The following is a 56,408-nucleotide window of genomic DNA, read 5'->3' as shown; positions in this document are numbered from 1 at the left end:
TGAACCCGGAGACCCGTCAAGGTCACGCTCGATCCTGGTTGTAGTCGTTTCGTGGTGTGTGGAGACCACTACATCCAGGATGTTGCACGATCTTGGGGCCGGCGCGGCAGCCCGCGTACTCGGTCAGTCTCGCGTCTGCATGCCGGCGCGGAGGTTGCGCAGCAAGCCGCCGGCGTCGCTGACCGACCGGCCCGGGAACATCGCCATGACCACGCTGCCGTGGTCGGCCCAGCCGCACACCGCGAAGTCCCCGCCCTCGCCGCTGGTGCTGCCACACTTCAGTACCCCGCCGAAGTCACCCGCGGGCAGCTCCCGCAGACCGTTCACCGCACCGGTCTCGTCCGACATCAGGCGGAAGAGGCTGTCCAGGTCCCGTTCCGGCTGCCAGAGCAGGGTGGTGCCACCGAAGATGAGCACTGAGCGCTTGTCGTCGGCCGGGTCGCGGTAGACGGTGCCGAAACTGCGGTCCAGTTCGATGTTCGCCGCCAGGCCGCTGCGTAGATAGTCGGCCGTGCTCTTCGCCCGCTCGCTGTCGTCGCGAGTCAGACCCGCCACCCGATCGGGTGAGGCCAGTTGGGTGTCCTTCTGCTGCGCCACCCGCCACCCACCGACACCAAGAACGCCGGCACTGGCGAGACCGACCACCAGCGCGACCGTCCAACCGATCTTGCGTCGGCGTGACCAGCTGCTGGGTCGCTCGTCGGGGTCGCCTCCGGAGTCCCGGGTGCTCAGCTGGATCGGCTCTTCGGTGAGCTCGACCGGCTCGCGGCCGCCGTCGCGCGACCGCTCGGTGAGATGTGCGTCGGACATAGCCGACACCGTACGCGAACGGCAGGTGGCGCACGTCAGGTCTGCGGAAGCCCTCCGTAGACTTGTCCGGTGACCGAGAGACTGGATGCCCAACGCCCCGACGCCCCGACCCTTGCCGGCCAGTACCAGCCCGGCGAGGTAGAGCAGCGACGGTACGAGCAGTGGGTAGCCGGCGGGCACTTCCGGGCCTCCGCCGACAGCGACAAGCCCCCATTCACCATCGTCATCCCGCCGCCGAACGTCACCGGCTCGCTGCACATGGGCCACGCGTTCGAGCACACGCTGATGGACGCGTTGACCCGGCGTAAGCGGATGCAGGGCTTCGAGGCGCTGTGGCTGCCGGGCATGGACCACGCCGGCATCGCCACCCAGAACCTGGTCGAGCGTCAGCTCGCCGCCGAGGGGTTGTCCCGGCACGATCTCGGCCGGGAGAAGTTCGTCGAGCGGGTCTGGCAGTGGAAGGCCGAGTCCGGTGGCGCCATTCTCGGCCAGATGCGTCGCCTCGGCGACTCCGTCGACTGGGACCGCGAGCGCTTCACCATGGACGAGGGGCTGACGCGCGCCGTCCAGACGATCTTTAAGAAGCTCTTCGACGACGGTCTGATCTACCGGGCCAACCGGATCATCAACTGGTGTCCGCGCTGCCTCACGGCGCTCTCCGACATCGAGGTCGAGCACACCGACGACGACGGCGAGCTGATCTCGATCCGCTACAGCGACGAGGTCGTGGTGGCCACCACCCGGGCCGAGACGATGCTCGGCGACACCGCCGTGGCGGTGCACCCCGACGACGAGCGCTACCAGCACCTGATCGGCACCGAGGTCGAGCTGCCGTTGACCGGTCGCCGGATCCCGATCGTCGCCGACGCGCACGTCGACCCGTCCTTCGGCACCGGCATGGTGAAGGTGACGCCGGCCCACGACCCGAACGACTTCGAGATCGGCCAGCGGCACGACCTGCCCGCGCTGACAGTGATGGACGAGCGCGGCGTGATCACCGTGCCCGGCCCGTTCGAGGGGTTGGACCGGTTCGAGGCGCGGCCGGCGATTGTGGCAGCGCTGCGGGAGCAGGGCCGGATCGTCGCCGAGAAGCGTCCGTACGTGCACGCGGTCGGGCACTGCTCACGGTGCAAGACCACCGTCGAGCCGCGGCTGTCGCTGCAGTGGTTCGTCAACACCGCCCCGCTGGCCCAGGCCGCGGGTGACGCGGTGCGTGACGGCCGGGTCCGCATCGAGCCGGCCGAGCTGGCCAAGCGCTACTTCGCCTGGGTCGACAACATGCACGACTGGTGCATCTCCCGGCAGCTGTGGTGGGGGCACCGCATCCCGGTCTGGTACGGCCCGGCGGGTGAGATCGTCTGCGTCGGCCCCGACGAGGCGCCGCCAGCCGGCGAGGGCTGGCACCAGGACGAGGACGTCCTGGACACCTGGTTCTCCAGCGGCCTGTGGCCGTTCTCCACCCTGGGCTGGCCCGAGCAGACCCCGGACCTGGCGAAGTTCTACCCGACCAGCGTGCTGGTGACCGGGTACGACATCCTGTTCTTCTGGGTCGCCCGGATGATGATGTTCGGCCTTTACGCGATGGACGGCCGCCCGCCCTTCGACGTGGTCGCGCTGCACGGCATGGTGCGCGACCAATTCGGCAAGAAGATGTCGAAGTCGTTCGGCAACGTGGTCGACCCATTGGACTGGATCGACCGGTACGGCGCCGACGCCACCCGGTTCACCCTGGCGCGGGGCGCGAACCCCGGCCAGGACGTCCCGGTCAGCGAGGAGTGGTGCCAGGGCTCCCGCAACTTCTGCAACAAGCTCTGGAACGCCACCCGGTTCGCCCTGATGAACGGCGCGCACACCACTGGTGACCTGCCCCCCACCGAGCAGCTCTCCACCGTCGACCGGTGGATCCTGTCCCGGTTGGCGCACGTCACCGCCGAGGTCGACGAGCAGTTCGAGGCGTACGAGTTCGCCAAGGTGTGCGACCTGCTCTACCACTTCGCCTGGGACGACGTCTGCGACTGGTATGTCGAGCTGAGCAAGCCGGTGCTCGCCGAGGGCGGTGAGCGCGCGGAGGCCAGCCGTCGGGTGCTCGGGCACGTGCTCGACCAGCTGCTGCGGCTGCTGCACCCGGTCATCCCGTTCGTCACCGAGGAGCTGTGGCTCGCGTTGACCGGCGGCGAGACGGTGCAGGCGGCCGCCTGGCCGGTGGCCGACCGGTCGCTGGTCGACGACGCCGCCGAGGCCGAGCTGGTCGGCGTTCAGCGGGTGGTCACCGAGATCCGCCGGTTCCGTTCCGACCAGGGGCTGCGGCCCACGCAGCGGGTGGCTGCCCGACTGGACGGGCTGTCCGGCGCGGGTATCGCTGCCCACGAGCCGCTGATCCGCTCGCTGGTCCGGTTGGATCCGGCCGGTGACGACTTCCAGGCCAGCGCCACGTTGGCCATGCCCGGCGCGGTCGGTGTCGCGTTGGACACCCGGGGGTCGATCGACGTGGCGGCCGAGCGGGCCCGGCTGACGAAGGACCGCGCGGCAGCCGAGAAGGAGGTCGCGCAGGCCCGGGCGAAGCTCGACAACCCTGCCTTCATCGGCAAGGCCCCCGAGCCGGTGGTCGCGAAGATTCGCGGCCGGCTCGCCACCGCCGAGGCCGACCTGGTCCGGATCGACGCTGCTCTGGAGACACTGCCCTCGTGACCGACCGTACCGAATTCGCCGCCGTCGAGGCCGAGCTGAACGCCCGTGGCTTCACCCGCATGGTCTTCGAGCTGGACCGGATCGAGTCGCTGCTCGACCTGCTCGGCAGCCCGCAGCGGGCGTACCCGGCGATCCACCTGACCGGCACCAACGGCAAGACCTCAACCGCGCGGATGATCGACTCGCTGTTGCGGGCGCACGGCCTGCACACCGGGCGGTACACCAGCCCGCACCTGGAGACCGTCCGGGAGCGGATCAGCCTGGACGGGGAGCCGGTCAGCGAGGAGCGGTTCGCCTCGGTGTACCGGGAGATCAAACCGCTGGCTGAGCTGGTCGACGCGCGGTCGGACGAGCCGCTGACGTACTTCGACATGACCACCGCGCTGGCGTTCGCGACCTTCGCCGACGCGCCGGTCGACATCGCGGTGGTCGAGGTTGGCCTCGGCGGGGCGGAGGACGCCACGAACGTCCTCCAGGCCGGGGTCTGTGTGATCACCCCGATCGGGCTGGACCACACCGAGTGGCTCGGTGACACGATCCAGGACATCGCGCTGGCGAAGGCCGGCATCATCCACCCGGGGGCCACCGTGATCTCGGCGGCCCAGGAGGAGGAGGCGGCCGGTCCCCTCCTCGACCGCTGCGCCGAGGTCGGGGCCACCATCGCCCGGGAGGGCGGTGAGTTCGGCGTGCTGGGTCGGGCGGTCGCGGTCGGCGGTCAGGTGCTCACCCTCCAGGGGCTGGGTGGCGTCTACGACGACGTGTTCATTCCGCTGCACGGTGCCCACCAGGCGCAGAACGCGGCCATGGCGCTTGCCGCCGTGGAGGCGTTCCTGGGCGCGGGGGCCCGACGTCAGCTGGACATCGAGGCGGTCCGCGAGGGCTTCGCCTCAACCAGCTCCCCGGGTCGGTTGGAGCGGGTCCGTAACGCCCCGACCATCCTGCTGGACGGTGCGCACAACCCGCACGGCATGAAGGCCACCGTCACCGCGCTCCAGGAGGAGTTCGCGTTCAGCAAGCTGGTGGCCGTCATCGGCGTACTGGCCGACAAGGACGCCGAAGCGCTGTTGGAGCTGTTGGAGCCGGTGGTCGACCAGGTGGTGGTCACCCGCAACAGCTCGCCACGGGCGATGCCGGTGGAGGAACTCGCGGCGCTGGCCGAGGAGATCTTCGGCGATGAGCGGGTCGACTCGGCCGAGGAGATGCCGGACGCCATCGAGTTGGCGGTGGCGTTGGCCGAGGAGGACGTCCCCGGTGAGCTGAGCGGGGTCGGGGTGCTGGTCACCGGGTCCGTGGTGACGGTCGCCGACGCGCGCCGGCTGCTGAAGCGATGACCAGCCCGGAGCGGAACCCGCACCCCACCGAGGACCCGACCGGCCCGCCGGTCGGGCAGCCGGTGGGGGAGGAACCCACGGCCGGGCAGCCGCGACGCTCCGGGTTGCGCAACCCGGAGCGGGCGGTACGCGGTCTCGGTGCTGGCACGCTCACCCTGGAGGCGCTGGTGCTGTTGCTGGCGATCCAGCCGATCCGGGTGGTCGGTGGTGACCTCGGCGGTGCCGCGATCGGTGCGGTGGTGGCACTGGCGGTGGCCGCCGTGGTGCTCGCCGGCATGATGCGTCGGCAGTGGGCCTGGAACGCCGGCACCGTGCTCCAGGGGCTGCTGCTGCTGGGCGGTCTGCTGCACTGGTCACTGCTCGGGCTGGGCATCATCTTCGCCCTGGTCTGGGCGTACGCGTTGCACGTCCGCCGCGTCATTCTCGGCTGACGGCGGACCCGGCCGGCGCTGTCCGAAGGCGGGCCGGGTCAGGCGTCAGCGCGTTCGCGCCACTGGGTGAGCGCGACGCCGTGGCCATCCGGGTCGCGGAAGGCCGCCGCCCACCCCTCCAGCTTGGTGCCCCGGTTGACCACCCGGGGCGCGTACGTGAAGCGGACGCCCGACTCGCGCAACCGCTCGTACGCCGCCTCGATGTCGCTCACCTCAAGGTTGACGTGCACGAGTCGGCGGCTGATGGGCGCCGCCCCGGTCACCTCGCGCAGGACGATCCGGGTCGCCCCGGACGCCAGGACGGCGTTGTGGGCACCCTGGTCGACCTCGCTGAAGCCGAGCACGTCGCGGTAGAAGTTGAGCGACCGCTGAAGGTCGGTGACCAGCAGGGTGAGGCCCACACCGCTGATCGGTGCCGCCGGGTCCGCGCCCGAGCCGGCGTCGAACCCGAAGATCGCCTGGTCCAGTTCCTCGTCGGTCACTGTCGTGCGTGCGGCCCCAGCCGGTGAGGGATCGTCCAGCGGAAGATCGAGTGGGTCCAGCGGGTCGGGAGTGCCCGGGCCGGAGCGCTGCGCGGGCGGCGGGTCGAAGCGCTGCGCGCTGGGCGGGTCGACGGGGTCCTCGGCGGGCGGGGCGCTCGCGCCGCTCGCCTGCGAAGCGTCGAACCGGTCGGCGGCGGGCTCGTCGAAGCGCTCTTCGGCGGGCGGGCGCGGCGCCGGAGTGGTTGCCCGTCGGGGCAGCCCGCCGGCCTGCGGCTCGACGACCACGCCCTCCAACACCACCGGGCCACCCGGGCTCTGGTGCATCACCACGGGCTCGCGTTCCTCGGGCACGACGCCCGGCTCGTCGCGCCGGAGGTCGTCGCGCGAAGGGTCGGTGCGCAGCGGGTCACCGAGCGGGTCGCGGAACGGGTCACCGGCCGGGTCCCGGAACGGGTCACCGACCGGGTCGCGGAAGTCGTCGTCGGGTGCGCGGTCGGCCCACGGCGGCGCGTCCTGCTGGATCAACAGCTCGTCCACCGGCTCCGCGTCGGCGAACTCCGGCGGAAGATCGGCGACGGCAGCGGCGGTCTCGGCATGGGTGAGCACCTCGTCCCAGAGGACCTTGACGTGCCGCTGGTCGTCCAACGCGACCCGGATCGGCAGGGTCTGGCCCAGCGACGGCCACTTGGAGACCGGCACCCTCGGCTCAATGATCTTCTTGGACCGCGGCGGTAGACCAGGGGCGTCGATCACCAGTTGCAGTTCGCAGCGGCCGAACGCGTACTGGGTGGGTGGTTCGGAGGCGCTGTGCACGTGCCCGACGCCGACGACCCACGTGCGACCGCCGCCGCGTACGGTCGCCAGCGCGATCGCCAGCACCAGCAGGGCGACCCCCAGAGCCACGATGGCCCAACTCGTCATGCCGAGCCCGAACAGGACGACGAACGTGGCAACGGTGCCCAGCACCGCGCCGATCAGCTTGCGTACCGGCGCGATGGGTCGGTTCCCGCCATTCGCCACAGTGGACCTCCCGGGGTCAGGACCAGGCTAGGCCGGATCGGCCACCGGGGGAAAGACCGGCCGCCGCGCCGGTGCCGGGACCGGGTCGCTAGGCTGACCGTACCGATCCCAAGCGTTCATCGCGTACAGGAGGAACCCAGCGTGTCCAGCAACAGCCCGGATGAGCGCAGCCTCGTTCTGATCAAGCCCGACGCGGTCCGCCGCGGCCTGGTCGGCGAGGTCCTCTCCCGCTTCGAGCGCAAGGGGCTGCGGATCGACGCGATGGCGCACCGGACGATGGATGCCGCGCTCGCCGACGAGCACTACGCCGAGCACGTCGACAAGGCGTTCTACCCGCCGCTGAAGGACTTCATGACCGGCGGCCCGCTGGTCGCCCTGGTGCTCTCCGGCGACCAGGTCATCGACGTGGTCCGCGGGCTGGTCGGCGCCACCGACGGACGCAAGGCCGCCGCCGGCACCATCCGGGGTGACCTGTCGCTGTCCAACCGGGAGAACCTGGTGCACGCCTCCGACTCGACTGACAGCGCCAAGCGCGAGATCGCGCTCTGGTTCCCCGAGCTGGGCTGACGCCCACCGGCCCGGGGTCGGCCGACGACGCCCGGGTTCAGCCGACCGCCGGCACCTTCGCCGGGTTGCCGACCACGTAGATCCCGGTGATCCGTCCGTCGGCCGCGGCGATGGTCAGCGTGTACCGACTGCCGTCGGCGCGGGTGATCAGCATCGCCGGTTCCCCGTTGAGCTCCACCGGATCCATCGCCACTCGGTGACGCGGGCCGTAGACCCCGGCGTAGAACCGGGCGATCCGGTCGGCGCCGCTGACCGGGTTGAGGGCGGCCCGCACCCGACCGCCGCCGTCGTTCCAGGCGGTGGCGTCGGCGGCCACCAGGTCGGTGAGCCTCGCCAGGTCACCGTCGCGGGCGGCGGCGAGGAACGCGTCCAGCAGCCGCTCCCGCTCCGGGCGGCTGGCGGTGAACCGACGCTGCTCCTGCCGTACCCGCGCGGTCGCCCGGTGGTACAGCTGCCGACAGTCGGCGACGGACCGCTCCAGGATCTCGGCGATCTCCGCGTACGGCAGGTCGAAGGCCGTGTGCAGGACGTACACCGCCCGCTCCGGCGGGGTGAGCCGCTCCAGGACGTGCAGCAACGCGGTGGAGAGCGAGTCACGTAGCTCCACCCGGTCCAACGGCCCGAACGGCGAGGGCGCGGTCGGCACCGGCTCGGGCAGCCACGTCCCGACGTACGTCTCGCGGGCCGCCTGCCGCGCGCGCAGCCGGTCCAGTGCCAACCGGGTGACCACCCTGGACAGGTACCGGCGTGGCTCCTCGACCCGGGCCCGGTCCACACCGAGCCAGCGCAGGTACGCCTCCTGGAGCACGTCCTCCGCGTCGTGCCGGCTGCCGAGCAGGCGGTACGCGAGACCGAGCAGCATCGGCCGGTGCGCCTCGAGCGCACCGGCCGCCTCCGCTGCCGCCTCGGTTGTCACGCCTGGGCTGGAGGCTCCAGCCGCATCGTCACCCCGATCCGATTCCACACGTTGATTGTGGCAATCGCGATGACGAGGTCGGCCAGTTCCTTCTCCGACCAGACCTTCGCGGCGCCATCCCACACCTCGTCCGGCACCCCGTGCTCGCCGAGCCGGGTGACCGCGTCGGTGAGGGCCAGCGCGGCCCGCTCCCGCTCGTCGAAGAAGGGAGCCTCCCGCCAGGCGGCTACCGCGAACAGCCGGCGGCTCGACTCGCCGCCGGCGAGCGCGTCCCGGCTGTGCATGTCCACGCAGTACGCGCACCCGTTGATCATCGACGCCCGCAGTTTCACCAGCTCCAGCACTGTGCGGTCGACGTTCGTCTGAACGTACTTCTCCAACCCCAAGACGGCCTTGTACGCCTGCGGTGCGACCTCGGCCGGGTTCATCCGTTGCACGACTACCTCCTGATAGGTCCGACACCGTTACGACGGCCGGGCCGGGCGGGTCGTGACAACCAGGGCTGTGATCCCGCTCATCTCAATGAAGAAGCCTGGATCGGCGGGCCGTCCCCGACCCCCGGTCGATCATGGAGTTGTTGCCACGACACGCCGTCGAGCGAGGCAACAACTCCATGATCAACGTGGGTTGGGTCGGGGATGGGGCCCGCCAGCGCCGTCTGGCCCCGGCAGGCCGAACAGCTCCCCGTTGCCGACCGTCAGGTCGACGCCGCGGTCTGCCCGGACCTTCCGACGCTCGTGATCAGCAGGCTAGAAGTGACGGATACGGGTGGGAAACGGATTCGGATCGAGCCGAATGCTCAGGCCGAGGCGCTCGTCGGCTCGTCACCGACGAGCTGCACCAGTGCCAGACCGGCCGGTTCCAGCCCGTACAACACCCGCCGGCCCACCCGGCGCCGGTGTACCACGCCGGCGGCCAGCAGCGCGGAGAGCTGCTCCGACACGGTGCTCGGAGCCAGCCCCAACGTGGCCGCGAGGCCCGCGGTGGTGGCTGGCCTCGCCAGCGCCCGCAGCACCTGGGCGCGACCCCGACCGACCAGCACCGCCAGCCGGTCCGTGGCCGGTGTCGTCCGGGCCGCCGAGACCGGCCCACCCTCGGCGAGCACTGCCGCCCCGCGCGCCTGGTAGGAGACGGCGATGATCTCCGGATGGTCGGTGGCGCAGACGAGTGCCCCCTCCGAGAAGATCAAGGGGAGAAGCAGCAGTCGCTGGTTCACCGCCGTGAACTGCTGCTCCGACGGCTTCACCAGGGTCAGCACCGGCTTGTTCCAGCGCACCCGTTCGTGCAGGTTCTCCAGGAGCGCGTCCGGGCCGTACGCGGCGAGCGCCCGGGCCCGATGCAGCACCTCCTCGTCCAGCGCCGCCTGCATCGCCGGCCACCACGGCGCTATGGCCGCGTCCCAGTACGCCTGGATGCCGTCGGCGAGCCGGTCCAGGGCGGCCCGCCGGTCCGTGACGAACGGGCGGAGCCACTCCGGCAGGTCGTCCGGGTGGTAGTAGTGGGGGATCTGCTCGGTGATCACCTCGGCCGGCGTCGCGCGCAGCTCGGCGAGCTGGTCGGCCAGGGTCGGCGCGGCCAACGTGGGGATCGGGCTGAGGAAGTCCGGTGCGGGTAGGCCGATGGTCAGCAGCCGGGCCGGTGCGGTCGCCGGCACGTCGTCGAGCACCCGCCGTGCGTGCCGCGCCCAGGCGGTGTACGGCCAGGGCGCCTCAACCGGATTGCGGTGCAGCAGTAACAGACTGGTCAGCACCTCCCAGAGCGGGCTGGTGGCGATCCGGGTCCGGAGCAGCGTCGGCTCGTCCAACTCGATCCGGATCACCCGGTCAGCCTAGGGTGCCGGCGCGGGCGTTCACTCGGCGGCGGGGCGGTCGGCGGGTCGAGTATCGTTGGACCCCGTAAGGCGATGACCCGGCCATCACCGGTGAGCCTCCGGAAGAACAGCCGGGCAACCGGCCCAGTAGAACCGGACGGGTGCGGCCCGTCACAGCCGACAATGAGCGGGCGGTCGATCCTGACCGCCAAGCGGGGTGGTACCGCGGGCCACCCGGGAGCGCCGTTCCAGGCGTACCCGGAGGTTCGTCCTCGCAGACCCACGTTGAGTGAGCTGCATGAGGAGAGCGACCCCCGATGGCCTATCCGTTGCACGACGCGACCGCCGCCGGTGTTCCGGCGAGCCCGGACCTGCCCGCGGTCGAGCGCCGCGTGCTGGAGCACTGGACGGCTGACAAGACCTTCGAGGCCAGCATCGAGGCCCGCCCCGCCGGCACCGACGGCAAGAACGAGTACGTCTTCTACGACGGCCCGCCGTTCGCCAACGGCCTGCCGCACTACGGTCACCTCTTCACCGGCTACGTCAAGGACGTGGTGCCGCGCTACCAGACCATGCGGGGCCGGCACGTCGAGCGGCGTTTCGGCTGGGACTGTCACGGCCTGCCCGCCGAGGTGGTGGCCGAGAAGCAGCTCGGCATCACCAGCAAGGCGGAGATCATCGACCTGGGCGTGGACCGGTTCAACGAGGCCTGCCGTACCTCGGTGCTGGAGTTCACCCAGGACTGGGAGCGGTACATCAACCGGCAGGCCCGCTGGGTCGACTTCACCAACGACTACAAGACCCTCGACCTGGACTACATGGAAAGCGTCATGTGGGCCTTCAAGACCCTGCACGACAAGGGTCTGATCTACGAGGGCTTCCGGGTGCTGGCGTACTGCTGGCGCTGTGAGACGCCGCTGTCGAACACCGAGACCCGGATGGACGACGTCTACCGGGACCGGCACGACCCCACCCTGTCGGTGTGGTTCGAGCTGACCGCCGACGAGTCCGCACCGGAGCTGCTGCGCGGGCCGGTCAAGCTGGGCGTCTGGACCACCACGCCGTGGACCCTGCCGTCGAACCTGGCGCTCGCCGTCGGGCCCGACATCGAGTACGCGGTGCTCGAACACCGGGGTTCCCCCGACAGCGAGCGCAGTGGCGACCGCTACCTGGTGGGGGCGGCGAGGCTGGCCGCGTACGCCAAGGAGCTGGAGGGCTACGAGCAGGTCGGCTCGGTGTACGGCCGGGACCTGGTCGGACGCCGCTACACCCCGCTGTTCGACTTCCTCGTCGAGCAGGCCGGGGAGAACGCCTACCAGGTGCTCGGCGCGGAGTTCGTCACCACCGAGGACGGCACCGGGATCGTGCACCTGGCCCCGGCCTTCGGTGAGGACGACCAGAACGTCTGCAACGCCGCCGGCATCCCCACCATCGTCACTGTCGACGACCACACCCGGTTCACCGCGCTGGTCCCGCCGTACCAGGGTGAGCAGGTCTTCGACGTCAACAAGCCGGTGATCCGGGAGCTGAAGGACCGGGGGGTGGTGCTCAGGCAGGACACCTACACCCACTCGTACCCGCACTGCTGGCGTTGCGACACCCCGCTGGTCTACAAGGCGGTGTCGTCGTGGTTCGTCGCGGTGACGCAGTTCCGGGACCGGATGGTCGAGCTGAACCAGGAGATCAACTGGACGCCCGGCCACATCAAGGACGGCTCGTTCGGCAAGTGGCTGGCCAACGCCCGGGACTGGTCGATCAGCCGGAACCGGTTCTGGGGCTCGCCGATCCCGGCGTGGAAGTCCGACGACCCGAACTATCCGCGCCTGGACGTCTACGGTTCGCTGGCCGACATCGAGCGGGACTTCGGCGTACGCCTGACCGACCTGCACCGGCCGGCGGTGGACGACCTGGTCCGCCCCAACCCGGACGACCCGACCGGGCAGTCGATGATGCGCCGGGTGCCGGAGGTGCTGGACTGCTGGTTCGAGTCCGGGTCGATGCCGTTCGCCCAGGTGCACTACCCGTTCGAGAACGCCGACTGGTTCGAGCACCACTACCCGGGTGACTTCATCGTCGAGTACATCGGGCAGACCCGTGGTTGGTTCTACACGATGCACGTGCTGGCCACCGCGCTGTTCGACCGGCCGGCGTTCCGTAACTGCCTGAGCCACGGGATCCTGCTCGGCTCGGACGGGCGCAAGATGTCCAAGAGCCTGCGCAACTACCCGGACGTCTACCACGTCTTCGACGCGTACGGCTCGGACGCGATGCGCTGGATGCTGATGTCCTCGCCGGTGCTGCGCGGTGGGGACATGGCGGTCACCGAGGCGGGCATCCGCGACGCCGTCCGGCAGGTGCTGCTGCCGCTGTGGAACGTGTACTACTTCTTCACGCTCTACGCCAACGCCGACGGGTATCAGGCCCGGCGACGTACCGACTCCACCCACCTGCTCGACCGGTACGTGCTGGCGAAGACGAACGAGCTGGTGTCCACTGTCGGCGCGCAGATGGACGCGTACGACATCTCCGGTGCCTGCGCCACCGTCCGGTCCTACCTTGACGCGCTGACCAACTGGTACGTGCGCCGGTCCCGGGACCGGTTCTGGTCCGGTGACGCCAACGCCTTCGACACCCTGTCGACGGTGCTGGAGACGCTCTGTCGCGTGGTGGCGCCGCTCGCGCCGCTGACCGCGGAGGAGATCTGGCGTGGCCTGACCGGGGAGCGTTCGGTGCACCTGACCGACTGGCCCTCGGCGGAGGAGTTCCCGGCCGACCACGATCTGGTCCGCGCGATGGACAACGTTCGGGCGGTCGCCTCGGCGGCGCTGTCGCTGCGCAAGGCCAAGGGGCTGCGGGTGCGACTGCCGCTGTCGACGCTGACAGTGGCCTCGCCGGCCGCGGAGCAGCTGCGGCCGTTCGCCGACCTGGTCGCCGACGAGGTCAACGTGAAGACCGTGGAGTTCAGCGCGGAGCTGTCCGCGTACTGCGAGCAGGTGTTGACTGTGGTTCCCCGGGCGCTCGGCCCACGCGTCGGCAAGCAGGTGCAGCAGGTGATCAAGGCGGTCAAGGCGGGCGAGTGGGAGCTGGTCGACGGCGCCCCGGTGGCCGCCGGCGTCACCCTCGCCGAGGGTGAGTACGAGTTGCGCCTGGTCGCCGCCGACGCCGAGCACTCCGCGCCGCTGCCCGGCGGCGAGGGAGTGGTGGTGCTGGACACCGACGTCACACCGGAACTGGCCGCCGAGGGGCTGGCCCGCGACGTGGTGCGGGTGGTGCAGCAGGCCCGCCGTGACGCCGACCTGGACGTCTCGGACCGGATCGTGGTGTCGGTGTCGGCGTCCGACGAGGTACGCGCGGCGGTGGCGGCGTACGTCGATTTCGTCTCCGCGGAGGTGCTGGCCGACTCGCTCGACTTCGTCGAGGGCCCGGACGGCTCCGCCGTCGAGGGCCCGGACGGCTCCGCCGTCGAGGGTCGGGACGGCTCCGTCGTCGAAGGGCTTAACGGCTCCGTCGTCGAGGGGCTGGAGGGCTTCGCCGGCGAGGTCGGCGATGGTGAGCGGGTAACGGTGGTCGTCCGCCGGGTATAACGGACCATCGCCAGGGTGCGGGCGCCTCACCACCTCCGTCCGGGAGGTGTGGAGGCGTCCGCTACCGTGACACCGCCTGCTCGCATTTCATCTGCCGGAGGACCAGTGCCGCTGCTCTACACCATCGGCAAGCTGACCGTGGGCCCCACGCTGCGGGTGGCGTTCCGCCCGACCGTGGAGGGTCTGGAACACGTGCCGGAGACCGGCGGCGCGATCTTCGCCGGCAACCACCTCTCGGTGGCCGACGAGTTGTTCCTCGGCACGGTCGTGCCCCGGCACCTGGCTTTCTGGGCCAAGTCGGAATATTTCAACGGCACCGGCGTCAAGGGTGCGATCTCCAAGTTCGTCCTCACCGGCCTGGGTGCGATCCCGGTCGAGCGGGCCGGCGGCCGGGCGGCGCTGTCCGCGTTCGACGCGGCGATCCCGGCGCTCAAGGGCGGTGACCTGGTGGTGGTCTACCCGGAGGGCACCCGCTCCCCGGACGGCAAGCTCTACCGGGGGCGGACCGGCGCGGCCCGGCTGGCGATCTCGGCCGGCGTGCCGATCATCCCGGTCGGCATGATCGGCACGGACAAGGCGCAGCCGATCGGCGCTCGGGTGCCCCGGCCGGGCACTGCCAAGATCACGGTTCGATTCGGCAAGCCGCTGGACTTCACCGGCCGACCGGACGACCGCGCCTCGCTGCGGCAGATGACCGACGAGCTGATGAGCGAGATCCAGAAGCTCACCGGCCAGGAGTACGTGCCCCGCTACGCCCCGCCGCGCGCCCACCCGGACCCGACCCGCGACGCCTGACCCCGCCGGCCGCACCCCGGCCGGGGCCAGGGTGCGGCATCAGCCCCGCTCGGGTTGGACGATCTGGGCGCGCAGGGTGCCCAACAGGTCGGAACTGTCGGCGACGGAGAGTCGGGTGAACACCCCGGTGGCGATGCTGCCGTGGTCGACCGACGTGCACACGACCACGGCGCCCCCGTCGGCGCTACCCACCGCGCACCGTTCGTGCCGGCCCCGTACACCGGTGTCCACGCTCTCCGGGGCACCCAACGCGTACCGATCGGTGAGCCGGCTGATCTCGGCCTCCGCGTCCGACTCCGGGGTCAGCCGGAAACCGGTGCCGCCGAAGACCGTCACCCGCTTGCCGCTCGTCGTGGCGTAGACGCCGGCGAACGTGTCCTCGGCCAGCCAGTTCTCCTTGCGTACCTCGCTCTCCAACTTCTGGGCCGCCTCGGTGCTGCGGCTGTCCTGCCGCAGGCTGAGGTCGTCCACCTGCACGGGCAGGGCCGCGCGCGCCGGGTACTGGGCCGAGATCGGGAACCCGTAGTAGGCGGGGCAACCACAACAGCAGGCCAGGGTGAGCAGCAGCAGCCACGGCCAGCGGCGTCGTCGGCGGACCGGAACCGGCACGTACCCCTTGGGGGCCTGCCACCCGGGCGGCGGTGATGGCGGTGGCGTGGTGGATCGCCGACCCCGGCGCTGCTTCGGCACCTTCGGCGGCGCGGGTGGTGCGGGTGGCGACATCGGCCGGGCCGGCACCATGGGTCCGATGGCCCGGGTTGCGCCCGGGGCGGCCGGCGGCGGCACCGGCTGCGACCCGGCCGGGGGAACGGGCGGCCCGGACCACTGCCGGGTGTCGCCCGATGAGGCCGGGGGAGCGGGCGGCCCGGACCACTGCCGGGTGTCCGGCGGCGTCGGATACGACATCGTGGGCGGCAGCGGGGGCAGTTCGGCGGAGGGCAGGTCCCAGCCGCCGGTGTCCACGCCGGCCCACGGGTCGACCGGGGTCTGGTCCTCCGGCGGCCCGGCGGCCACCGGCGGGAAAGGGGTCGGCTCGGCCGACTCGCCCCAGGCCTGTCGGCGGGGCAGCGGGGGTGGAACCGGGGCCGAACCACTCCACCGGGGCGCCGGGACCTCCGAGGCCGGGACCTCCGAGGCCGGGACCTCCGAGGCCGGGACCTCCGAGGCCGGGACCTCCGAGGCCGGGACCTCCGAGGCCGGGGCAGGCTCCGGCTGGTCCGGGGGTTCTGGCTGGTCCGAGTGGTCCGAGGGTTCTGGCAGGTCCGAGGGGTCCGGCTGGTCCGAGGGTTCCGGCTGCTCCGGGGGTACGGGTGGGGAGGTCGGCTCGTCGGCGACCGTCCGGTCCCGCTCCGGCTCCGCGCCCGGGGTGCTCCCGTCGGCCGGCTGTGCTCCCGGCTGGGTCTCCGGCATCGCGGCAATCTCCTCTCGCGCCGAACCGAGGTTAGTACCGCGCCGCCACCCCCGCCGATCGGGCGTGCGCGCGATCGGCGGCGGACGAACGCGTACCCTTGGGCATCATGAGTGCCCCGTCCACGAGCCCGCACGCGGCCGCGACCAACTCTCGCGACGACTCCAGCTCGGCCCGTCCGACGCCGCGCGTCGGCTCGGAGCCGTCGGTCTGGCCCCAGCTCGAGCCGCTGCTGCCCCAGATCTCCAAGCCCATCCAGTACGTCGGGGGCGAGTTGGGTGCGGTGACGAAGGACTGGGACGCGGCGACCGTGCGTTGGGCGCTGATGTATCCCGACGCCTACGAGGTGGGTCTGCCCAACCAGGGCGTGCAGATCCTCTACGAGGTGCTCAACGAGCTGCCCGACACCCTCGCCGAGCGGACGTACGCGGTCTGGCCGGACCTGGAGACGCTGATGCGCACGCACGGCGTGCCGCAGTTCACCGTCGACGCGCACCGGTCGGTGCGCGGGTTCGACGTGTTCGGCATCTCCTTCTCCACCGAGCTGGGTTACACGAACATGCTCACCGCGATCGACCTGGCCGGCATCCCGCTGCTGGCCGCCGACCGCACCGACGCCGACCCGGTGATCGTGGCCGGCGGGCACGCCGCGTTCAACCCGGAGCCGATCGCCGACTTCATCGACGCCGCGGTGCTGGGCGACGGCGAGGAGGCGGTCCTGGAGATCACCGCGATCGTCCGGGAGTGGAAGGCCGAGGGCTCGCCGGGCGGCCGCGACGAGCTGCTGCTGCGGCTGGCCCGCACCGAGAGCGTCTACGTGCCGCGCTTCTACGACGTCGACTACCTGCCGGACGGCCGGATCCAGCGGGTCGTACCGAACCGGGCGGATGTGCCGTTCCGGGTGCACAAGCGCACGACGATGGACCTGGACGCCTGGCCGTACCCGAAGAAGCCCCTCGTGCCGCTGGCCGAGACGGTGCACGAGCGGTACGCGGTGGAGATCTTCCGGGGTTGCACCAGGGGTTGCCGGTTCTGCCAGGCCGGGATGATCACCCGTCCGGTGCGGGAGCGGTCGATCACCACTGTCGCGCAGATGGTCCGCGAGGGCCTGGAGTTCTCCGGCTTCTCCGAGGTCGGCCTGCTGTCGCTCTCCTCGGCGGACCACTCCGAGATCGGCGACATGTGCTCGGGCCTCGCCCAGCAGTACGAGGGCACGAACGTCTCGCTGTCGCTGCCCTCGACCCGGGTGGACGCCTTCAACATCGACCTCGCGCAGGAGCTGTCCCGCAACGGGCGGCGTACCGGCCTGACCTTCGCCCCGGAGGGCGGGTCGGAGCGGATCCGCAAGGTCATCAACAAGATGGTGTCGAAGGAAGACCTGATCCGTACGGTCGTCACCGCGTACACCAACGGGTGGCGGCAGGTGAAGCTCTACTTCATGTGCGGCCTGCCCACCGAGACCGACGAGGACGTCCTCGAGATCGCCGAGATGGCCCACGAGGTGATCAGGGCCGGCCGGGCCGCGACCGGCTCCAAGGACATCCGCTGCACGGTCTCCATCGGCGGGTTCGTGCCGAAGCCGCACACCCCGTTCCAGTGGGCCGCGATGGACCGTCCGGAGGTCATCGACCACCGGCTCAAGATCCTCAAGCAGGCCATCAACGCGGACCGTTCGCTGGGCCGGGCCATCGGCTACCGCTACCACGATGGCGAGCCGTCGCTCATCGAAGGGCTGCTCTCCCGGGGTGACCGCCGGGTCGGGTCGGTCATCCGCAAGGTCTGGGAGAACGGCGGCCGGTTCGACGGGTGGAGCGAGCACTTCTCGTACCAGCGCTGGGTGCAGGCTGCGGCCGAGACGCTGCCCGCGTTCGGGGTGGACCTCGACTGGTACACCACCCGTCAGCGCGACGAGCTGGAGGTCCTGCCCTGGGACCACCTCGACTCGGGCCTCGACAAGGACTGGCTCTGGCAGGACTGGCAGGACGCGTTCAGCGAGTTCGAGCAGGACGACTGCCGGTGGACGCCCTGCTTCGACTGCGGCGTCTGCCCGTCGATGGACACCGAGATCCAGATCGGCCCCACCGGCAAGAAGCTGCTGCCGCTCACCCCGCTGGGCGGCAACGGCATGAAGGTCCCGTCGGGTCACTCGCACTCGCACCCCTGACCGCGCCGCAGTGAGGTAGCGCCGGCTGGCGCTGACCCGCCACCCTCCACATCCGACATGTCGCCCAACGGGTCCGCGTCTCGCGGGCCCGTTGGCGTTGTTCGGGCTCGGCCCGTCCGGTGGCCCGCGCCGAACCGTCCACGAGATCGGCCGTCATCTGTACCACGTGCTGGTGGCTGGGGCTGCCTCGACTAGGTCAGACTCGATACGCTGCGTCTGACATGGACCGACCCGGCGGGTCGGGGACGGGGGAGGAATCGCATGGGTAGCATCCCGCCGCCGAGCATCGGCGATCTGCACGTCAGCGTCGAGGACCTGGACGCCGCCGCCACATACGTCGAGCGGCTCCGGCAGTACATCGACGACACCATCAAGTACGAGATGGAACGCATCAAGACGCGGATGAAGGGCGACAGTAACAACGCCCAGGCCGTCCCCGGCGGCACGCCGTTCGGCGCGTACGAGGACGCCGTCATGCAGTGGCGGGCCCTGGAGGCGTCAACGGTGAACATGGAAGCGCACCTCAACGCCCTCTCCCAGAAGCTCGCCGCGCTCAAGGAAGGCACCGAGGAGATCGCGAAGGCGTTCCGCGACACCGAGGCGCGCAACGGCGCCAACGGCAAGGAGATCGAGCGGCTGCTGGAGTCGGCGGCCCCGCCGCCCACTGCCAGCGGCGCGCCCACCTACCCGTACACGGCCTGAGGGGGACGTCATGGCTGGAGGAACCTGGGAGCGGTGCGTCCGTGAGGTGACGCTCTCCGCGGACCCGGAAACGGTCGGATCGGTCGGAGCGGGCTGGAGCAACCTCTCCAGCGGCCTGCAACAGCTGCGGGACGCGCTCGTCGGTCGCTCGTTCGTCGGCCCGATCGCGACCGGCCAGGAGCGCCCGCACGTCGGCGGGCTGCCCGGGATGCTCGCCGGTTGGAAGGGCGGCGGTGGTGACGCGTACCGCGAGCACCTGGGCAAGATAGGCAAGCAGATCGAGGATCTCATCACCGACGCGACCAACGTCAGTGGCGCGTTGACGCGGATCGAGGGCGACATCCGCAAGTCGGTCTCCACGATCCCGATTCCGCTGATGGACGACTTCGGCTTCAACGAGTGGAGCCTGCCCAACGGCACCGAGCTCGACGATGCCCGCGACGGCGAGAGCTCGTCGGGGTTCCTCGCCGCGCTGCGCAAGGACTACCAGAGCAACCCCGGCTCGTACGCCGACGGCGCGTTCCGGGACAAGGCCGACGACCTGGAAGCGACGATGAAGGTCGACGGCCAGGCCGGTGACCAGAAGCGGGGCGGCTGGTGGGACACCGGAGCCCACCTGGACAACTGGTATCGGGACAATCAGAACGCGGCGAACACGGCGATGGCACCGCTGCCCCAGGCCGTCTATACGGAGCGCCCCAAGCTCACCGTCAACAGCCCGGAAAAAGGGGCCATAGAGGACGATTTTCGTCGGGACCCCCGGGTCCCGCCCTCGGGGCGGCCCGACATCGGTGGTGGCGAATTCGGCGGGAAGCCCGACATCGGTGGTGGCGGCCCCACGATCGGCAGCAGGCCGCCGGGCATCGGTGACACGGGCGGTCCGACGTCCACCGTCGACCCGTTCTCTCCGACCAAGCCCGGTGGGCTTGGCGAGGGCTCGCCCACCGGCGGCACGGGTCAGTTAACACCCCCGTCGACGGGCTCCGGCTTGCCGGGCTACGCGGACGGCGACGCTGGCTACAGCAGCGGGCTGGCCGGCGCCACCCCGGGCGGGGTCGGCGGCCTGGGCGGCGGCATCGGCGGCGGCGGGGTCGGCAGCGCCGGTCTCGGTGGCGCCGGCGGTGGTTTCGGCGGCGGTGCCGGCGTCGGCTCGGCCGGCGGGATCGGCGGCGGTGCCGGCGGTGGCCTGGGCGGCGGTGCCGGGATCGGCGTGGGCGGCATCCCCGGCATGGTGGGTGGCGGCAACGGAAAACTGCCGCCGATGACGAGCGCGGCGAACGCGTTGCGCACCGCCCAGGCCGCCGGCGGCGCCGGGATGGCGGGCGGCGCGCGTGGTGCCGGCGTCGGCGGTGCCGGAATGATGGGCGGCGGAATGATGGGCGGCGCGGGTGGTGCCGGCCAGGGTGGCAGCACCGGCTCCGAGCACTCGTCGTGGTTGACTGAGGATGACGATCCGTGGGGTCCTGGTGACGGGGCGTCCCCGGGTGTCCTTCGATGAGGATGGACGGATGAGGGTGAACGTCGGACGCCTCCGGCCGGTAGTCGCCTGTCTGCTGGCGGGGTTCCTGGTGGTGGGGGCCGCTCAGCCGGCGGCAGCCGCACCCCGGCGGGCCGAGCAGTGGTATCTGGACGAGCTCCGGATCGACCAGGTGCACAAGATCTCGACCGGGCGGGGCGTGGTCGTGGCCGTGGTCGACACTGGCGTCGAGGCCAGCCACCCGGACCTGCGAGGTCAGGTGCTTCCCGGTGGACGCAGCTACGGCGCCTCCGGAGACGGCCGGGCCGACGAGGTCGGGCACGGCACGCACATGGCCGGCATCATCGCGGCGAAACCCAGCGGCGACGGGGTGGACGGCATCGCCCCCGGCGCGAAGATCCTGCCCATCAAGATGCGCAAGGAGGACGGGGTCTACACCGACGCCGAGATTGCCCGGGGCATCAGGATGGCCGTCGACGGCGGGGCCAAAGTGATCAACGTATCCATTGGTAGCCCCGGCTTCGCCAATCCCGTGCAGCAGAGCGCAATCAAGTACGCGTTGGACCGTGACGTCGTCCTGGTCGCCTCCGCGGGTAACACCGCCCAGGGCCGCACCACAGTGGGCAAGCCCGCCAACACCCCCGGTGTCATCGCGGTGACCGGGACGACCAGGGGCGGCGCGTTCTGGTCCGGTTCGGTCCAGGGGCCGGAGGCGGTGGTCGCCGCTCCGGGCGACGGGATCTACAACGTCGCCAACGAGGGGGGCTACGGCTGGGGCGACGGGACCTCCGACTCGAGCGCGATCGTCTCCGGTCTCGCCGCCTTGATCCGGTCGAAATTTCCGGACCTCAGCGCTGCCAACGTGATCAACCGGATCATCCGGACCGCGCGGGACGCCGGTGCGTCCGGGCGGGACCCGCAGTACGGCTTCGGGGTGATCGACCCGACGCGGGCGCTGACCGCGAACGTGCCACCGGTCACCGCCAATCCGCTGCTCGACCCGGCCGTCGCGGCGACCGACCCGGGCCCGGGTCGTGCCGAGGGTGCGGACGAGGAGTTCGACGTCACCCAGCACGGCGATCGCGGTGGCCCCACCGACCAGCAGGTCATGGTGGTCGGCATCGGCATCGCCGTGGTGCTGGTGTTGCTGCTGGGTCTGGTGGTCTTCCTCATCTGGAACCGTCGTCGGTACCGGCGGGAGGCGGCCCGGGCCGCCGACATCCCGGACGAGGTGCTCGACCGGGTGGCCCAGGGCGCGTACCCCCCACCTGACGCGGGTTACGCCCCGCCGCCGGGCTACCCGCCCCCACCCGGTTACGCCCCTCCTGCCGGGTACGCGCCGCCTTCCGGCTACGCCCCACCGCCGGGCTACACCCCGCCCCCGCCCTCCGGCTACGGTCCGCCTCCGGGCGGGTCGCCGCCCGCGCCGCCGTCGGAGCGGTAACCGGTCCCGATCATGATGGCCGGCCGGTGACCTCCGCGGTCGCCGGCCGGCCACCGCCTTTCCCGGCGGGGGGTCGCGGCCGTCGCGACCGGTTTGTGCCCGTCCGTCACTGCGGTTTCGGCCGCCCCGGCTGCGTACCGTCACGAGCCCTGCGCCAGGATGGGCGGACACGCAGGTACACCCGAGGAGCCCACGATCGCCAAGAAGCCTCAACCCGAGGGCGGCCAGGCACCGGTCGTCCAGCGCGTCCGCATCCGGTACGCCAAGCGCGGGCCGCTGCGATTCACCTCGCACCGGGACTTCGCCCGGGCGTTCGAGCGCGCGCTACGGCGGGCGGCTGTGCCGGTCGCCTTCTCCCAGGGTTTCCACCCGCACCCGAAGATCTCCTACGCCAGCGCCGCCCCGACCGGGGTGGCGAGCGAGGCGGAGTACCTGGAAATCGCCCTTCAGGCGGCTGTCGACCCGGAGGCGTTGCGCGCCGCGTTGGACGCCGCGCTCTCGCCGGGGCTGGACGTCCTGGACGCCGTGATCGCCGAAGGGGGCAACCTGCCGGACCGGATCGAGGCGTCGCACTGGCACATCGAGTTGCCTGAGGTCGACACGGCGGTGCTGCGCGACGCCGTGGACGCCTTCGTCGCGGCCGACGAGGTGCTGGTCGAGCGGATGACCAAGCAGGGTCGACGTACTTTCGACGCCCGAGCCGCCGTGATGTCGATCGATGTCCAACTGCCGACGCCGACGCCTTCCGGGGCGCCGGCCGTACCGTGTGCGATACTCGAACTGGTCGTGCGGCAGGTCACCCCGTCCGTACGGCCCGATGACGTCCTTTCCGGCCTCCGCGTGGTGGCCGACCTGGAGCCGCCGGTTTCGCCGAGGGTGACACGGCTGGCTCAGGGCACGTTGACCGCGCAGGGTGCGATCGTGGATCCGTTGGATGCGGACCGCGACGGGGCAGCCATCGTTGGGCACTGACCGACGGTCGGTGTTCTGGCAGGCAGACTTCGGCGGTCGCGCACCACGCGCGCCCGGCGGAAACACTTTTGCGGCGACCCTGCGTGGCAGCGCTCACCCGCGCCCGGGCTAGCCAGAACTGGAGAACGTCCATGCTCGAGAACGAGCCCGAGGGCGGCGAACGGGCCGGTTCACAGCCGGCCGGTGCAAGCGCCGACCACAGCACCACGGCCGACGGCGGCGCCGTCGAGACCCCCACCACGGCTGTCGGTTCGGCCTCGGTGGAACCGGCGGAGAGCGCTTCCGCTGAGGTCGCCGAACCCGCCGCGCCGGTGCGGCGCACCCGGACGACCCGTCGTCGGGCCGCCCCGCTCAACCAGCCGGAGCAGACCGACGCCCCGATCGAGGCGCCCACCGGTGGCGCCGGCAACGTCGAGTCGCCGCAGGCGGAGGTCTTCGCCCCGATCTCCGGCGACCTGGACGTCGCACCGAAGACCCCCCGGCGTCGCCGCAAGGCCACCCCCGTCGAGACGACAGCCGAGGAGCCGCTGGTCGCCGCCGCTGCGGAGGCGGCCTCGGCCGAGGTGGTGCCGCCGGTCAAGGTGACCCGTACCCGGCGCAAGAAGGCCACGCCGGCGGCCGTCGAGGAGCCGCCCGCCGTCGAGCAGCCGGCCGCGGCCGACGAGCAGCCCGCGGTCGAGGAGCCGGTCGTCGAGGAGCCGGACGTCACCGAGGAACCGGCGGAGTCCGACCTGCGCGAGGCCGAGGCCGAGTTGAACGACTCCCCGGCCCTCCCGAGCACGTCCGCTGCCGAGCTGGCCTGGAGCAGCGGTGCGCAGGACCGCTCCGGCGAGGTGCCACCGGGTGTGGCCGTCTCCGGTGTGACGGATGAGCCGACCGAGCCGGCCGAGATCGAGCCGGAGCAGCCGCGTACCCGTCGTCGGCGCGCTGCGCTGTCCGCGCCCACAGTGCTGTTCATGGCACCCCAGCCGGACGCCGTGCCGGTGACCCGCCCGGTGGAGCCCGCCGCGGCGACCGAGGAGCCGGCCGTCGAGGAAGCCGCCGAGCCGTCCCGCCGCCGTCGGCGTGGTCGCCGTGAGGCCGAGCCGGTGGAGCCGATCGAGGCCGTCGAGGCCGAAGAGGAGCCGACCGAGGAGGCCGACGAGGCCGCCGAGGCGGATGAGGATGACGAGGACAGCGCCGCCGCGCGCCGCCGCCGCCGACGTGGTCGCCGGGGCCGTGGCCGGGGCAAGGGCGGCGCCGACGACGCCGAGGACGAGGAGTCCGAGGAGGCGGCGCAGGCCGACGAGGAAGAGACCGCCGAGGTCGAAGCCGAGGGCGACGAGGACGAGGAGTCCGAGGGCGGGGACGGTCTGACCCGTCGTCGTCGTCGCCGCCGCCGTCGTGGCGCCGGCGACACCGAGGGTGCGGCGGACGACGGTGTGCCGACCGTGGTGAAGATCCGCGAGCCGCGTCGGACCGTCGACGAGGTGCAGGGTGTGTCCGGCTCGACCCGGCTGGAGGCCAAGCGCCAGCGCCGCCGGGACGGTCGGGAGCAGCGCCGTACCCGACCGCCGATCCTCAGCGAGTCGGAGTTCCTGGCGCGCCGCGAGGCCGTCGACCGGGTGATGGCGGTCCGCCAGCGCGGTGACCGCACCCAGATCGCCGTCCTGGAGGACGGCGTGCTGGTCGAGCACTACGTCACCCGCAATTCCTCCGGGACGATGGCCGGCAACGTGTACCTCGGCAAGGTGCAGAACGTGCTGCCGAGCATGGAGGCCGCGTTCGTCGACGTCGGTCGGGGCCGTAACGCCGTGCTGTACGCCGGCGAGGTCAACTGGGACACCTCCGGGTTGGAGGGGCGGGCCCGCTCGATCGAGCAGGCGCTGCGCTCCGGCGACTCGGTGCTGGTCCAGGTCACCAAGGACCCGATCGGGCACAAGGGCGCACGGCTGACCAGCCACATCGCGCTCTCGGGCCGGCACCTGGTCTACGTGCCCAACGGCAACGCCTCCGGGATCAGCCGCAAGCTGCCGGACAACGAGCGCAAGCGACTGCGGGACGTGCTCAAGAAGCTGGTCCCGGACGGCGCGGGCGTGATCGTCCGGACGGCCGCCGAGGGCGCCACCGAGGACGAGTTGGCCCGCGACGTCAAGCGGCTCCAGGCGCAGTGGGAGGACATCCAGGCCAAGGCTGCCGAGGGTGGCGCTCCGGTGCTGCTCTACGGGGAGCCCGACCTGGTCATCCGGGTGGTCCGGGACCTGTTCAACGAAGACTTCCGCGAGCTGGTGATCGAGGGCGAGCAGTCGTACGACATGGTCGAGTCGTACCTGTCGCACGTCTCCCCGGATCTGGTCGACCGGGTGCGCCGGCACGTCGGCACGAGCGACGTCTTCGCCGAGTACCGGATCGACGAGCAGATCATCAAGGGCCTGGACCGCAAGGTCTTCCTGCCCTCCGGCGGCTCGCTGGTGATCGACCGTACCGAGGCGATGACTGTCGTCGACGTCAACACCGGCAAGTACACCGGCTCCGGGGGCAACCTGGAGGAGACCGTCACCCGTAACAACCTGGAGGCGGCGGAGGAGATCGTCCGTCAGCTCCGGCTGCGGGACATCGGCGGCATCGTGGTGATCGACTTCATCGACATGGTGCTGGAGTCAAACCGTGAGCTGGTGCTGCGCCGACTCACTGAGTGCCTGGGCCGGGACCGCACCAAGCACCAGGTCACCGAGATCACGTCGCTCGGCCTGGTGCAGATGACTCGTAAGCGGATCGGCGCGGGCCTGCTGGAGGCGTTCAGCGAGACCTGCGAGTGCTGCAAGGGCCGGGGCGTCATCATCCACACCGAGCCGGTGCCGGAGAAGCCGCGTCCCGCCGGCGCGGGGGAGAAGGTCAAGGCGGTCGCCTCAGCGGTGGCTCCCGCCCCGGCGGCCGAGCAGGGTGCCCCCTCGTCCCGTCGCCGGGCGCGCAAGAACGCCCCGGCCGCGGCCGAGCGGACCGCTGTCGAGGTCGTCGACACCGACACCACTGCCGAGCCGGACGCCGCCTACCAGGACACCATGGGCTACGACCTGTCCCGCTACGAGTCGGACACCGCCGCCGCACCGGCGATCTCCGACGCTCAGCAGGGTGAGTCGGCTCGGTTGGCCGCGGCGGACGACCCGGACGCGCTCGCCGACGCTGAGGGCGACGAGGAAAGCACCGAGGGCGGTGGCGGCCGCCGCCGGTCGCGTCGCGGTGGCGCCCGTCGGCGGACCCGCCCCTGAGCGCCTGACCGGCCACGTGTTTGACGAGGTCCCTCTCCCGGCAAAGTGACGGGGGAGGGACCTCGCCGTTGTGGCCACCCGGTCCTCGGTCGGCTGTCCCCGGTCAGGAGAAGAAGATGCGCCGTCTGCTCGCGGTCACCGCGCTGCTCACCATGCTCTCCGTCGCGGCCGGCTGCTCCACCGGTGGGACCGCCGAGGACGCCGGCTCGGCGGTCGCTGGCACCCCTGGGGGCCCGACCGGCATGCCGGCCAGCGGTGGTGTGGCGGGCGGCGACGCCACCCAGGTGTGCGCCGCCGCACAGGAGGCCAGCACCACTGCCGTTCGGACGTACGTGGGTGAGCTGGGTCGGATGCTCGCGGCGGTGGGCGCCGGGGACAGCCGCACCGCCGAGGCCGCCCGGAGCCGGGCCGAGGGGGCGCTGGCGGGCTGGCGGACCGTCCTGCGGGAGCAGTCGGAGCGGACCGACGATCCGCAGCTCAAGACGCTGCTCACCGACCTCGGCGCCGAGGTTTCCGCGCTCGGGGCCGACGTCGAGTCGATCGACGAGACCGAACTCGACCGGCTCCAGCAGCGCCTCGACCAGCTCTGCGAGCGCTGACCAGGGCGGGCCGGTTTGGGGTCCGGGCCAGCGATGGCGTACTCTTGCCTGCGGCCCACCTTTGGTGTGCCGAGTTCCCGTGTGCCCGCGCCGCCGTGCACTGCTACCCGGCGAGCCGCTGCGGGAACGACCGCCAGCAGCCTCAACGACAGGGAGTCCGCCTCCGATGTACGCGATCGTCAAGACCGGCGGCAAGCAGTACAAGGTCGCCGAGGGCGACGTGATCGAGGTCGAGAAGCTCACCGGTGCCCCCGGTGACGCGGTGAAGCTCACCGCGGTGCTCCTCGTCGACGGTGACGACCTGGTGACCGACGCGGCGAAGCTTGCCGAGGTCGCGGTGTCCGGCGAAATCGCCGCGCACACCAAGGGCCCGAAGATCCGGATCCACAAGTTCAAGAACAAGACTGGCTACCACAAGCGCCAGGGTCACCGTCAGCCGTTGACCCAGGTCAAGGTGACCGGCATCTCCAGCGGGAAGTAGGTCGTCCTCCAATGGCTCACAAAAAGGGTGCGTCCAGCTCGCGTAACGGTCGTGACTCCGCGGCCCAGCGACTCGGCGTGAAGCGCTTCGGTGGTCAGGTCGTCAGCGCCGGTGAGATCATCATCCGGCAGCGTGGCACCAAGTTCCACCCCGGTGACCTGGTCGGCCGTGGCGGCGACGACACGCTGTTCGCGCTGTCCGCCGGTGCGGTCCTGTTCGGCACCAAGCGCGGTCGCAAGACCGTCAGCATCGTTCCGCAGCAGTAGTTCTCGGGCTTAAGCGGGCCGCGGACCTCCGGGTCCCGGCCCGCTTAGCCTTTTTCGCGAAGTGCGAGGTTGGACCTCGCTGGAAGGATTGACGCCGTGGCAACGTTCGTTGACCGGGTCGTTCTGCATCTGCAGGCCGGCGATGGCGGGCACGGTTGTGTCTCGATCCACCGCGAGAAGTTCAAGCCCTTCGGTGGACCGGACGGCGGCAACGGTGGGCACGGGGGCAGCGTGTCCCTGGTGGTCGACCCGCAGGTGACCACGCTGCTCGACTTCCACTTCCACCCGCACGTCAAGGCCGACAACGGCAAGGGCGGCGCTGGCTCGAACCGGGACGGGGCCAACGGCCGCAACCTGGTGCTCAAGGTGCCCAACGGCACAGTGGTGCAGACCTCCGACGGTACGGTGCTGGCCGACATGGTCGGCGCCGGCACCACCTTCGAGGTCGCCCGTGGTGGGCGCGGCGGGCGGGGCAACGCCTCGCTGGCCAACGCCAAGCGCAAGGCGCCCGGCTTCGCCGAGCTGGGGGAGCCCGGCGACCAACTGGACATCGTGCTGGAGCTGAAGAGCGTCGCCGATGTGGGCCTGGTGGGCTTCCCGTCCGCCGGCAAGTCGTCGCTGATCTCGGTGATCTCCGCCGCGAAGCCGAAGATCGCCGACTACCCGTTCACCACCCTGGTGCCCAACCTCGGCGTGGTCCGGATGGACAACCACACCTTCACCGTCGCGGACGTGCCGGGCCTGATCCCCGGCGCGGCCACCGGTAAGGGTCTGGGCCTGGAGTTCCTGCGGCACATCGAGCGCTGCGCGGTGCTGGTGCACGTCATCGACTCGGCGACCCTGGAGCCCGGCCGCGACCCGGTGGCCGACATCGACGCCATCGAGGCGGAGCTGAGCCAGTACGGCGGTCTGGCTGACCGCCCACGTCTGGTCGCCGTGAACAAGGTCGACGTGCCGGACGGTCGCGACCTCGCCGAGATCGTGCGCCCCGACCTGGAGGAGCGCGGTTACCAGGTGTTCGAGGTCTCCGCGGCCACCCGGGAAGGGCTCAAGGAGTTGACCTACGCGATGGCCGAGCTGGTCGACGCGGAGCGTAAGGCCGCTCCGCCGGCCGAGCCGACCCGGATCGTCATCCGCCCGATCGCCGTGGACGACGACGGCTTCACCATCACGGCCGAGGCAGACGGCTCGTTCACTGTGCGCGGTGTGCGTCCGGAGCGTTGGGTCAAGCAGACCAACTTCGACAACGACGAGGCGGTCGGCTACCTGGCTGACCGGCTGGCCCGGCTCGGGGTGGAGGACAAGCTGGCCAAGGCCGGCGCGCAGCCCGGTGATCTGGTCCGGATCGGCGCGCGCGAGTTCGACTGGCAGCCGACGCTCTTCGCCGGCGTGGAGTTCGTGCCCGGTAACCGGGGCACCGACGTCCGCCTGGAGGAGAAGTCGAACCGGGCCTCCGCCGCAGATCGGCTCGCCGCCCGGAAGGCTCGCCGCGTGCGGCCGGAGGACGAGGTGGGCGCGGACCTCTCCGACGACGACATCGACGATGACATCGACGACGAGGACGACGCCGAGTAGTTCGTTGCGCTCCGTGGTGGGGTTGATTTCCGGAAACCTCCGCGAAATCCACGCGTCCTAGCGTGGGGTGATGCTGATCGAGTCCCGGCCTGCCACCGATCCGGAGATCGCCGCCATGGTCATCGCGCAGCAGCGTGAGCTGCGCGAGGCCGATGGCGGGTTGGACGGGCAGGTCTTCGTCCCCCATGACGACGTCAGCTACCTGGCGGTGGTGCTGAACGGTCGGGCGGTCGCCTGCGGCGGGCTCCAGGCACTCGATGCCGAGACCGGCGAGGTCAAGCGGATGTACGTCCGGCCCGCGTACCGGGGGCGGGGGATCGGTCGTCAGTTGCTGGCCGCGCTGGAGGAGTGCGCGTTCCGGCAGGGGCAGTCGGTGGTCTGCCTGGAGACGGGCACCTACCTGCCGGCCGCGATCGCTCTCTACTCCGCGTGTGGCTACCAGCAGATCCCGGTGTACGGCGAGTACGTGGGCAACCCGTACAGCGTCTGTTTCGCCAAGCGGTTGCCGGTCGCGGCCTGACGGCCGCGTCGCCGCTGCTGGCGTGCTCGACGGTCACCGGCTTCGGCCCGGCCGAACCCCGCTGCACCGAAACCCAGGTCAGTGCCGGTCGGCGGGGCTGTCCAGGCGTCCGCCGGTGCCGGCCTGGTTCGACAGCAGCAGCCCGAGCGCGAGCATTCCGAAGCCGAGCGCCAGGTGCAGCCAGTTGTCGGCGTCATTGACCGGCAGGATGTTCGCGCCGCCCTCCGGGTTGACCGCCTCGATCGCCAGGCCGTACAGCCAGAGAGCGAGGTAGACCGCGCCACCAGCGGCCAGGAAGACGCGGGCACCGGCGACGCTGCGGGCCAGCACCAGGCCGACCAGCCCGAAGAGCAGATGCACCACGTTGTGCAGGATCGACACCTGGAACAGCCCGAGCAGGTGGGCGTCCGAGTGGTGCCCGGCGAACCGCAGCTCGCCGTAGTCGGTGGTGATGCCGGGGATGAAGCCGAGGACGCCGATCAGGAGGAAGACCCCGGCCACCACCAGCGCGGCCAGCTGGACCCGGGGTCGGGGTCCGGCCGTTCGGCCGCCTCGTGCGTCTCGTGCCATCGCTGCCCCCTCCGTGGATCTGCCGATCTCGCGAACCTCACTGTCCGCAGCGGCGACGTGACGCAGCCCGACGATCCTCCATTTTGAAGACCAACCAGGGGGCCCCGCAGATAAATGCACGAAGAGGTATGGAAGCCGAAACGGAGGGTAGGTCAATAGTCAGCGGCCGCAGCAACGGGCCGCATCCCCCCAGCACAACCGCGACGACTTTCTGAGCGGAAGGGAAATCATGACTTACGATCTTTCACCTACGTCTTCCACGTACGGGCAGCAGTCGACCAACGGCGGTGGCGTCCGCGACCAGGCGCGCCAGGTCGGGTCGGAGGCCGCGCAGGCTGGTGGCGCGGTCGCCCAGACCGCCAAGGAGCAGGGCACCGAGGTCGGCCGTGAGGCGGCCCGGCAGGCCCGCAACCTGTACGGCGAGGCCCGCAGTCAGCTGGCAAGCCAGACCGGTGAGCAGCAGCGCCGGGCTGCCGGCGGGTTGCGTTCGCTGGCCGACGAGATGCGCTCGATGGCCGAGCAGGGTGGCCAGGCCGGCCCGGTGAGCGAGCTCGCCCGCCAAGCCGCCGACCGGGTGCACGGCGTCGCCGGCTGGCTCGAGGAGCGTGAGCCCGGCGACCTGATCACCGAGGTACGCGACTACGCGCGGCGTAACCCGGGCACCTTCCTGGTCGGCGCAGCGGTGCTCGGTGTGCTGGCCGGCCGGCTGACCCGTGGCATCTCGGCTGCCGGCGACGACTCCGGCAACGGTTCCTCGAACTTCCGGGGCGCCGGGGCGTACGACCCGGAGCAGACCGCTGTGATCCCGACGCCGCCGCCCGCGCCCCGCGCGGTGCCGGACGCCGTCCCGTCGGGCGGCTACCTCGACCCGACCCCCGGTACGCACACCCCGCCGACGTCCGGTGGCTACGCCGACCAGACGCCCGGTACCTACGCCGACTCGGCGCCCGGTGACTACGCCGAGCCCACTCGGGGCGATCACCCGGAGCACTCCGGCACCGGCCAGCCGCTGCCGCCGGTGACCCAGACCGACCCGCTGCCGGGCGTGCCGTCCAGCGGCACCCCTCGCCCGTGAGCCACCGAGTCATCCGAAGGGAGGCGACGGCATGAGCATGCCGACGCAGGGGTCCGGACTGGACTCCGGTTACCACCCCGACGCGGGTGCCCCGCACACCGCGGCGGAGGTGAAGGGCAGCTCGCTGGGCGACCTGATGCGTCAGGTCACCACCGACCTGTCGACGCTGATGCGTCAGGAGGTCGAGCTGGCCAAGGCTGAGATCCGCCAGGAGGGCAAGAAGGCCGGCAAGGCCGCAGGCCTGTTCGGCGGTGCCGGCTTCGGTGGCTACATGGTGGCCCTGTTCGTGTCCATCGCCATCTGGCAGTTCCTGGACAACGTCATGGACTCCGGCCTGGCCGCGCTGATCGTGGCAGTGATCTGGGCAGCGGTCGCCGCGGTTCTCTACTCGAAGGCCAAGAAGAACGCCCAGCACGTACGCGGGCTCAAGCAGACGAACGACAGCGTGCAGCGGATCCCTGACGCGCTCAAGCCGCACCCGGAGGGAGTCACCCGATGAGCACCGATCCCGATCAGATCCGCCGGGAGATCGAAGCCACCCGTAACAGTCTCAGCTCCGACGTGGACGCGCTGGCGTACAAGGTCAGCCCGAGCCGCATCGTCGACGACCGTAAGCAGCGGGCCCGTTCCGCTCTGCAGAATGTGAGGGACAAGGTCATGGGAACCGCGTCTGACCTCGGCCACGGCACCGGCCAGGCCGCCCACTCGGTGGGTGACCGCGCCTCGTCGGCGGCCTCCAGCGTCAGCGACGCCGCGCACTCGGCGGCGACCACTGTCAGCGACGCCGCGCACAGCGCGCCGCGGGTGATCCGGCAGAAGTCCCAGGGCAACCCTCTCGCCGCCGGCCTGATCGCGTTCGGGGTCGGCTGGCTGGCCTCGTCGCTGATCCCGGCTTCCCGCCGCGAGCAGGAGGCCGCCGCCCAGGTGAAGGCGAAGGTCAGCGAGCACAGCGGGGCGGTGAAGGAGAAGCTGAGCGAGGTGGCCAGCGAGCTGCGCGAGCCGGCCCAGCAGGCCGCCGAGTCGGTGAAGTCCACCGCTCAGGACGCCGTGCACGCGGTCAAGGACGACACGAAGTCCGCCGCCCACCAGGTCAAAGACCACGCCACTCCCTGAAACACCCCCAACCAGCACGACAGCTCGCGGTCACCCTCCGGTGCCCGCGAGCTGTCGCGTTGAGGTCAGCGCCGATCTTGCGGTTTCGGCTGGGGTTCTATGCGTTTACCGGCGGTAATGTCCCAACCGGAAGTGCAAGATCGCGGGGAGTCGTGGGTTTCGCGGGGCGGGGTTGGCGGCTCGACGGATTCGGGTGTCGCCGTAGCGGACGCCGCCCAGCAGGAGGCGTCGGGTGACCGCCAGCCAGCCGCACACACCACGTTCCAGCAGCCAGAGTGGGGCCGCCAGCGCCGTGCCCGGCGGGAACACCCGGGTGCCGCCGGCGCGGCGGCGACCCGTCTCGGCCAGGGCGACGACACCGGCCACCGCGCCGAGCAACAGCCCGGGGCGGCGCGACGCGACCGCCACCGCCGGCAGCACCGCGAGCGCGGTCAGCAGGCGAGCCGGCTGAGCCAGATCGTCGTACGCCTGACGCACTCGTTGACCACGGAAATGCGCGGCGTCCGGAGGTAGTCGGCGGACGTACAGCCAGGCCGGCGTCGCCTCGGTGCCGCCGTACCCGCGCACCGTGCGGATCAGCTCCAGGTTCTCGAAGAGCACGTCCGGGTCGTACCCGCCCATGGCGAGGAAGGTGCTGCGCCGCACGGCGAGGGTGCCCGGGTAGTCCGCCCCGAGCGCCCGGTTGAGCAGGGTGCGGCCGGTGTCCCACCAGGCGTGCCAGGGCAGCGGGTCGAAGTAGTTCTGCGGGCGTACCAGGTCGGCCCGGTCCAGCAGCCGGTGTACCGCGGTCAGCGCGGACTCGTCGTACCGGACGTCGTCGTCGGCGATCACCACGTGCTGGTGCCCGGCCGCGCGGACCCCGGTGTGTACGCCGAGCACCTTGCCGTTGAGCCCACGCTCACCCGGATCCGGTGGAAGGTGCCGGACCAGCCCTCGCCACGCTTCGGCGTGCCGGGCGAAGACAGGCGGAGGTGAGCCGTCGACAACGAGCACCTCCACCCGGTCACCCAGCCAGCGCAGGTAGTCGGTCAGCTCGGTCAGGCCGGTGTCGGTGTCGGTGTCGGTGTGCCAGCGCAGCGGCAGTACGTACGTCATCGGTAGGCGGGTCGGTGGGGCTTCGGTCCGCCGTGTCACGTCGTCACCTCGACCACGCACGATCATCGTCCGTGCGGGAGGAATGGCGGACGTTGGTGAGGGTCAGCCCGAGGGGCGGCAGCGCGGGCATCCGGTGCAGATCCAGGGCCAGGTTCTGGACCGGCACGTCGTAGCGCATGGTGGTGGTCAGGTTGGTGACCGCCCGCTTCATCAGGTCGATGGTGATCCACTCGCCGGCGCAGCGGTGCCCGGCCCAGTGGTCGCCACCGCCCTGCGGGATCAGCTCGTACGGGTCCACCCGGCGGCCGGCGAACCGCTCCGGGCGGAACAGCTCCGGTTGTGGCCAGAGCGTCGGGTGGTGGTTGGTGCCGTAGAGGTCGAGCAGCACCCGTCGACCCTTCGGGAAGTGGTGGCCCTGCCAGTCGAAGGACCGCCGGACCCGGGCCGCCGCCATCGGAAAGAACGGGTAGTAACGGCGTACCTCCTGGACGAAACGCTCGGTGGACTCGTCGTCGTCGCGGACCCGTTCCCGCCAGGCCGGATAATCGTGCAGGGCGAGCGCGGCGAAGGTCATGTACTGGTCGACGGCGACCACCGGGCGCAGCACGTTGAGCAGCTCCACCGCAGCGATCCGCCGGGGCAGGAGGTTGCCGCGCCCGTCCCGGTATTCGGCGATCACGGCCAGGGCGCTGCCGGCCGGCGCCGGGGCGAAACCGACCCGGGTCCGTTCGACGAGGTCGGCGAGCCAGCGTTCGGCGCGGTACCGGGCGATCCGTCCCCGCCAGTGTCGGGGTCCCATCACCGCCGGGGCCTCGATCATGGCGTGCAGCTCGACGGCGCGGCGTTCGACCTGTGACGTGGGCAGCGGTACCCCCGCCCAGGCGCAGACCACCCGGGTCAGCAGCCGACCCAGCTCGTCGTAGAGCGACACCGGACCGGCACGTTCCCAGGCGGCGACCCGGGTCCGCCACTCGTCGTCGAAGAGCTGACCGAGCCGCTGGATCGCCGCTGGCGTCATGATCGACATGAACATGGCCTTGCGGTCGACGTGCTCCGGCCCGTCCAGCCCCTGCACCCCGCCCCTCCCGGTCAGGGTCCGCTGCACGCGCAGCGGCATCGCTGTGGCGCGCTGGAAGCGGTCGTTGTCGTAGAACAACTCCGCCGCCGGCCGGCCCCGCAGGCAGATGGTCGGGGCGAGCAGGATCCGGGTCGTGAAGACGTCGCTGCCGTACCGCTCGCAGCGCTCGCCGATGAACCGGTAGCCGGCGCGGAGCAGCGCGAGGGTGCTGTCCGGGCTGCGGTCGGCCGGCATGGTCGCCATCGGGTCTCCTCACGCGCAGGTGGGGCTGGTCGCGTTTGCCGCTGCGCTTACCCCCGTCGTCGCCGCTGAACCCCGCTCGGCTGGCCCCTCCCAGGGACGGCGGAACCTGGTTTGCTGGTGAAACGAGCACGGGGAGGGCGGATGCGCGACAACAGAGCGCCGCACTGGCGGCAGCGGCGAGTGGCCGGGGCACTGGGCGGAGGCCGCGACGGGCGGTCCCTGATCGGGCCGCCTCGGCGGCCCACCCGTCCGCACCGGTTCTTCACGGTGCACCTGGGCTTCACCGCGCCCGGCCCGGCCGAGGCGCGCGAGCTGGCGGTGGCGTACGCGGAGGCGCTGAGCCTGCTGCGCTCGGAGGTGGCACTCGGTGCGGCGGCCCTGTCACCGGCGGACGCCTGGCAGCGGGCCGAGCGGCTGTTCTGCGGGGCGGTCGGCCCGGACGGAGAGCGCTGCGTCGACGTCGCCGACCATCCCGGTTTCCACCACGCCCCGGGCCCGGGTGGCCTCGGTTGGGGCGACGGCGACGGCCCCGGCGATGGTTGACCACCAGCCCCGGGTGGCCGACCCGGCAGTGCGCCGGCCAACCAGCCAGCGTGGCCGTGCCGGTGTCCCGACCATGGGCACCGGCACGGCGATCCACCACCGACTGGTCGGCGGGCGCGGTCAGTCCAGGTCGAACTCGCCGTCCTGCGCGCCGGCCACGAAGGCGTCCCACTCGGCCTGGGTGAAGACCAGCACCGGCCCGTTCGGCTCGGCCGAGTTGCGCATCCCGATCAGATCGTCGACGAAGGCGACCTCAACGGCGCTGTCGGAGGTGTCCCCCTCGGCCCGCTGCCAGACCGCCCGAGAGAGGTCGAAGTCGCCCTTGGGGTGCTGCGCCATTGTTCTTTCCTCCAGTGCCGAGGGTCGTGTGGTGACCGGGTGCCGATCCCCATCGGGCAGGATAAGCGGATGCCGAGCCTGACCCGTGTAGAGGCGACCGCGCGTGGCGCGGCGATTACTGTCGAGTCCTATCAGGTGGACCTCGACCTGACCGCTGGCGGCGACCTGTTCCGCTCCCGCGTCGAGATCCGGTTCCGGGCCACCGCCGGCGCCGCGACCTTCGTCGAGGTCAGGCCCGTCAAACTGCACGGTGTACGCCTCAACGACCGTGACCTGGACCCCGGCCTGCACACCGACAACCGGTTGCCGCTCGACGGGCTGGCCGAGAAGAACACGCTCGTCGTCGAGGCCGACATGGCGTACTCGAAGACGGGGGAGGGGATGCACCGCTTCGTCGACCCGGCCGACGGCGAGACGTACCTCTATGCCATGTCGTTCCTCGACAACGCGCAGCGCATCTTCGCCGCCTTCGACCAGCCCGACCTCAAGGCGCCGATCACCCTCTCGGTCACCGCGCCGTCGCAGTGGATCGTCGCGGGCAACGCCGAGCTGGCCGCCAACCCGGCCCCCGGGCATTGGGAGTTCGCCCCGAGCGAGCCCCTGGCCACGTACTTCTTCTCGCTGATCGCCGGGCCGTACCACGTCCGGCGGGCCGAGCACGACGGCGTGCCGCTGGGCATCTACTGCCGTCGGTCGCTCGCCGAGCACCTGGATGCCGACGCCGACGAGATCTTCGACGTCACCCGGCAGTGCCTGGACCGGTTCCACCAGCTCTTCACCGAGCGCTACCCGTTCGGCAAGTACGACCAGGCGTTCGTGCCCGAGTTCAACGCCGGGGCGATGGAGAATCCCGGCATCGTCACCTTCCGCGACGACTACGTGTTCCGTTCGGCGGTCACCGACACCGAGCGCGAGCAGCGGGCCACCACCATCGCCCACGAGATGGCGCACATGTGGTTCGGTGACCTGGTCACCATGCGCTGGTGGGACGACCTGTGGCTGAACGAGTCCTTCGCCGAATACCTCGGCACTCGGGTCACCGCCGAGGCGACCCGCTTCGACCAGGCCTGGACGACCTTCGCGATGCGGCGCAAGGCCTGGGGCTACGCCGCCGACCAGCGGCCCTCCACCCACCCGATCGCCCCGCCGGAGGTCGTCGATGCCGAGGCGGGCCTGCTCAACTTCGACGGCATCTCGTACGCCAAGGGCGCCAGCGTGCTGCGGCAGCTGGTCGCGTGGCTCGGCGACGAGGCTTTCCTCGCCGGCCTGAACGCGCACTTCGCCGCACACCGCTTCGGCAACGCCACCCTCGCCGACCTGCTGGCCAGCCTCTCCGCCAGCAGCGGGAGGGACCTGTCCGACTGGGCCGAGCTGTGGTTGCGCCGCCCGCAGGTCAACACGCTGCGTGCCGAGGTCGCCGTGGACGCGGACGGTCTCTACAGCGAGGTGGCAGTGGTGCAGACCGCGCCCGAGTCGTACCCGGTGCTGCGCCCACACCGGATCGGCGTGGGCCGCTACTCGTTGGACGGCAGCGCGCGGCGCGACGAGGTGGACATCGACCCGAACGCCGACGGGGGCCGTACCGTTCTCGGTGCGTTGACCGGCGAGCCGGCGGCCCGGTTGTTCCTGCTCAACGACGGTGACCTCACCTTCGCGAAAGTGCGCCTCGACCCGGCGTCGGCGGCCGTCGTCCCGCAGGTGCTGCCCGCTCTGACCGACCCGCTGGCCCGGGCGGTGCTCTGGCGCGAGGCACTGGACGCGACGATCGACGGCGAGCGGCCGGTCACCGGCCTGGTCGACCTGATGGCCGCCGCGCTGCCCGCCGAGACCGAGGTGATCATCGCGGAGGACGTCCTGACGCTGAGCCGGTCCCTGGTCGACCGCTACCTCGACCCGCTGACCCGCTCCGCGGCGCTGGCCAGGGTCGCGGGGACGTGCCAGCGGCTGCTCGACGGCGCACCGGCCGGGCAGTCGTTGCAGCTCGCCGCCGCACGGGGTTGGATCGCCGCGACCACCGACGCGGATCTGCTCGTCGGTTGGCTCGCCGGCCGGGATGTGCCAGCCGGTCTGAAGGTCGACGCGGAGCTGCGCTGGGCGGTGCTGCGCCGCCTGGTGGTGCTGGGCGCCGCCGGCGAGGCGGAGATCGCCATCGAGGCCGCCGCCGACAACAGCTCCACGGGCGCGGAACGGGCCGCCCACTGCCGGGCGGCGCTGCCCGACCCGGTGGTGAAGCAGGCGACCTGGGAGATCATCGTGCGGGACACCGCGCTGTCCGGTCGGCTGCTGGAGGCGATCGCCGAGGGGTTCTGGCAGCCCGAGCAGGCCGACCTGACCGCCGCGTACGTCGATCGGTACTTCGCGGAGATGCCGGCCGCCGCGCACCTGCGTACCCCCTGGACAGCCGACCGGGTGGCAGCCCTGGCGTTTCCCCGCTACGCCGTGGCGCAGCCCACCCGGGAGGCGGCCGCGGCGCTGCTGGCCCGCGACGACCTGACCCCCGGTCTGCGCCGGGTGGTGACCGACGCCGACGACGACCTGCGTCGCGCGCTGGTCGCCCGGACGGCGGTGGCCGCCGCCTCGGCCTGACCGCTGCCCGCGCCTCCTGACGCCGTGGGTGGCCGGCCCGCGGTGGCCGCTGCGGGGTGGCTGGCCGGCCACCCCGCAGTCACCGCTCAGCGCAGGGCGGGCTCCGCCGTGACCGGCGAGTCCCAGTCGATGACGTAACGCTGCTCGTCGGCGACGGTCTTCTCCGGGTCCAGCACCGTGCGCACCATCAACGGCATCAGCAACGGCATCAGCGTCCGCGCTACCGCACCGGGGGCCTTCGCGTGGTTGATCCGGGCCGCGCGGGCCGCGACCTTCTCGACCCGGGCACGCCGCAGCCGCACGTAAGCGGCGAACGCCGCCTGGACGTCCGGCAGGTCCCGCAGGCAACGAGCGAGTTGCACGGCGCTCTCGATGGCCAGCGACGCGCCCTGCCCCGAACTGTTCGACGGCGCGTGCGCGGCGTCGCCGACCAGCACCATCCGGCCCCGATACCAGTGCGGCACGGGCGGCATGATCTGCAACGACCCGACCACCTGGAGGTCGTCGGCGTTGCTGGTCGCCATCAACTCCCGGCCCGGGTCGTCGTCGCCGTAGGCGGCGCGCAGCGTGTCCAGCCACTGCTCCGCCGGCAGCGCCCGGGCCTCGACGAGGCTCATCGGCCGCTGCTGCGGCAGGTTGGCCCCCCACCGGGTGCCGCCGCCCGGCTCCGGCCAGTACAGGTAGTAGCCGCGCCGGCCGAACGCGAACGTCATCGTGCCCGGCTCGGCGTCCACGTCGTGCCTGGCGACCGCCTCGAAGCCGAGCAGCCCGGTGAACCGGGGGCCCGGCGCGGCCGGGTCGATGAGACCCCGGACCGTGGAGCGGATCCCGTCCGCGCCGACGAGGATGTCCGCGGTCGCGGTGCTGCCGTCCTCGAAACGTGCGATCACGCCCTCGTCGGTCTGCTCGGCGTCGACCAGCCGCTTGCCGTACGCGAACGGCACGCCCTCGGCGAATGCCTGGTCGTGCAGCACCTGGTACAGCTCGGCCCGGTGCACCACGCGCAGCGGCGGCACCCCGGTCAGCGTGGGCATGGCGATGCGACGCCGGCCGACGGCCAGAGCGCTGCGTTCGATCGGTGTGGCGATCGCCGTCACCGCCTCGTGCGCGCCGACCGTACGCAGAGCCGCCACGCCGTTGGGCGCGAGGGCGAGGGTTCCGCCGATGCCGTTGGCCGTGGTCGGGTACGCCTCGTAGACGGTTGCGGTGATGCCGGCGCGGCGCAGCGCGAGCGCTGTCACCGGCCCGGCGATGCCACCGCCGATGACGATCGCGGTTCGTACAGTGGTCATGCTCTCTCCCTGGTGTGGTCGTCGGTGCGCGGGCGCGCCGACCTGGTGTGGTCGGTGCGCGGGTGCGCGGACCTGGGAGGGAGCCCGGTTATCCTCGTGGTTGCCGCTTCGGGCCGGGTGCCTTCCCAGGCGTCGGTTCGGGGTCAGGGCCCCGGTGAGGTGTTGGCGCACCTCGCCGGGGCCGCTCTTCAGCCGGTGGTGTCGGTGCCTGCCTCCGGGGTGGGCTTGTCGGGGTTGGACTTCGGGCCGTGCGCTCTCTCGGCCAACTCGCTCAGTTCGGCCGGCATCTCGCCCGTCTCGTGGAAGGCCCGCCAGGTGTCCAACCCGGGGTAGGTCCCCGAGGTCAGCTCCGCGAGCAGTGCCCGCAGCCAGTCGGCCTCCGCGTTCCGGATGGCGAGGTCGTACTCCGACTCCACCAGGAACAGCCGAGGGATCTCCCGCAGGTGCGTGTCGAGCGTCTCGCGGTCCTGGCGAAGCGCGGCCTCCAGCAGGTCGAGTCGTTGCCGCAGCAGGCCGGTGGCCTCGTCCGGGTGCAGCGCGGCGAGCACTGACAACCCGGCCCGGAAACGGGGATGCTCCGCCATCGGGGTGGAGACCAGCTCGCGGGCCCAGTCGACCAGCTCCGTCCGACCGGCGTCGGTGATCCGGTAGACGGTTCGTTCCGGACGTCGGCCCTCGCGCACGTTCTCCACCGCCTCGATGAGGTGGTGTTTGTCCAGGTTGCCGATCACCGTGTAGAAGGACCCCCACTTGAAGTCCATGTCCTGGTCCTTGCCCCAGGCCCGCAGTGCGGTGGCGATCTCGTACGGGTGCATCGGCCGCTGGACCAGGGCGGACAGCACGGCCAGCGCCAGCAGGTTGCCGACCTTGCGCCGCTTCGGCACTGTGACCCCCTCGCTCGTCAACGGATACTCGTCGACGAATATACGCTGACGGGCGAAAAACTGCGACCCCCTGCAAGCTGAGCCGAGTCGATCACCGTGCGGCGTCGGGCTGGTCACGGCGCGCTGGACCGTGGGCTGGAGTGAGGTGACGTACGGCGGGGACGGGCCGGGACGGTCGGCCACGACGCTCGGCCTACGATCATCGGGTGGAGGAAGATATCCGGCGGATCGGGATCATGGGTGGCACCTTCGACCCGATCCACCACGGGCACCTCGTCGCGGCCAGCGAGGTGGCGGACCGGTTCGGCCTGGACGAGGTGGTCTTCGTGCCCACCGGGCAGCCGTGGCAGAAGGCCGACGAGCCGGTCAGCCCGGCCGAGGACCGCTACCTGATGACGGTGATCGCCACCGCCTCCAACCCCCGCTTCCAGGTCAGCCGGGTCGACATCGACCGTAGTGGGCCGACCTACACGGTCGACACGCTGCGTGACCTTCAGGCCGAGTACGGACCGAAGGTGCAGTTGTTCTTCATCACCGGCGCGGACGCCCTGCAACGCATCCTGTCCTGGAAGGACCTGGATGAGATCTTCGAGTTGGCCCACTTCGTCGGCGTGACCCGGCCCGGTTTCCCGCTGAGCGACAAGCACCTCCCGGCGGACACCGTCAGCCTGATCCAGGTGCCCGCGATGTCCATCTCGTCGACCGACTGCCGCGCCCGGGTCGCCCGAGGCGAGCCGGTCTGGTACCTGGTGCCGGACGGTGTGGTGCAGTACATCGCCAAGCGGAGCCTCTATCAGCGCTGAGGACGCCCGTTATGACCAGGTTCGTGGCGCTAACCGACCAGAACTGGACGATCGGGGTGCCGCCGGGTATGAGACGCTTGGAGCATCGCACGCTTGATCGAAGGAGAACGGTGACAGTTTCCGAACGCGCTCACGAGCTGGCTATCGCTGCCGCCCAGGCCGCCGCCGACAAGAAGGCGCAGGACATCACGATCATCGACGTCGGCGACCAGCTCGCCATCACCGACGCGTTCGTGCTCGCCGCTGCCCCCAACGAGCGTCAGGTGCTGGCCATCGTCGACGCCATCGAGGAGAGCCTGCTGGAGCTTCCGGAGAAGGCGAAGCCGGTGCGGCGCGAGGGCGAGCGTGGTGGCCGCTGGGTGCTGCTCGACTACGTCGACGTCGTGGTGCACGTCCAGCACACCGAGGAGCGCGAGTTCTACGGGCTCGACCGCCTCTGGAAGGACTGCCCCACCATCCCGTTCGTCGATCGCGACCTGGTCGAGGCCGACGCCAGCGGGTCCGCCGCCGCCGAATGACCCGACTGATCGTCTGGCGGCACGGCAACACCGACTGGAACGCCGCCAACCGCGTCCAGGGGCAGCTCGACGTACCCCTCAACGAGCGTGGTCGCGACCAGGCTCGCGCCGCCGCGCCGCTGCTCGCGGCGCTGCGGCCCGACGCCATCGTGGCCAGCGACCTGAGCCGCGCCGCGGAGACCGCCGCCGCGCTCGCCGCGCTGACGGGCCTGCCGGTCCGCACCGACGCCCGGCTGCGCGAGCGGCACTTCGGCCAGTGGCAGGGTCTACACCTCACCGAGGTCGCCGAGCGATTTCCCGACGAGTACGCGCGCTGGCGGGCCGGCGACCCGGACCCGGGCGCGGATCTGGAGCCCCTGCACGACCTCGGCGAGCGGGTCGGTGCCGCGCTGCGGGAGGCGGCCGAGGCCGCAGCCGGCGGCACGGTGGTGATCGCCACCCACGGTGGCGGCTCCCGACAGGGCATGGGTCATCTGCTCGGCTGGGACACCGGTGTGCTGCGTTCCGTCGGCTCGTTGGCCAACTGCCACTGGAGTGAGCTACGGCACGACGACCGTGCGCCGGCCATCGGGCGTCCGCAGGACGTCAGTGGCTGGCAGTTGCGGGCGCACAACGTCGGCCTGATCACCGCCCCGGTCGCCGTCGACGCGGTCTGAGCACTCGCGCCTCGGCGTTCGCGGCCTCGATCGGCTAGCGTGCCGGGCATGCCCGTCGCGGTTGTCATCGACTCCACCGCCTACCTTCCGTCCGAGCTGGTGCAGGCGCACCGGCTGACCGTCGTGCCGTTGACCGTCGTGCTCAACGGCGCGGAAGGGCTGGAGGGGGTGGAGACCCAGCCGGCCGACGCCACACGGGCGTTGAGCGCCCGCCGGGTCACCGCGACCACCTCCCGCCCGGCACCCGAGCAGTTCGCCCGCACGTACCGCCGACTGCTCGACGCCGGCGCCGACGGGATCGTCTCGGTGCACATCTCCGCCGCGCTGTCCGGCACGGTGGAGGCTGCCCGGCTCGCCGCCGCCGACCTGGACGGCCGGGTCGAGGTGGTGGACAGCCGCTCGGCGGGCATGGGGCTGGGCTTTCCGGCCATCGCCGCCGCCACCGCCGCCGAGGCCGGCCACGACCTTGCCGCCGTACGCGACGCGGCGCTCGCCGCCATCGCCCGCACCACGGTCTGGTTCTACGTCGACACGCTGGAGTTCCTCCGCCGGGGCGGCCGGATCAACGCCGCCGAGGCGTTGGTCGGCACCGCGCTGTCCGTCAAGCCGATCATGCACATGCCGGACGGGGCGATCGTGCTGCGCGAGAAGGTTCGCACCGCCAGCCGGGGAGTGGCGCGTCTCGTCGACCTGGCCGTCGAGGCGGCCGACGGCGACGACGTGGACCTCGGGGTGCACCACCTGGCCGCGCCGCAACGGGCCGAGGCGTTGCGCGCCGCACTGACCGAGCGGTTCGGCGACCGGCTGCACGACACGTACGTCTCCGAGGCCGGTGCCGTCGTCGCCGCGCACGCCGGACCGGGCCTGGCCTGCGTGGTCGTCCACCGCCGGCCGGAGGGCTGAGCGGTGTCCACCGCACAGGTGGTGACCGGAGGCGGTCGCGGTGTCGGCCGGGCCGTGGTGGAACGGCTGCTGGCGACGGGCGCCACCATCGTCGTACTGGAACGCGACGCCGACGCGGTCGACTGGTTGGCCGACCATCCGGCCGCCGATCGGCTCGTCGCGGTGGTCGGCGACGCCGCCGACGAGCAGGTGGCCGAGCACGCCGCCGAACTGGCGGACCGCGCCGCGCCGCTGACCGGCTGGGTGAACAACGCAGCGGTGTTCCGCGACGCCACGCTGCACTCCGCGTCGGCCGACACGGTACTGGACCTGATCGGGTTGAACCTGCGGCCAGCCGTGGTGGGCGCCGCGGTCGCCGTCCGCCGCTTCCTGGCCCGCGAGGCCGGCGGCGCGATCGTCAACGTCTCGTCGCACCAGGCCCGTCGACCGGTGTCCGGTGCCCTGCCGTACGCGACGGCGAAGGCCGCGGTGGAAGGGCTGACCCGGGCGCTGGCAGTCGAGTACGGGCGGCACGGCATCCGGGCCAACGCGGTAGCGCTCGGCTCGATCGCCACCGAGCGGCACGCCGCATTCCTCGCCACCCAGGAGCCCACCCAGGCCCAGTGGATCGACGCCGAGCTGACCCGGCTGCACCCGGTGGGCCGCATCGGGCGGGCCGACGAGGTGGCCGAGGCGGTCGCGTACCTGCTGTCACCGGCGGCGAGCTTCATCAACGGAGTGACGTTGCCGGTGGACGGCGGACGGGCCGTGCTCGGCCTCGACCCAGAGGCCCGCTGACCGTTCTCGTCGCTCCGCTGCTCCGCGCCGCTGTGTTAGCCTCCGTGCGCGCCCCAGATGGGCCTACCCCCCGGAGGTTCTGGCTACTTCAGCCACCACGCCGAGATCGACGCGACGCGTCTCTCGTGCGGGATCCGGGGCGTCGGTGCCCTCGGGGCTTCGTCATCTGCGGGGTGGGGTGAACGCTGCTGGGCCTCCGGTCGGGTCTTCGGATCGACCGGGAAGAAGACGATACGGATGACAGTCACGTTCAACCACACCATCATCGCCAGCAAGGACAAGAGCGCCTCCGCGGCGTTCTACCGGGAGCTGTTCGAGCTGCCGGAGGCACCGTCGTGGGGGCCGTTCGCCAACGTCCAGCTGGACGAGGGTGTGCTGCTCCAGTTCGCCGAGCCGCCGGTGGACATCCAGATGCAGCACTACGCGTTCCTCGTCGACGATGAGTTGTTCGTGCGGTGCCTGGCGTTCGTCGAGGGGCGTGGCATCACGTACTGGGCCGACCCGCAGCTGAAGCGGGAGGGCGAGACCAACACCGAGCACGGTGGACGGGGCTTCTACTTCTTCGACCCGGCGGGACACGCCATCGAGATCATCACCCGCCCGTACCTGTAGCAGGCCCGTCGGCCGGTCGGGCGCTGTCGCCCCACCGGCCCCGTCAGCCTTACGCATAACAGATCGACGCATGATCAGGGCGCTGTCCACAGTGGCGATGGTTGTCCACAGGACGAGCCGGTCAGCCTCCACCGTCCCGGCCGCCGCCATAGCGTCGCGCTGTGTCGCACGACGAGGAGACAGAGGTACGCCAGCGCCTGCGCCGGCTGACGGAGCCGGCCGTCGCACCGCCGCCCCGGCCGGAGACGCCGCACGCGGGCGTACCCCCGTCGTCCCTGATCGGTGCGCTGCCGACGGACGCGTTGTCCTTCCCGCCTTCCCTGCCGGTCGTGGCGCCGGCTGCGGACGGCCCGGCGGTCCGGCCGGAGTCGCGGCTACCGGGCCCGGGCGCGTTCGATCCCGGGCGGCGGGGTGTGCGGGCGTTGGCGGTCGTCGCCGTGGTGGTGGTGTTGGGCGCTGCCGGTTGGGCCTGGCGCTCGCGGCCGCAGTCGGAGCCGGTCGCCCCGCTGGTCGCCGAGGCCGCGTCGGCAGCACCCTCGGGTGAGCCGAGCGTGCCCAGCTCCGGCGAGCTGGTGGTGGCGGTCGCGGGCAAGGTCCGAAAACCCGGTCTGGTACGCCTGCCGGCCGGGTCCCGGCTCGCCGACGCGGTGCAGGCGGCCGGCGGCGCGCTCCCGGGGGTCGACGTGGCGTTGCTCAACCCCGCCCGCAAGGTCACCGACGGTGAGCTGATCGTGGTCGGGGTGACGCCACCGCCGGTGCCAGACGGTGCGGCCGGGCCTGCGGCGGGTGGAGGGCCCGCCGCCGGGCCGGTGAACCTCAACACCGCGACACTGGCGCAGCTCGACGCGCTGCCCGGGGTGGGGCCGGTGCTCGCCCAACGGATCCTCACCCACCGGGATCAGCACGGCGGGTTCAAGTCCGTTGGCGACCTACGCCAGGTCGACGGGATCGGCGATGCCCGTTACGAGCAGCTCAAGGACCTGGTGACGGTGTGAGCGAGTCCGCCGTCGCCGCTGACCCACCGCAGGTCGGCGGACCCCAGCCCGCGCCGCCGGCCGGGCCTACTCAGGCCGCGCCGCCGGCTGGGCCGGCTCAGGCCGTGCCATCGGCGGCCGGCAGGAGCCTCAGCGGAGCCGACAGGGCTGGGCCGGTTCAGGCCGCACCATCGGCCGGCGGAACCCGGTCGGAGCCGCCGGATCTGCGGCTGGCGGGGCTCGCCGTGGCGGCGTGGCTCACCGCGCTCGCCGGGCTGCATCTCGGCAGCCGCGCGGTTCTGCTAGTGGCCGGCGCGGCGGTCGGTCTGACGGCGATCGGTGCTGTCCACCTGCTCGGCCGTCTCGGCCGTCCCCGAGCCATGGCGCTGCGCTACGGGTGGGTGGCCGTGGCGGTCGGTCTCGGTGTGGTCTGCGGGGGTGCGGCCACCGCCGCCCAGCTCGCCGTGCGCGACGCGCCGGCGATCCGTGCCCTCGCCGAGCAACGCGCGCCGGTCACCGCCGATCTGGTGGTCCGGGACGACCCGCGCCCGATCCGGAGCGCCGGGCGACCGGGGATGCTGCTGGTGTCGACCGAGCTGGTCCGCCTCACCGGCCCGGATGGTCGACGGTTCCACGCGTCGGTGCGGCTACTCGTCCTGGCGACCGACCCGGCGTGGCGGGGCCTGCTGCCCGGGCAGCGCCTCACCGTCGACGGTCGGCTCGGCGTTCCGCGCGGGGGCGATCTCACCGCAGCGGTGCTCAGCACCAATGGCCCACCGGAACGGCACGGCAAGTCGTCCTGGGCGCAGCGCGCCGCCGGCACGCTGCGTACCGGCCTGCAACGGGCCTGCGCGCCGCTGCCCGATGACCCCGGCGGGCTGCTGCCCGGTCTGGTGGTGGGCGACACCAGCCGGCTCCCACCCGCCGTCGAGGCGGACTTCCAGGCCACCGGGATGACCCACCTCAATGCGGTTTCCGGCTCCAACGTCGCGATCGTGGTGGGTGCGGTGTTGTTGCTGGCCCGGTGGTCGCGCGCCGGCCCGTGGCTCGCCGCCGCGCTGTGCGGGGTGGCGCTGGTGGGGTTCGTCATTCTGGTCCGCCCGTCGCCGAGCGTCGTACGGGCCGCCACGATGGGAGCGATCGGGCTCGCCGCGCTCGCCGCCGGTCGACCTCGGGCGGCGCTGCCCGCGCTGGCCGCCGCCGTGACCGTGCTGGTGCTCGTCGACCCCGAGTTGGCCGGGGATCCCGGGTTCGCCCTCTCCGTGCTGGCCACCGGTGGTCTGCTGCTGCTCGCGCCGCGTTGGCGGGACGGACTGCGTCGGCGAGGCGTTCCGCCTGGGCTGGCCGAGGCGTTGGCCGTGCCGGCGGCTGCCCAACTTGCCTGCGGCCCGGTCGTCGCCGGGATCTCCGGCACTGTGAGCCTGGTGGCGGTGCCGGCGAACCTGCTGGCGGTGCCGGCCATCGCGCCAGCGACAGTGCTGGGCGTGCTGGCGGCCATGGTGTCGCCGATCTGGCCGGCCGGCGCCGAGTTCGTCGCGTGGCTGGCGAGTTGGCCGGCCTGGTGGCTGGTGGTCATCGCCCGGCACGGAGCCCGACTGCCAGGTGGCACCCTGCCGTGGCCGGGCGGGGTGCCAGGTGCCCTGCTGCTGACCGGGCTGACCGTCGCGCTGCTGATCGCGGTGCGCCGGCCACTCGTACGCCGGCTGGTGGCCGTGGTCGGGGTCGCCGCCGTGCTGGGTGCCCTGCCGGTTCGACTGGTAGCCGCCGGCTGGCCGCCCGCCGGTTGGGTGGTGGTGGCCTGCGCGGTGGGGCAGGGCGACGCCCTGGTGCTCCCGGTCGACCCCGGCCGGGCCGTGGTGGTGGATGCCGGGCCGGAACCGGGTGCGGTGGACGGTTGCCTACGTCGGCTCGGCGTACGGGAGGTGCCCCTGCTGGTGATCAGTCACTTCCACGCGGACCACGTGGGCGGGGTGGCCGGGGTGTTCCGGGGACGGCGGGTGGGTGCCGTGCTGACGCCGTCGTCCGCCGACCCGGAGAGCGGTCGGGACCTGGTTCGGGCGGCGGCCACCGGCGGGCGGGCCGCGCTGCTGACCACAGTGGCCGGCGCTCGTCACCCGGTCGGCGGGGTCGACCTGCTGGTGCTCGGCCCGCCGTACCCGCTGGCCGGGACCAGGTCCGACCCGAACAACAACTCGCTGGTGCTGCGCGCCACAGTGGCCGGGGTGCGGATCCTGTTGGCCGGCGACGCGGAGACCGAGGAGCAGCACGCGATGGTGGCGCGGGCGGCCCCCGGCGAGTTACGGGCGGACGTGTTGAAGGTCGCGCACCACGGTTCGGCGTACCAGGACCAGGGTTTCCTCGATGCGGTGCGGCCGGCGGTGGCACTCGTGCCGGTGGGCACGGGCAACACCTACGGGCACCCGAGTCCGCGGCTGCTCGCCCAACTGGGCAGGGGCGGCGTGCGGGTGCTGCGTACCGACACGGACGGCGACGTGGCGGCGGTCCGGACGGACAGCGGTCTGGCGGTAGCCCGGCGAGGCGTGCCCGCAGGCCGGCAGCCATGACTCGCGGGCCAACAGTCCGGCCCACGGACCAACAGCCTTGGGTCACGGGCTGGCAGTCCTGATCCGCGCTGACCGTCGGTCGCTGGTCGAAACGGATCGTCGACTTGAATTCGGTCCGAAAGTGGCGTGGCGAGCTCGGCATCTGCATTGCTACTGGAGCCAGAGGACAGGATCTCTCGTTGAACGCTGAACGCTGAACGCTGAACGCTGAACGCTGATCGCGGTTCAAGGTCTCGGCCCCAGCATACGGAGCGGACCGGGTCGCAGTCGTCAGCCTCAGAGTGGATCTTTCTTGGGTCGGGCTTTACTACCGTGGTCTGTCGATACCTGCGACGCACGGTGAGAGTGTGATGCGTTTCAAAAGGAGGAAGTGGCATGGAGCTGACGCATCAGAGGCTGCCGGCCCAGATCGGTGGTCGCATCGAGAGGGTGGAGGCCCTGATGCACAACGAGGGCAACGCCGCGACCGGCGGAATCTGGCGGGTATACGGTCCAGCCGGCAGCGCCGTGCTCAAGGTCGCCAGGCCACCCGCCTCCGAACCTGTCGGCTCTCCCTCCTGGCAGACCAGCGACGAACCTACCCACTGGAACTACTGGCAGCGGGAAGTGCTCGCCTACACCACCGGATTCGCAGCCAACGCCTACGCCGACGCTGGCATTACGGCTCCCGCACTGTTGGAGGTCAGTCAGCGGCCTGACGGCGCGATCGAGTTGTGGTTGGCCGACGCCAAGGGCGCGCCCGGAATGTCATGGCCGGTGCCACGATTGGCGCACTTTGCGCGGCAGTTGGGTGTGGCGCAGGCGCGATGGGTTGACCGGGTACCGGAGTTGCCCTGGCTGTCGCGCCGCTGGCTCGCTCAGTACCAGGCCAACGGACCCGGCCGTGGCGTCTGGATCAGCGGCGACGAGCACTGGAACCACGGAGTAGCCGCAGCCTGGCCGGACGCCGTGCGCGCTCAACTCCGACAGCTCTGGGCTCAACGGCATGCGATCCTCGCCGTCGCCGAAGCGACCCCTCGAACGGTCTGCCACCTGGACGTCTGGCCGACCAACCTCATTGAGGACGACGGGAGCACCGTGCTGTTGGACTGGGCGTTCACCGGCGAAGGAGGTATCGGCGAAGATGCCGCCAACCTCATCGTGGACAGCGTTGCCGACGGACTGATGGACGCTGCCCTGCTCCCCGACATCGCCGCCGCCGTTACCGAGGAGTACATCAACGGCCTCCACGATGGTGGCTGGCATGGCGCCCCGGACACCGTCCGCCACGCGATTGCTGCCTGCGGCGCGGCGAAATACTCCTGGTTCGCGCCACTTGCGCTCGGCCGCGTGATCCGCTCCGGCACCTTCGGCCATCCACAGTACGGCCGTGACAGCTCAGGAGTATCCGCGTTACAACGACTCCAAGGCCTCGTCGTACAACTCGCAAACTGGTCCCGGACAGCCCTGTCCTGACCAGCGCCGGCCGCCCGGTCGCTGATCGACTCGGGAATCGCTGAATCGGGCGACTTGCGGATTAAGCGGGTAATCGAGTCGTATGTCTGGATTTGCGCTGTGTGCGGGCTGCGCCGATCAAGCAGCGAATGAGCAGGCACGATCCCGCCGCAGGCCGTGCGAATATGGGCGGCGTGACCCCCGCCAGCCTCGCCCCCATTCTGCTCGTCCTCGGTGACGAGGAGCTCCTCGCCACGCGCGCGGTCACCGAAGCTGTCGCGAAGGTTCGCAGTGTCGACCCCGAGGTGGATGTCCGCGAGTACCAGGCCAGCGCGCTCACCGTCGGCGAGATCGCCGAGATGCTCAGCCCCTCGCTGTTCGGCGGGCGGCGGCTGCTGATCCTGCGCTCCGGCCAGGACGCCCGCAAGGACCTGGTCGCCGCGCTGTTGGCGTACGCGAAGAATCCCGACCCGGAGGTCCAGCTGCTGGTGCTGCACCTGGGCGGCGCCAAGGGCAAGGCGTTCGCCGACGGTCTGCGGGCGGCTGGCGCGACGGTGGTCCCGGCCGCCAAGCTCAAGGGGCACCGTGACCGGTTGGCCTTCGTCCGCGACGAGATCCGCCGGGCCGGCGGAAAGTGCACCGACGACGCCGCCGAGGCGCTCATCGCCGCGGTCGGCAACGACCTGCGTGAGCTGGCCGCCGCCTGCTCCCAACTTGTCGCCGACACCGATGGGCGGATCAGCGCCGAGACGGTCTCCCGTTACTACCGGGGCCGGGTCGAGGTGACCGGCTTCACGGTGGCGGACGCCACAATGGTCGGCGACGTGCCGGCGGCGCTCGAAGCACTGCGCTGGGCCCTGCACGTCGGGGTCGACCCGGTGCCCATCGCCGATGCTTTGGCGGACGGGGTGCGCACTGTGGCCCGGGTGGCATCGGCCGGCCGGGGTAGCCCGTACCAGCTCGCCAGCAGCCTCGGAATGCCCTCGTGGAAGATCGAGCGGGCGCAGCGGCAGGGGCGGGGCTGGACACCGGAGGGCCTGGTCCGGGCCATGCAGGTCGCCGCCGAGTGCAACGCGGCCGTCAAGGGCGGCTCCGACGACCGGGCGTACGCCCTGGAGCGTGCGGTCTTCTCGGTCGCAGCGGCCCGGCAGGGAAGCGCCAGGTGACGGGGGCGAACCGCCCAGCCTGGGCCACCATTCCCGTGGACGAGGCGCGTTACCGGCCGCTCTACGCCCGACTCCTCGGCCTGCGGTTCGTCAACCCCGGCGGCGTGCTGTGCTTCCTCTTCTTCGAGGGTGCCATCGCCCTGGCGGTGCTGCTCGCCCTCGCCGAGTTGGTCAGCTGGTGGGCGGTGCTGGTGCTGCCGGTCGTGGTGGCCGCCATGGTGAAGCTCAACGACATGGTGGCCGCGATCGTGGTCCGCTCCGCCGCGCTCGTGCCCGAGCAGGAACGGGACCGGTTTCGCCGGCAGATGGAACCGGTGGTGGGCCGGGCCCGGGTGGAGTGGGTCTCGCACAGCGTCCCCGGCGTGGTGATCACCGCCGATCCGGTGCCACCGCCCCGGCGGGCGAATCCGTCAGACTGAGCGCCGCCGCCCGTCGGGCCCTCGCCCGCAACGGCCCGGCTCGGTTGAACACGGCCGGCTCGGTTGAACACGGCCGGCCTCCGGACACACGGAAACCCCGGGCCTGGGGCCCGGGGTTTTCCGAATCAGTCTGACTGAAATCGTCAGGCGGAGAGCGACACCACGCGCTTCGCGATCGCGGACTTGCGGTTCGCGGCCTGGTTGGAGTGGATCACGCCCTTGCTGACGGCCTTGTCCAGCTTGCGCGAGGCGTCCAGCATGAGCGCGGTCGCCTTCTCGACGTCACCGGCCTCGGCAGCCTCGTGGAACTTCCGGACGGCGGTCTTCAGCGACGACTTGACCGACTTGTTGCGCAGCCGGGCCTTCTCGTTCTGCCGGTTGCGCTTGATCTGGGACTTGATGTTCGCCACGCGACAGCCTCGTCTTGATAGCTCGGGTTGGTCAGCTTATTGCGCGTGATGACGAACGTGCGTCATCGCTGCGCGAAGAGCCAGGTTACCAGGTCGCCCGGGACGAGCCAAAACGGCTCGGCCTTTCGCGCGACGGATCCGGCCCGTCGGGGACCAGGCTACGCCCTCGACCACGGTGGCGGCTCACCGCCAGCCCGGCAGCCGGCCGGTCCGCGTCGCCGGGAATCCAGGCCGCCCCCCGGGCCGGTCCGCCTCACCGCCAGCCCTGACGGTGGGCCAGCCAGTCGAGTGACTGCTCGCCGCTCCACCGCTGGTGGGCGGGCAGGTGCGGCGAGGCCGTCGGCGGTGGCGCCGCAGCACCGGTGAGGTAGTAGCCGGCCAACGCCGCCAGGGTCGCGTCCAGCGCGTCCGGGGGCGCGCCGGCGGTGGCCGGGTGCGCGGCGAAGAGCCGGTCCGCGTCCAGCCCGCTGGCGTACGCGGTGAGCAGCAGGCCGGCCAGGTCGAACCAGGCCGGCCCGGAGCAGACCCAGGTCCAGTCGCAGAACCAGGCTCGGCCGTCCGGGCCGATCAGCACGTTGTCGACCCGCAGGTCGCCGTGGACCAGGCCGGTCGCTCCGGCGGCGTACCGGGGGAGGAGAGACTCCAACTCCACCAGCTCGGGCAGCCGGCCGAGCAGTGGCGCGGGCAGTGGTGGTGTCGGCTCCCGACCGGCGGCGACCTCCTCCCACCAAAGGATGTCCGACCGGGCCAGGTCGGCCAGGTGCGGCAGGCCGAGCGCGGTCAGCTCGCCCGGCGGGTCGGCCAGGGCGGCGGCGATACGCGCGTATCCGGCGAGGGTGGCGTCCAACTCGGCGGGCACCCAGGGCAGGTGCGGGGTGTGCCCGTCGACGGCGTCGGTGCAGAGCACGAACCAGCCGGCCGCGGAGAGGGTCCACCGGGGGCGGGGCGCCGGCAGGTCCGCCGGCAGCCGGTCGAGGATCGCGGCCTCCCGGGCGTACCAGTCGACAAGGTGCGGTTGCTCGGCGGCGGGCGCGGCCTTCACGAAGGCCCGACCACCGTCGGCGGTGTCGAGCACGGCGGCGAACCCGCGGGTGAAGCCCGCGCCCGCGACCCGGGCGGTGACCACCGGCGCGCCGAGCCGTTCGGCGACGGCGGCCCGCAGCGCCGCCGGTAACGCCGGCCACGACGGGCGCAGGGCGCTCGCGTGGTACGGCGGCAGCGGGGGAGGGGACATCACACCATGCTGCACCGGGGTACGTGCGCGACGCACGGCGACACTGCCAGACTGCCAAGCCATGAGGACCGAGGACTTCTGGCAGCTGATCGACCAGGCACGGGCCGGCGGCGGGGGTGAGCCTGGCCCGGTCGCCGCGCGAGCCGTGGCGTTGCTCGCCGAGCGCGACCCGGAGGACATCATCGGGTACGCGCGGCACCAGACGCGGGTGCTGGCCGCCTCGCACAAGGCGGATCTGTGGGGTGCGGCGTACCTGATCAACGGTGGTGCCTCGGCTGAGGGTTTCGAACACTTCCGGGGCTGGCTGATGACCCAGGGTCGGGCCGTCTTCGCCGGCGCGGTCACCGAACCGGACTCGCTGGCCGAACTGCCCCAGGTGCGGGCGGCCTCGCTCAGCGGCGAGGAGTTCTCCGCCGAGCAGATGCTCTCGGTGCCGTGGGACGCGTACCGCAAGGCCACCGCTACCGAGTTGCCGGCGGACCGCGACCCGGTGCGGACGCCGGATCTCAACGACTTCTGGGACTTCGACGACGAGGACGAGGCGCGTCGCCGGCTGCCCCGGCTGGCCGCGCTCTTCGTCGAGCCGCCGATGGAGTGAGGGGTCCTCGGGTCGTTCCATCGCCCGCGCAGTGGGTGCACCCCGGCGGCGTGGGAACATAGAGGGGGTCGGCGGCGCGCCGGCCTGTTCACGTCAGCCGACCAGAACGGACCGCTGTGCCACCGAAGCTCGATCCCGGCGCGAACGCCCCTGGTGCCACCGACCCCGGTCGCATCCGGAACTTCGGCATCATCGCCCACATCGACCACGGGAAGTCGACCCTGGCCGACCGGATGTTGCAGCTCACCGGTGTGGTCGACCCGCGGCAGATGCGCGCGCAGTACCTGGACCGGATGGACATCGAGCGCGAGCGCGGCATCACCATCAAGAGCCAGGCCGTCCGCATGCCGTGGACCATCCGCGAGGGTGAGCGGGCTGGTGAGCAAGCGGTGCTCAACATGATCGACACCCCGGGGCACGTGGACTTCACGTACGAGGTGTCCCGGTCGTTGGCCGCCTGTGAGGGTGCCGTGCTGCTGGTCGACGCCGCGCAGGGCATCGAGGCGCAGACCCTGGCCAACCTCTACCTGGCCCTCGAGAACGACCTGCGCATCATCCCGGTGCTCAACAAGATCGACCTGCCGGCCGCGCAGCCGGAAAAGTACGCCGAGGAGTTGGCCCACCTGATCGGCGGCGACCCGGCCGACTGCATCCGGGTCTCCGGCAAGACCGGCGAGGGCGTTCCGTACCTGCTCGACGAGATCGTCCGGCAGTTCATCCCACCGGTCGGTGACGCCGTGGCGCCCGCCCGGGCAATGATCTTCGATTCGGTGTACGACGTCTACCGTGGCGTCGTCACGTACGTGCGGGTCATCGACGGTCGGATCAGCGCCCGCGACCGGATCAAGATGATGTCCACCGGCGCGGTGCACGAGCTGCTGGAGATCGGTGTCATCTCACCCGAGATGGTCAAGGCCGAGGCGCTCGGCGTCGGCGAGGTCGGCTATCTGATCACCGGTGTGAAGGACGTCCGGCAGTCCCGGGTCGGTGACACCGTCACCATCAACAGCCGGCCGGCGGCCGAGGCGTTGGGTGGCTACAAGGACCCGAAGCCGATGGTCTACTCCGGCCTCTACCCGATCGACGGGTCCGACTACCCCAACCTGCGCGAGGCGTTGGACAAGCTCAAGCTCAACGACGCCGCCCTCGACTACGAGCCGGAGACCTCCGGCGCGCTCGGGTTCGGCTTCCGCTGCGGCTTCCTCGGCCTGCTCCACCTGGAGATCATCCGGGAGCGGCTGGAGCGCGAGTACAACCTCGACCTGATCTCCACCGCGCCCAACGTCGTCTACCGGGCGATCACCGACGACGGCGAGGAAATCGTCGTCACCAACCCGAGCGAGTACCCCACCGGCAAGATCGCCGAGGTGTACGAGCCGGTGGTCCGGGCCACGGTGCTGACGCCCAACGACTACGTGGGCGCGGTCATGGAGCTCTGCCAGGGCCGGCGCGGCACCCTGCTCGGCATGGACTACCTCTCCGCCGACCGGGTGGAGCTGCGCTACACGCTGCCCCTCGCGGAGATCATCTACGACTTCTTCGACCAGTTGAAGAGCCGTACCAAGGGCTACGCCTCACTCGACTACGAGCCCTCCGGCGAGCAGGCGTCCGACCTGGTGAAGGTGGACATCCTGCTGCACGGCGAGCCGGTGGACGCGTTCAGCGCCATCGTGCACAAGGACAAGGCGTACAACTACGGGGTCACCATCGCCGCCAAGCTGCGCACCCTGATCCCGCGCCAGCAGTTCGAGGTGCCGATCCAGGCGGCCATCGGCAGCCGGGTCATCGCTCGGGAGACCATCCGGGCGATCCGTAAGGACGTGCTCGCCAAGTGCTACGGCGGTGACATCAGCCGTAAGCGCAAGCTGCTGGAGAAGCAGAAGGAAGGCAAGAAGCGGATGAAGATGGTCGGCCGGGTCGAGGTGCCGCAGGAGGCCTTCATCGCCGCCCTCTCCTCCGACTCCGGCGACGGCAAGGCCGCCGGCAAGAAGTAGTTCGTACCGCCGTACGCGCCCGGGTGCCATCCGCACCCGGGCGCGTCGCGTTTCGGGGTGCGCTCGCCCACCCTGGCCCCGGTGCGCCGCCGTGCCTGCCGGCCGCCGAGCGCTGCGGTTCGGTGCGTGCGACCACCCGTGCGGAAATTTTTTCGGTCGTTGCCGCGGGGTTGGTGGATCGAGGAGATGGGCTCCTACCTGTGTGGACGTACTCCCGCGCCAACCGACGCACCTCCGAAGCATTGACAACCGGCGTTGTCTTTTGAGGTGAGTCGGTTTGGGCTTTCGGTGGGTCGGGCACTTAGTCGTCACGACAGGAAGCACACACCTCGTGTGTCAGACATTCTTTTGAAGGAGGGCGACCGTGGAGTTCACCGTGTGGGGCATCATCACTGCGATCGTTGTTGGTCTCATCGTCGGCGCGCTCGGCCGCCTGGTCGTCCCGGGTAAGCAGAACATGCCGATCTGGCTGCACATGCTGATCGGTATCGGCGCGGCCCTGCTGGGCACCGTCCTGGCCCGGGCCATCGGCATCGCGACCGAGACGAACGGCATCGACTGGGGCGAGCTGCTGGTGCAGGTCGTGCTGGCCGCGATCGCTGTCGCGCTGGTGGCCGGTGTGGGTGGCCGCCGCCGCGTGACCCGGTAACACCAGCAACTCGTAGCATCGCAACACTTTCGAGGGGCGCTCGGCCATCAGGCCGGGCGCCCCTCGGTGCTTGATCGAGTTCGATCGACGAGGGTCTGATCCGGCGAATCGCTGCGTCCGACCCGGTCGCCGTGTCGTCCAGCCCTCCGCGCGCGCCGCGTCCTGCGTCCTGCGCCTTTGTCCGGCGCCCGTGTCCTGCACCCCCGCGTCCGGCGCCCCGTGTCCTGCCCCCGCGTCCGGGCGCCCCGTCCAGCGCCAAGATCGCGCATCATCCTGGTTGTAGTGGCCTCCACCTGGCCGCGATACCACCACAACCAGGATGGAGCACGATCTTGGGTGCGATACGGGACGGGCGCACTGGAGCGTGAGCGCGAGACGCGGTTCGAGCAGTACCGCGGAGTCACGGAGTCACCCCGACCGGGCCGATCTTGCACTTTCTGCTGCGATATTTCCGGCATCCCACTCCTATCGACCACCGAAAGTGCAAGATCGGCGGGCGCGGGGCGCGGGGCGCGGGGCGCGGGGCGCGGGGCGCGGGGCGCGGGGCGCGGGGCGCGGGGCGCGGGGCGCGGGGCGCGGGGCGCGGGGC

General features: G+C 71.5%; 50 protein-coding genes. 36 read left to right on the top strand and 14 right to left on the bottom strand.

All coding sequences use genetic code 11. The annotated features are described in order from the left end of the window. Nucleotides 1-123: 123 nt before the first annotated feature. Nucleotides 124-810: a hypothetical protein gene (locus AB0B68_RS28110; RefSeq protein WP_357207479.1), complete on the bottom strand. Its 687-nt coding sequence runs from the start codon at nucleotides 808-810 to the stop codon at nucleotides 124-126. A gap of 69 nt (nucleotides 811-879) precedes the next feature. Here AB0B68_RS28110 and AB0B68_RS28105 point away from each other — a divergent pair, with 69 nt between their 5' ends. From AB0B68_RS28105 to AB0B68_RS28095, 3 genes are read left to right on the top strand one after another with little or no spacing between them, the layout of a single operon-like run. Beyond that, complete coding sequence (locus AB0B68_RS28105) at nucleotides 880-3,498, top strand: valine--tRNA ligase (protein WP_357207475.1); 2,619 nt, start codon at nucleotides 880-882, stop codon at nucleotides 3,496-3,498. Further along, on the top strand, nucleotides 3,495-4,829 hold the full coding sequence (locus tag AB0B68_RS28100; protein ID WP_357207471.1) for a folylpolyglutamate synthase/dihydrofolate synthase family protein: 1,335 nt from the start codon (nucleotides 3,495-3,497) through the stop codon (nucleotides 4,827-4,829). Before AB0B68_RS28105 ends, AB0B68_RS28100 begins: the two co-directional genes overlap by 4 nt. Then, the gene (locus AB0B68_RS28095; RefSeq protein WP_357263847.1) at nucleotides 4,826-5,260 is read left to right on the top strand and encodes a DUF4233 domain-containing protein; all 435 of its coding nucleotides are present in this window, start codon (nucleotides 4,826-4,828) and stop codon (nucleotides 5,258-5,260) included. The genes AB0B68_RS28100 and AB0B68_RS28095 overlap by 4 nt, the downstream gene beginning before the upstream one ends. A 38-nt stretch (nucleotides 5,261-5,298) precedes the next feature. Here AB0B68_RS28095 and AB0B68_RS28090 read toward each other — a convergent pair whose 3' ends face one another. After that, nucleotides 5,299-6,762, bottom strand: a complete 1,464-nt coding sequence (locus AB0B68_RS28090; RefSeq protein WP_357263844.1) for a VOC family protein — start codon at nucleotides 6,760-6,762, stop codon at nucleotides 5,299-5,301. A 141-nt stretch (nucleotides 6,763-6,903) separates the two neighbouring features. Here AB0B68_RS28090 and ndk point away from each other — a divergent pair, with 141 nt between their 5' ends. Continuing rightward, nucleotides 6,904-7,329 carry a nucleoside-diphosphate kinase gene (gene ndk, locus AB0B68_RS28085; RefSeq protein ID WP_088949743.1) on the top strand — a complete coding sequence of 142 codons (426 nt, stop codon included), beginning with the start codon at nucleotides 6,904-6,906 and terminating at the stop codon, nucleotides 7,327-7,329. Nucleotides 7,330-7,366: 37 nt separating this feature from the next. Here the strand turns inward: ndk and sigJ are convergent, their stop codons facing one another. The 3 genes from sigJ to AB0B68_RS28070 all read right to left on the bottom strand — a co-directional run bounded on the left by sigJ (nucleotide 7,367) and on the right by AB0B68_RS28070 (nucleotide 10,064). Further along, nucleotides 7,367-8,245 carry an RNA polymerase sigma factor SigJ gene (gene sigJ, locus AB0B68_RS28080; RefSeq protein WP_357263841.1) on the bottom strand — a complete coding sequence of 293 codons (879 nt, stop codon included), beginning with the start codon at nucleotides 8,243-8,245 and terminating at the stop codon, nucleotides 7,367-7,369. Beyond that, nucleotides 8,242-8,682: a carboxymuconolactone decarboxylase family protein gene (locus tag AB0B68_RS28075; protein ID WP_357195348.1), complete on the bottom strand. Its 441-nt coding sequence runs from the start codon at nucleotides 8,680-8,682 to the stop codon at nucleotides 8,242-8,244. Before AB0B68_RS28075 ends, sigJ begins: the two co-directional genes overlap by 4 nt. Nucleotides 8,683-9,044: 362 nt before the next feature. Then, nucleotides 9,045-10,064, bottom strand: a complete 1,020-nt coding sequence (locus AB0B68_RS28070; protein ID WP_357195351.1) for an ArsR family transcriptional regulator — start codon at nucleotides 10,062-10,064, stop codon at nucleotides 9,045-9,047. 308 nt (nucleotides 10,065-10,372) lie between these two features. Between AB0B68_RS28070 and ileS the strand changes: the two genes are divergently transcribed. Together ileS and AB0B68_RS28060 are read left to right on the top strand one after the other, a co-directional pair. Further along, nucleotides 10,373-13,639 carry an isoleucine--tRNA ligase gene (ileS, locus tag AB0B68_RS28065; protein WP_357263835.1) on the top strand — a complete coding sequence of 1,089 codons (3,267 nt, stop codon included), beginning with the start codon at nucleotides 10,373-10,375 and terminating at the stop codon, nucleotides 13,637-13,639. A 105-nt stretch (nucleotides 13,640-13,744) separates the two neighbouring features. Then, nucleotides 13,745-14,434 (top strand): lysophospholipid acyltransferase family protein, encoded by a 690-nt coding sequence (locus tag AB0B68_RS28060; RefSeq protein WP_355009324.1) that lies wholly within the window; start codon nucleotides 13,745-13,747, stop codon nucleotides 14,432-14,434. A 39-nt stretch (nucleotides 14,435-14,473) separates the two neighbouring features. On the opposite strand, the gene AB0B68_RS28055 is transcribed toward AB0B68_RS28060, so the two are convergent. Continuing rightward, the gene (locus AB0B68_RS28055; RefSeq protein WP_357263832.1) at nucleotides 14,474-15,844 is read right to left on the bottom strand and encodes a hypothetical protein; all 1,371 of its coding nucleotides are present in this window, start codon (nucleotides 15,842-15,844) and stop codon (nucleotides 14,474-14,476) included. A 107-nt stretch (nucleotides 15,845-15,951) separates the two neighbouring features. Between AB0B68_RS28055 and AB0B68_RS28050 the strand changes: the two genes are divergently transcribed. From AB0B68_RS28050 to AB0B68_RS28000, 11 genes are all read left to right on the top strand, one after another. Next, nucleotides 15,952-18,006, top strand: coding sequence for a TIGR03960 family B12-binding radical SAM protein (locus AB0B68_RS28050; RefSeq protein ID WP_357195358.1), 2,055 nt, complete (start codon nucleotides 15,952-15,954; stop codon nucleotides 18,004-18,006). Between the two features lie 261 nt (nucleotides 18,007-18,267). Continuing rightward, the gene (locus tag AB0B68_RS28045) at nucleotides 18,268-18,708 is read left to right on the top strand and encodes a hypothetical protein (protein WP_357195360.1); all 441 of its coding nucleotides are present in this window, start codon (nucleotides 18,268-18,270) and stop codon (nucleotides 18,706-18,708) included. Between the two features lie 10 nt (nucleotides 18,709-18,718). Next, entirely contained in the window at nucleotides 18,719-20,206 is a 1,488-nt protein-coding gene (locus tag AB0B68_RS28040; protein ID WP_357263829.1) for a hypothetical protein, read from the top strand. Between the two features lie 10 nt (nucleotides 20,207-20,216). Continuing rightward, the gene (gene mycP / locus AB0B68_RS28035; protein WP_357263826.1) at nucleotides 20,217-21,629 is read left to right on the top strand and encodes a type VII secretion-associated serine protease mycosin; all 1,413 of its coding nucleotides are present in this window, start codon (nucleotides 20,217-20,219) and stop codon (nucleotides 21,627-21,629) included. A 159-nt stretch (nucleotides 21,630-21,788) separates the two neighbouring features. Then, on the top strand, nucleotides 21,789-22,601 hold the full coding sequence (locus AB0B68_RS28030; RefSeq protein ID WP_357195368.1) for a TIGR03936 family radical SAM-associated protein: 813 nt from the start codon (nucleotides 21,789-21,791) through the stop codon (nucleotides 22,599-22,601). 131 nt (nucleotides 22,602-22,732) lie between these two features. Further along, nucleotides 22,733-25,849 (top strand): Rne/Rng family ribonuclease, encoded by a 3,117-nt coding sequence (locus AB0B68_RS28025; protein WP_357263823.1) that lies wholly within the window; start codon nucleotides 22,733-22,735, stop codon nucleotides 25,847-25,849. A gap of 116 nt (nucleotides 25,850-25,965) precedes the next feature. Continuing rightward, entirely contained in the window at nucleotides 25,966-26,448 is a 483-nt protein-coding gene (locus AB0B68_RS28020; protein ID WP_357195374.1) for a hypothetical protein, read from the top strand. Nucleotides 26,449-26,614: 166 nt separating this feature from the next. Then, on the top strand, nucleotides 26,615-26,929 hold the full coding sequence (gene rplU, locus AB0B68_RS28015) for a 50S ribosomal protein L21 (protein WP_007464063.1): 315 nt from the start codon (nucleotides 26,615-26,617) through the stop codon (nucleotides 26,927-26,929). A gap of 11 nt (nucleotides 26,930-26,940) precedes the next feature. Continuing rightward, on the top strand, nucleotides 26,941-27,195 hold the full coding sequence (gene rpmA, locus AB0B68_RS28010) for a 50S ribosomal protein L27 (protein WP_007464062.1): 255 nt from the start codon (nucleotides 26,941-26,943) through the stop codon (nucleotides 27,193-27,195). A gap of 96 nt (nucleotides 27,196-27,291) precedes the next feature. Further along, nucleotides 27,292-28,770 (top strand): GTPase ObgE, encoded by a 1,479-nt coding sequence (obgE, locus tag AB0B68_RS28005; RefSeq protein WP_357195377.1) that lies wholly within the window; start codon nucleotides 27,292-27,294, stop codon nucleotides 28,768-28,770. A gap of 70 nt (nucleotides 28,771-28,840) precedes the next feature. Continuing rightward, entirely contained in the window at nucleotides 28,841-29,290 is a 450-nt protein-coding gene (locus AB0B68_RS28000) for a GNAT family N-acetyltransferase (protein WP_355009314.1), read from the top strand. A 78-nt stretch (nucleotides 29,291-29,368) separates the two neighbouring features. On the opposite strand, the gene AB0B68_RS27995 is transcribed toward AB0B68_RS28000, so the two are convergent. Beyond that, entirely contained in the window at nucleotides 29,369-29,860 is a 492-nt protein-coding gene (locus AB0B68_RS27995) for a DUF4383 domain-containing protein (RefSeq protein ID WP_357195381.1), read from the bottom strand. 229 nt (nucleotides 29,861-30,089) lie between these two features. On the opposite strand from AB0B68_RS27995, the gene AB0B68_RS27990 reads away from it, so the two are divergent. From AB0B68_RS27990 to AB0B68_RS27980, 3 genes are read left to right on the top strand one after another with little or no spacing between them, the layout of a single operon-like run. Further along, nucleotides 30,090-30,935, top strand: a complete 846-nt coding sequence (locus AB0B68_RS27990; RefSeq protein ID WP_357195384.1) for a hypothetical protein — start codon at nucleotides 30,090-30,092, stop codon at nucleotides 30,933-30,935. A 31-nt stretch (nucleotides 30,936-30,966) separates the two neighbouring features. Then, complete coding sequence (locus tag AB0B68_RS27985; RefSeq protein ID WP_355009311.1) at nucleotides 30,967-31,434, top strand: phage holin family protein; 468 nt, start codon at nucleotides 30,967-30,969, stop codon at nucleotides 31,432-31,434. Next, a complete protein-coding gene (locus AB0B68_RS27980; RefSeq protein WP_355009310.1) occupies nucleotides 31,431-32,048 on the top strand; it encodes a DUF3618 domain-containing protein in 618 nt (205 codons plus the stop codon). Before AB0B68_RS27985 ends, AB0B68_RS27980 begins: the two co-directional genes overlap by 4 nt. Before the next feature lie 105 nt (nucleotides 32,049-32,153). Here the strand turns inward: AB0B68_RS27980 and AB0B68_RS27975 are convergent, their stop codons facing one another. Together AB0B68_RS27975 and AB0B68_RS27970 are read right to left on the bottom strand one after the other, a co-directional pair. Further along, the gene (locus AB0B68_RS27975) at nucleotides 32,154-33,182 is read right to left on the bottom strand and encodes a glycosyltransferase (protein ID WP_357263820.1); all 1,029 of its coding nucleotides are present in this window, start codon (nucleotides 33,180-33,182) and stop codon (nucleotides 32,154-32,156) included. 4 nt (nucleotides 33,183-33,186) lie between these two features. Then, entirely contained in the window at nucleotides 33,187-34,464 is a 1,278-nt protein-coding gene (locus AB0B68_RS27970) for a cytochrome P450 (RefSeq protein WP_357263817.1), read from the bottom strand. A gap of 141 nt (nucleotides 34,465-34,605) precedes the next feature. Here AB0B68_RS27970 and AB0B68_RS27965 point away from each other — a divergent pair, with 141 nt between their 5' ends. Then, the gene (locus AB0B68_RS27965) at nucleotides 34,606-35,007 is read left to right on the top strand and encodes a hypothetical protein (protein ID WP_357263814.1); all 402 of its coding nucleotides are present in this window, start codon (nucleotides 34,606-34,608) and stop codon (nucleotides 35,005-35,007) included. Between the two features lie 120 nt (nucleotides 35,008-35,127). Here the strand turns inward: AB0B68_RS27965 and AB0B68_RS27960 are convergent, their stop codons facing one another. Then, the gene (locus AB0B68_RS27960; protein WP_124817462.1) at nucleotides 35,128-35,346 is read right to left on the bottom strand and encodes a DUF397 domain-containing protein; all 219 of its coding nucleotides are present in this window, start codon (nucleotides 35,344-35,346) and stop codon (nucleotides 35,128-35,130) included. 69 nt (nucleotides 35,347-35,415) lie between these two features. On the opposite strand from AB0B68_RS27960, the gene pepN reads away from it, so the two are divergent. Further along, a complete protein-coding gene (gene pepN / locus AB0B68_RS27955; protein ID WP_357263811.1) occupies nucleotides 35,416-37,932 on the top strand; it encodes an aminopeptidase N in 2,517 nt (838 codons plus the stop codon). An 86-nt stretch (nucleotides 37,933-38,018) separates the two neighbouring features. Here pepN and AB0B68_RS27950 read toward each other — a convergent pair whose 3' ends face one another. Both AB0B68_RS27950 and AB0B68_RS27945 read right to left on the bottom strand, forming a co-directional pair. Further along, the gene (locus tag AB0B68_RS27950) at nucleotides 38,019-39,224 is read right to left on the bottom strand and encodes an NAD(P)/FAD-dependent oxidoreductase (RefSeq protein ID WP_357204662.1); all 1,206 of its coding nucleotides are present in this window, start codon (nucleotides 39,222-39,224) and stop codon (nucleotides 38,019-38,021) included. 188 nt (nucleotides 39,225-39,412) lie between these two features. After that, nucleotides 39,413-40,129 (bottom strand): PadR family transcriptional regulator, encoded by a 717-nt coding sequence (locus tag AB0B68_RS27945; protein WP_357263808.1) that lies wholly within the window; start codon nucleotides 40,127-40,129, stop codon nucleotides 39,413-39,415. 185 nt (nucleotides 40,130-40,314) lie between these two features. Here AB0B68_RS27945 and nadD point away from each other — a divergent pair, with 185 nt between their 5' ends. The 11 genes from nadD to AB0B68_RS27890 all read left to right on the top strand — a co-directional run bounded on the left by nadD (nucleotide 40,315) and on the right by AB0B68_RS27890 (nucleotide 50,934). Continuing rightward, on the top strand, nucleotides 40,315-40,911 hold the full coding sequence (nadD, locus tag AB0B68_RS27940) for a nicotinate-nucleotide adenylyltransferase (protein WP_355009302.1): 597 nt from the start codon (nucleotides 40,315-40,317) through the stop codon (nucleotides 40,909-40,911). 110 nt (nucleotides 40,912-41,021) lie between these two features. Beyond that, on the top strand, nucleotides 41,022-41,429 hold the full coding sequence (rsfS, locus tag AB0B68_RS27935) for a ribosome silencing factor (RefSeq protein WP_238670899.1): 408 nt from the start codon (nucleotides 41,022-41,024) through the stop codon (nucleotides 41,427-41,429). Continuing rightward, the gene (locus AB0B68_RS27930; RefSeq protein WP_355009300.1) at nucleotides 41,426-42,085 is read left to right on the top strand and encodes a histidine phosphatase family protein; all 660 of its coding nucleotides are present in this window, start codon (nucleotides 41,426-41,428) and stop codon (nucleotides 42,083-42,085) included. The genes rsfS and AB0B68_RS27930 overlap by 4 nt, the downstream gene beginning before the upstream one ends. Before the next feature lie 48 nt (nucleotides 42,086-42,133). After that, on the top strand, nucleotides 42,134-42,988 hold the full coding sequence (locus AB0B68_RS27925; RefSeq protein WP_357204667.1) for a DegV family protein: 855 nt from the start codon (nucleotides 42,134-42,136) through the stop codon (nucleotides 42,986-42,988). A 3-nt stretch (nucleotides 42,989-42,991) separates the two neighbouring features. Next, complete coding sequence (locus AB0B68_RS27920; RefSeq protein ID WP_357263805.1) at nucleotides 42,992-43,765, top strand: SDR family oxidoreductase; 774 nt, start codon at nucleotides 42,992-42,994, stop codon at nucleotides 43,763-43,765. A gap of 237 nt (nucleotides 43,766-44,002) precedes the next feature. Further along, nucleotides 44,003-44,377, top strand: coding sequence for a VOC family protein (locus AB0B68_RS27915; RefSeq protein ID WP_112604312.1), 375 nt, complete (start codon nucleotides 44,003-44,005; stop codon nucleotides 44,375-44,377). Between the two features lie 161 nt (nucleotides 44,378-44,538). Continuing rightward, nucleotides 44,539-45,372, top strand: coding sequence for a helix-hairpin-helix domain-containing protein (locus AB0B68_RS27910; RefSeq protein ID WP_357204674.1), 834 nt, complete (start codon nucleotides 44,539-44,541; stop codon nucleotides 45,370-45,372). Nucleotides 45,373-45,476: 104 nt separating this feature from the next. Continuing rightward, nucleotides 45,477-47,915, top strand: coding sequence for a ComEC/Rec2 family competence protein (locus tag AB0B68_RS27905; RefSeq protein WP_357263850.1), 2,439 nt, complete (start codon nucleotides 45,477-45,479; stop codon nucleotides 47,913-47,915). 375 nt (nucleotides 47,916-48,290) lie between these two features. Continuing rightward, entirely contained in the window at nucleotides 48,291-49,370 is a 1,080-nt protein-coding gene (locus tag AB0B68_RS27900) for a hypothetical protein (RefSeq protein ID WP_357263802.1), read from the top strand. Nucleotides 49,371-49,534: 164 nt separating this feature from the next. Further along, the gene (gene holA / locus AB0B68_RS27895) at nucleotides 49,535-50,515 is read left to right on the top strand and encodes a DNA polymerase III subunit delta (protein WP_355009295.1); all 981 of its coding nucleotides are present in this window, start codon (nucleotides 49,535-49,537) and stop codon (nucleotides 50,513-50,515) included. Beyond that, entirely contained in the window at nucleotides 50,512-50,934 is a 423-nt protein-coding gene (locus tag AB0B68_RS27890) for a hypothetical protein (protein WP_238670907.1), read from the top strand. Before holA ends, AB0B68_RS27890 begins: the two co-directional genes overlap by 4 nt. 143 nt (nucleotides 50,935-51,077) lie before the next feature. Here AB0B68_RS27890 and rpsT read toward each other — a convergent pair whose 3' ends face one another. Both rpsT and AB0B68_RS27880 read right to left on the bottom strand, forming a co-directional pair. Further along, nucleotides 51,078-51,344, bottom strand: coding sequence for a 30S ribosomal protein S20 (gene rpsT, locus AB0B68_RS27885; RefSeq protein ID WP_030491765.1), 267 nt, complete (start codon nucleotides 51,342-51,344; stop codon nucleotides 51,078-51,080). A 253-nt stretch (nucleotides 51,345-51,597) separates the two neighbouring features. Continuing rightward, on the bottom strand, nucleotides 51,598-52,578 hold the full coding sequence (locus AB0B68_RS27880; RefSeq protein WP_357204678.1) for a phosphotransferase: 981 nt from the start codon (nucleotides 52,576-52,578) through the stop codon (nucleotides 51,598-51,600). Nucleotides 52,579-52,639: 61 nt separating this feature from the next. On the opposite strand from AB0B68_RS27880, the gene AB0B68_RS27875 reads away from it, so the two are divergent. The 3 genes from AB0B68_RS27875 (at nucleotide 52,640) to AB0B68_RS27865 (ending at nucleotide 55,819) form a co-directional block, all read left to right on the top strand. Beyond that, nucleotides 52,640-53,176, top strand: a complete 537-nt coding sequence (locus AB0B68_RS27875; protein ID WP_357204680.1) for a DUF4240 domain-containing protein — start codon at nucleotides 52,640-52,642, stop codon at nucleotides 53,174-53,176. A 116-nt stretch (nucleotides 53,177-53,292) separates the two neighbouring features. Next, nucleotides 53,293-55,170 carry a translation elongation factor 4 gene (lepA, locus tag AB0B68_RS27870; RefSeq protein ID WP_091409831.1) on the top strand — a complete coding sequence of 626 codons (1,878 nt, stop codon included), beginning with the start codon at nucleotides 53,293-53,295 and terminating at the stop codon, nucleotides 55,168-55,170. A 364-nt stretch (nucleotides 55,171-55,534) separates the two neighbouring features. Further along, nucleotides 55,535-55,819 carry a GlsB/YeaQ/YmgE family stress response membrane protein gene (locus tag AB0B68_RS27865; RefSeq protein WP_357204683.1) on the top strand — a complete coding sequence of 95 codons (285 nt, stop codon included), beginning with the start codon at nucleotides 55,535-55,537 and terminating at the stop codon, nucleotides 55,817-55,819. Nucleotides 55,820-56,408: the final 589 nt, after the last annotated feature.

Origin of the sequence: Micromonospora sp. NPDC049049 (assembly GCF_040649115.1) — a bacterium.
In the GTDB taxonomy this organism is placed as follows: domain Bacteria; phylum Actinomycetota; class Actinomycetes; order Mycobacteriales; family Micromonosporaceae; genus Micromonospora.
Note: the sequence above shows the minus strand (reverse complement) of the source record. Positions and strands in the feature narration are given on the sequence as shown.

Bases quoted from the DNA above. Each gene is read 5' to 3' on its own strand.
- AB0B68_RS28110 (WP_357207479.1), bottom strand. From the start codon at position 810: ATGTCCGACGCACATCTCACCGAGCGGTCGCGCGACGGCGGCCGCGAG.
- AB0B68_RS28095 (WP_357263847.1), top strand. From the start codon at position 4,826: ATGACCAGCCCGGAGCGGAACCCGCACCCCACCGAGGACCCGACCGGC.
- ileS (WP_357263835.1), top strand. From the start codon at position 10,373: ATGGCCTATCCGTTGCACGACGCGACCGCCGCCGGTGTTCCGGCGAGC.
- AB0B68_RS28055 (WP_357263832.1), bottom strand. From the start codon at position 15,844: ATGCCGGAGACCCAGCCGGGAGCACAGCCGGCCGACGGGAGCACCCCG.
- AB0B68_RS28050 (WP_357195358.1), top strand. From the start codon at position 15,952: ATGAGTGCCCCGTCCACGAGCCCGCACGCGGCCGCGACCAACTCTCGC.
- AB0B68_RS28045 (WP_357195360.1), top strand. From the start codon at position 18,268: ATGGGTAGCATCCCGCCGCCGAGCATCGGCGATCTGCACGTCAGCGTC.
- AB0B68_RS28040 (WP_357263829.1), top strand. From the start codon at position 18,719: ATGGCTGGAGGAACCTGGGAGCGGTGCGTCCGTGAGGTGACGCTCTCC.
- mycP (WP_357263826.1), top strand. From the start codon at position 20,217: ATGAGGGTGAACGTCGGACGCCTCCGGCCGGTAGTCGCCTGTCTGCTG.
- AB0B68_RS28030 (WP_357195368.1), top strand. From the start codon at position 21,789: ATGGGCGGACACGCAGGTACACCCGAGGAGCCCACGATCGCCAAGAAG.
- AB0B68_RS28025 (WP_357263823.1), top strand. From the start codon at position 22,733: ATGCTCGAGAACGAGCCCGAGGGCGGCGAACGGGCCGGTTCACAGCCG.
- AB0B68_RS28020 (WP_357195374.1), top strand. From the start codon at position 25,966: ATGCGCCGTCTGCTCGCGGTCACCGCGCTGCTCACCATGCTCTCCGTC.
- rplU (WP_007464063.1), top strand. From the start codon at position 26,615: ATGTACGCGATCGTCAAGACCGGCGGCAAGCAGTACAAGGTCGCCGAG.
- rpmA (WP_007464062.1), top strand. From the start codon at position 26,941: ATGGCTCACAAAAAGGGTGCGTCCAGCTCGCGTAACGGTCGTGACTCC.
- AB0B68_RS28000 (WP_355009314.1), top strand. From the start codon at position 28,841: ATGCTGATCGAGTCCCGGCCTGCCACCGATCCGGAGATCGCCGCCATG.
- AB0B68_RS27995 (WP_357195381.1), bottom strand. From the start codon at position 29,860: ATGGCACGAGACGCACGAGGCGGCCGAACGGCCGGACCCCGACCCCGG.
- AB0B68_RS27990 (WP_357195384.1), top strand. From the start codon at position 30,090: ATGACTTACGATCTTTCACCTACGTCTTCCACGTACGGGCAGCAGTCG.
- AB0B68_RS27985 (WP_355009311.1), top strand. From the start codon at position 30,967: ATGAGCATGCCGACGCAGGGGTCCGGACTGGACTCCGGTTACCACCCC.
- AB0B68_RS27980 (WP_355009310.1), top strand. From the start codon at position 31,431: ATGAGCACCGATCCCGATCAGATCCGCCGGGAGATCGAAGCCACCCGT.
- AB0B68_RS27970 (WP_357263817.1), bottom strand. From the start codon at position 34,464: ATGGCGACCATGCCGGCCGACCGCAGCCCGGACAGCACCCTCGCGCTG.
- AB0B68_RS27965 (WP_357263814.1), top strand. From the start codon at position 34,606: ATGCGCGACAACAGAGCGCCGCACTGGCGGCAGCGGCGAGTGGCCGGG.
- AB0B68_RS27960 (WP_124817462.1), bottom strand. From the start codon at position 35,346: ATGGCGCAGCACCCCAAGGGCGACTTCGACCTCTCTCGGGCGGTCTGG.
- pepN (WP_357263811.1), top strand. From the start codon at position 35,416: ATGCCGAGCCTGACCCGTGTAGAGGCGACCGCGCGTGGCGCGGCGATT.
- AB0B68_RS27950 (WP_357204662.1), bottom strand. From the start codon at position 39,224: ATGACCACTGTACGAACCGCGATCGTCATCGGCGGTGGCATCGCCGGG.
- AB0B68_RS27930 (WP_355009300.1), top strand. From the start codon at position 41,426: ATGACCCGACTGATCGTCTGGCGGCACGGCAACACCGACTGGAACGCC.
- AB0B68_RS27925 (WP_357204667.1), top strand. From the start codon at position 42,134: ATGCCCGTCGCGGTTGTCATCGACTCCACCGCCTACCTTCCGTCCGAG.
- AB0B68_RS27915 (WP_112604312.1), top strand. From the start codon at position 44,003: ATGACAGTCACGTTCAACCACACCATCATCGCCAGCAAGGACAAGAGC.
- AB0B68_RS27900 (WP_357263802.1), top strand. From the start codon at position 48,291: ATGGAGCTGACGCATCAGAGGCTGCCGGCCCAGATCGGTGGTCGCATC.
- holA (WP_355009295.1), top strand. From the start codon at position 49,535: ATGGGCGGCGTGACCCCCGCCAGCCTCGCCCCCATTCTGCTCGTCCTC.
- AB0B68_RS27880 (WP_357204678.1), bottom strand. From the start codon at position 52,578: ATGTCCCCTCCCCCGCTGCCGCCGTACCACGCGAGCGCCCTGCGCCCG.
- AB0B68_RS27875 (WP_357204680.1), top strand. From the start codon at position 52,640: ATGAGGACCGAGGACTTCTGGCAGCTGATCGACCAGGCACGGGCCGGC.